Source organism: Nonomuraea fuscirosea, assembly GCF_003001935.1.
Classification (GTDB): domain Bacteria; phylum Actinomycetota; class Actinomycetes; order Streptosporangiales; family Streptosporangiaceae; genus Nonomuraea; species Nonomuraea fuscirosea.
Map to the genome: position 1 here is coordinate 1 of NZ_PVNG01000023.1, position 56,261 is coordinate 56,261.

The following is a 56,261-nucleotide window of genomic DNA, read 5'->3' on the forward strand; positions in this document are numbered from 1 at the left end:
ACCGAACAAGGCGACCACGACACCCTCATGACCCTCAACGGCCTCTACGCCGACCTCTACACCCTCCAAGCCGACGCCTACCGCTGACCTGCCGGTACTCAGGCCGGTCGCTGCCGTGCGCAACCCGGCGCAGGCCGGTCGCCGCCGCGCGCCCTCCGACTCAGGCCGGTCGCCGCCGCGCGCCCTCCGACTCAGGCCGGTCGCCGTCCCGCGCCGGACGGCGGGGCTCAGGACAGTGCCGCCTCGATCATCGCGCGCGCGACGGCCCCTACCGCGCCCGCCCGCGACCCCGGCCGTTCCAGCACCACCCCGACCGCCACCTCGGGCGCGCGCGCAGGCGCGAAGGCCGTCACCAGCGCGTGCTCGCCGCCGCCAGGCACGGTCGCGGCGGTGGCGGCCCTTGAGGCCACCCGCACCCCCGGGATCGCCGCCCCCAGGCCTCTGGCGGGCGTCGCGATCGTCATCATCGCCGCCAGGTAGCGGGCCAGCAGCGGCGGCACGGCCGTCCGGTACACCACGGGAGCGGCCCGGTTGATCATCGTGCCGTCCCGCAGCCGTACCTCCTCCACCAGGTACGGCCGCATCAGCACCCCGTCGTTCGCCACCGCCGCCGACAGCATGGCCACCATCAGCGGCGTCACCCTGTCGTCGTGGTGCCCGACGGCCGCCAGCGCCGTCTGGGCCCGGTCCAGGGCGAGCGGATACCGGCTCGGCACCGCGACCAGCGGGATCCGCAGGCTGCCCCCGTTGAAGCCGAACGCCTCCGCCTGGTCCCGCAGCAGGTCCTGCCCCAGCTGCAGCCCGATGCCGGCGAACGCGGTGTCGCACGACCTCCGGAACGCCAGCGCCAGCGTCGGCCGCCGGTGCGCGCAGTCGCCCGGATTGCGCAGGTACGTCGGCGTCCCTGGAAGGCGCAGCCGGGCCGGCGCGTCCACCAGGGCCGTGGGCGTGTACTCCCCCGACGCCAGCGCCGCCGCCGTGGTGACCAGCCGGAACGTGGCCCCGGGCGGATAGACGCGGTGCAGCGCCCGGTTGAGCAGGGGTCGCGCGGGAGCCGCGCGCAGCCGCCGCGCCGCCTCCTCCAGCCGCGCCCGGTCGAAGGTGGTCAGCGCGTTGGGGTCGTAGGAGGGATACGTGGCCAGCGCCTGGATCGCCCCGGTCGCCGGATCGATCGCCACCGCCGCCCCCGGCACCCCCGCGGCCGCGAGCCCCTGGTAGGCCGCCCGCTGCACCCGGTCCCTGACCGTCAGCCTGATGTCGGCCCCTTCGACGGTGCCGTGCCGGACCAGCGACCTGACCCTGACCTTGGGGTCGTCCCCCGACAGCACCGCGTCCAGGGCCTGTTCCATCCCCGTCGAGTGATGCAGCGACACGTGCCCGGTGAGCGCCGCGTACGGCTCGCCCCGCGGGTAGGCGCGCCGGTACCGGTAGGGCCCGGCGGCCGTGGGCAGGCTGGTGGCGACGAGGGTGCCGTCGTAGGTGCGGATGTCGCCGCGCGGGTGGCCGTACCTGGCGATCAGCGGGCGCTCGTTCCTGCGGTCGGCGTTGAGCGGGTACGTGCCGAACGCCTGGATGAGCGTGATGTGCGCCAGCAGGACGAAGAGCATCGCCGCACACACCCTGGCCACGCGGCCCAGGGGTACGTTGATCCACCTCGCCCTCGATCCAGCCATGGATCTTGGTCTACCCGCCAGGGCGCAAAGGGGGAGCTAGAGGACGCTTCGGTAGTAGGAAATCTTGTTCTTGATGTACTGCTGCCGCGCGGCGAGGTTCTGGATCTGACCCTGGACCTGCTGGTCGTGCTCCTCCAGCAGCTTGATCCGGTCGGGGATCGTGTGGTCGCCGGCGCGGACCAGCTCGGCGAAGCGCAACATCTGGGCGATGGGCATGCCGGTGTCGCGCAGGCACCGCACCGTGCCGAGCCAGCCGAGGTCCTCCTGGCTGAACCGGCGCTGCCCGGCCGCGTTGCGCCCGACGCGCTCCAGCAGGCCGATCTTCTCGTAGTAGCGGAGGGTGTCGATGCTGAATCCGGTCTCCTCGACGACCTCGGCAGGAGTGTAAACGCTCACGTCTCAAAGTATCCGACCTGGAGCGCACTCCAGGTCAACCGAATCCCGGCACCCGCCCGCCGGAGCAGTCCGATCCGGCGGCTTGACATGGAGCGCGCTCCAGCTCGCACGATCGGCGCATGAACATCGCACTCGGCACCATTCCGTTCGGCACCACCGTCGGTACGCGGGAGACCTTCGCCATCCTGGACCGGTTCCTCGACGCCGGCGGCACCATGATCGACACGGCCAACAACTACCCGTTCTGGGTCGAGGGCCGCTCGGGCGACGAGAGCGAGGAGGCCATCGGCGCCTGGCTGGCCGCCCGCGGCGTACGGGACCGGGTCTTCGTCAGCACGAAGGTCGGCGCCCGGCCGACCGTGCCCGGCGACCTCACCCTCGACTCGGCCGAGGGCCTGTCCGCGGCGACCGTCGCGCAGGGTGTAGAAGGCAGTCTCAGGAGATTGCGGACGGACTACATCGATGTGTATTGGTCGCACATCGAGGACCGGTCCGTCCCGCTGGAGGAGACTCTGGGCGCGTTCGACCAGCTGGCCAAGGCCGGCAAGGTCCGCGCCGTCGGGGCCAGCAACATGGCCGCGTGGCGGCTGGAGCGGGCCAGGAACGTCTCGGCGGCGCACGGCTGGACGCCCTACACCTACATCCAGCTGCGTCACACCTATCTGCGCCCGCGTCCCGGCACCAGGCCGGCCGAGGCGGGGCACCGGCTGGTCTCCGACGACCTGCTCGACTACCTGGCCGCCGAACCGGACCTGACGCTGTGGGCGTACAACACGCTGATGTTCGGCGCGTACACGCGGCCCGACCGGCCGATCGCGGAGATCTACGACCACCCGGGCACCGCCCGGCGGCTGGCCGTGCTGCACGAGGTGGCCGGCGAGCTGGGCGCGACCGCGAACCAGGTCGTGCTGGCCTGGCTGATGGCCGACGGCATCGTCCCGATCGTGGGCGTCTCCACGATGGAGCAGCTGGAGGAGGCCATCGGCGCCGCGGACCTGAAGCTGGACGCCGACCTGCGCGCCCGCCTCGACGACCCGAGCTGAGCCGGACGGCCGGGGTCAGGACAGGTGGCCGGCCAGGTAGCGGTGGACCAGTTGCTTGCACTCGGCGATGAGCCGGGGATCGCCCGCGGGATCGGCCCTGAAGGCGAGCTTGAGCACCGCGTCCGCGGCCTCGACGGCCACCAGCAGGGCCCGGTCGAGCCCTGGGCCCATGGGGGCGTCCAGGAAGTCCATGGTCAGCGCACGCAGGCGCTCGGCCACGACGACGTTGTTCTCCTGCGTCCCGTCGAGCGCCCGCCGGCTGCCCGCCACGATGGGCCCGCCGGGGGCGATGAGCACCTCGCCGAAGTCCACCACCGCGAACCCGGGCGTGCTGCGCTTCATGTCGACGAACTCGTCGATGGCGAGGTCGACCAGGTCGGTCCAGTGGCCGAGCGCGGCCTCGGGGATGCGTTCGACGATGCGCTGGAGGAACGCCTCCAGGTTGCGCCGCGCCAGGGCGCGGACCAGACCCTGCTTGTCGTGGAAGAACTGGTAGAACGTGCCGATCGGCACCTCCGCGCGGCGCGCGACCTCTTTGGTGGTCAGCGCCTCGTAGCCGACCTCGTCGAGCAGGAGTGCGCACTCGTCGAGCATCCGCTCCACCCGCTCGACGCTCCGGCGTTGCGCTGGCCTCCGGCGCAAGGTACTGGTCATGGCCCCATCCTGTCGTATACCGGGGACCTTGAGTCAGGGGGTTTGAGCACGATTAACATGAGCCTTACTCGCGTGAGAGGAAGGCCGAGCATGTTCCTCTGGGGTACGGCCACGGCGGCCTACCAGATCGAAGGCGCCGCCCGGGAGGACGGCAGAGGCCCCTCGATCTGGGACACCTTCGCCCACGAACCGGGCCGCACCAGGGACGGGCACACCGGCGACGTGGCCTGCGACCACTACCACCGCTGGCCCGAGGACGTGGCCCTCATGGCGGGCCTCGGCGTGAACGCCTACCGCTTCTCGATCGCCTGGCCGCGCGTGCTGCCCATGGGCGCGGGCGAGGTCAACCGGCGCGGCCTGGACTTCTACGACCGCCTGGTGGACGCCCTGCTGGCCGAGGGCGTGCAACCGGTGCCGACGCTGTTCCACTGGGACCTGCCGCAGGCGCTGGAGGAGCGCGGCGGCTGGATGGACCGGGACGTCTCCGCCCTCTTCGCCGAGTACGCCGCCACGGTCGCCGCCCGCCTGGCCGACCGCGTCCCGCTGTGGATCACCCTCAACGAGCCGTTCGTGCACATGGCCTTCGGCTACGCCATGGGCGTCCACGCCCCCGGCCGCCTCCTCATGAACGGCGCCCTGCCCGCCGCCCACCACCAGCTGCTCGGCCACGGCCTGGCGGTGCAGGCGCTCAGGGCGGCCGGCGCGGGCCAGGTGGCGCTCACCAACAACTGCACCCCCGTCTGGCCGGCCTCCGCGCGGGAGGAGGACGTCGCGGCCGCCGAAGCGTACGACATCCTGCACAACCGCCTGTTCAACGACCCCGTGCTGCTCGGCGAGTATCCCGACCTGTCCGCCTACACCGGCTCCCTGGACTTCGTGCAGGACGGCGACCTGAAGACCATCGCGGCCCCGCTGGACGCTCTGGGGATCAACTACTACAACCCCACCCGGATCGCCGCCCCGACCGACGCCGGCCTGCCCTTCGACGACGCGGGCGTCACCGGCTACCCGACGACCGCCTTCGGCTGGCCGGTCGTCCCCGACGGCCTGCGCGAGCTCCTGACCGGCCTTAGGGCCCGCTACGGCGCGGCGCTGCCGCCGATCCTCATCACCGAGAACGGCTGCTCCCAGCCGGACGAACTTACCGAAAACGGCACGGTCGAGGACGAGGCCCGCGTCGACTTCCTCGACCGGCACATCGCCGCCATGCGGCAGGCCATGGCCGAGGGCGTGGACGTGCGCGGCTACTTCGTCTGGTCGCTGCTGGACAACTTCGAGTGGGCCGAGGGCTACCACCAGCGCTTCGGCCTGGTGCACGTGGACTTCGCCACCGGCCGCCGCACGCCGAAGCGGTCCTACCGCTGGTTCAAGGAGTTCCTGGAGCGGCAGAACCCGTGATCACAGGGGGTGGCGAGCGTCAGAACACCGACACGTGAACGTGGTCGTAGTGGTTGGCGGTCACGCCGCCGCGGTTGGACATCGGGTCCCAGCCGCCGCCTGACCGGATGTCGTAGTAGCGCTGCTTCCAGATGATGTACATGACGCCGAGCCGGCCGCCGTTCTTGATCAGCCAGGCGGCCAGCGCGTCGCCGTTGGCCGCGTTGTTCCCGCCGGCCATGGTGCCGCCGGGCGACATCATGAAGTCGCAGGCCCGGCCCTTGCCGTGCTCGCCGGGGTCGCCGGGGCGCAGGCAGCCGACGCCGTACTTCATCGGGAAGTTGGCCATGATCTCGGCGCGGACGGAGATCATCCGGGGCGTCAGGCCCTCGGCGCCGCCGGGCTGCTGGAAGCCGTACTTGGCGAGGAGCTTCTCGATGTCCTTGCGCCGGCTCTGCATCTGCCTGATCTCTTTGCGCAGCTTCTCGATCTTCTCGTTGGCGTTGAGCTTGGCGTCGTTGGACTTGGCGATCAGTTTCTTGATCGCCTCGACCTTCTTGGCCCGCTCGTTGGCCATGAAGGTCATCGTGGCGGCCTGCCCGAGCATCTTGGTGGGGTCGGTGCTGGGCGTGAGCAGCTGGGTGTTGTCGAGCGGGCCGACCATGTAGGCCGTCTGGGCGATCCGGCTGACCTCGGCCTGGGCGGCGCGGAGCTGGGCCTGGAGGCCGCCCGAGGTGTCGGTGGCCTTCTTGGCCTGGAGCCTGATCTCCTCCAGGCTCTGGATCTGACCCCGGTAGCGCTCGCTCAGCTGGGCCGCCTGCCGGGTGAGTCTGCGCAGCTCAGCGGGGCTGGGATCGGCCGCGGCCGGGGTGGGCGCGGGCAACCCGACCAGCCCGGCGAGGACGGTGACAAGAACGGCGGTCCGCCAGATCCTCACACCCGCCCCCTCCCCTCATAGACGGACCGAAACTATAGAAGATGATCTTGATCTCTGTCATCCGAACGACGGAACTGCTGCCCCTTTGGCGAAGTTTTGTGTGTTTGTCCGACTTAATGCGGACCTAAAAGTTGGGCCTTGCCTGAAACGCTCCAACCGTCTGGGATGGCGATCGTTCTCCGTCTCTGCGAAGGGGCAGACCGTGTCTCGAACTTTGACCCTCGCCGCGGCCGTCATCCTCGGCTTAGGCACCTCTCTCGTGGCCTCGACGGCCGAAGCCTCCGTGGATCCGCTGCCGGCCCGCGACCGTCTGGAGCTCTACCAGCTCGAAAGCCCGCCGGGCACCGCGCAGGCCCTCAGGGAGAAGGGCTTCGACGTCGTACAGCAGCAGAACAAGGGCGACAAGGAGCACATCGAGCTGACCGCGGCCCAGACGGACCTCGCCGCCCTGGCCAAGCTCGGCCACAAGCCCGAGCCCGTGCGCAACCCGCAGGGCCAGACCCAGCTGGAGGCCGCCAGGGCGCAGGCCGCGGGCGGTTACACCGTCTACAAGTCCTACTCCGAGCGCGGCGGCATCGCCGACCAGCTCAAGGCGATAGCGGCGGCCAACAAGGACGTCGTCAAGCTGCAGTCCATCGGCAAGACGCTGCGCGGCCAGGACATCCTGGCCGCCAAGGTCTCGACCGGCGCGAGGCTGCTGCCCGACGGGCTCAAGCCCGCCGCCCTCTACTCGGCCACCCAGCACGCCCGCGAGTGGATCGCGACCGAGGTCGACATGCGGCTGCTCAAGCACGTGGTCGCGAACAAGCGCGCGCTGCGGGACCTGCTCAACACGACCGAGCTGTGGTTCGTCCCGGTGGCCAACCCCGACGGCTACGACTTCACCTTCACCGAGGGCAACCGCCTGTGGCGCAAGAACCTGCGCGACAACAACGGCGACGGCCAGATCACCGGCGGCGACGGCGTCGACCCGAACCGGAACTTCCCCACGAACTTCCACTACGACGAGGAAGGCTCGTCGAGCATCCCCAGCAGCGAGACCTTCCGCGGCGCCGGCCCGGCCAGCGAGCCGGAGACCAGGGCCATGGACGGCCTGCTGCGCAAGGTCAAGTTCGAGACGCAGCTCAACTACCACTCCTACGGCCCGCTGCTGCTCTACCCGAGCGGCTTCCAGATCGCCACGGAGACCGCCGACAACCCGATCTACGAGGCGCTCACCGGCGACGACGTCAGGCCCGCGGTGCCCGGCTTCGACCCCGACCTCGGCGCGGAGCTGTACACGACCAACGGCGACACCAACGACCACGCCCACGCCCGCTACGGGACGCTGTCCTGGACGCCGGAGCTGAACGAGGGCTGCGACGGCTGCGGCTTCGTCTTCCCCGACGACGAGGCGCTCGTGCAGGCCGAGTTCGAGAAGAACCTGCCGTTCGCCCTCGACGTGGCGAAGTCCGCGGTCAACCCGGTCGAGCCGGTCACCCACCTGGGCAACAGGACGCCCGACTTCGTCACCGACCCGTTCGAGATCAGCCACGGCAAGGAGCAGGTCGTCGAGGTCAACGCCAAGCGCAAGCTCGGCCCGGTGTTCCTGAACTACCAGGTCAACGGCGGCCGCACCAAGACCGCCGGCACCTCGGAGTGGAAGGGCGGCGAACGGTACGGCGCGGGCTACGACCGCTACTACCACCGCCTGCGCGGCAAGATCACCGGCACGAAGGCCGGTGACAGGGTCAAGGTCTGGTTCAGCTCGATCGGCAGGAAGAGCTCCGACTTCACCTATAAGGTCGCCACCGACATCGGCGGCAAGGTGCTGGTGCTGGCCACCGAGGACGTCACCGGCCTCAGCCCGGCGCAGGGCGTGACCGAGGCCAAGTACGCCGGCGACTACGCCGCCGCGCTCCAGGCCGCCGGCTACAGCTCCGACGTGTACGACATGGACAAGGCCGGCCGCAAGGCCCCGCACCCGCTGGGCGTGCTCAGCCACTACAAGGCCGTGATCTGGGAGACCGGCGACGACGTCATCCCGAGGTCGGAGGGCCAGGTGCCCGGCACCACCTCCAAGGGCGGCGTGGACACCGAACTGGCCGTCCGCGACTACCTGAACGAGGGCGGCAAGGTGCTGCACGCGGGCAAGTACCCGTCGTACGCGGCCAACTTCAACGGCTCCTACTACTACGAGCCCGACCAGCCGGAGAACCCCGAGTGCACGGTGGACGACGATCCGCCCTGCATCCCGGTCTTCAACGACTTCCAGCAGTACTGGCTGGGCGCGTACGTCTTCTTCGACAACGCCGGCACCGACCAGGCCACCGGGCAGCCGTTCGCCCTCCAGGGCAGCGCCGGCAAGTTCGCCGGGTTCGACGGCACGATCGCGCCCGACCACACCCAGTCGTTCGTGGCCACCTCGGCCATCCTGCCCGCCGCCCAGTTCCCCAGGTTCGCCAGTTCGGCCCCGGTGAAGTGGGTGCGCCCCGGCGGCCCGTTCGACCCGCACACCGGCTCCTGGGACGTCTACAGCGGCATCGCCGACGTCTCCTGGAAGCGGCTGACCAGGACCATCGACCTGACCGGCAAGTCGAGCGGCGACCTGTCGTTCTGGACCTCGTACGACACCGAGTTCCACTGGGACTTCCTGACGGTCGAGGCGCGCACGGCGGGCGGCGACGACTGGACCACGCTGCCCGACGCCAACGGGCACACCACGCAGGACGTCGGTGACAGCTGCCTGACCGAGAACAGCGGCGGCTGGCGCACGATCCACCCGTTCACCCAGCGCTACCAGGGCGAGAACTGCGAGGCGACGGGCAGCTCCGGCGCCTGGCACGCGGCCTCGGGCAACTCCTCCGGCTGGCAGCAGTGGAAGATCGACCTGACCCCGTACGCGGGCAAGCAGGTCGAGATCTCCATCTCCTACATCAGCGACTGGGCCACCCAGGGCGCGGGCGTCTTCCTGGACGACTTCGCCATCACCCTGGACGGCGCGGCGGCGGAGACGACGTCGTTCGAGTCGGACCTGGGCGGCTGGGCCGCCGGGGCCGCGCCCGAGGGCAGCGCGCCGTCGATCAACAACTGGTTCCGCACGGACCAGGTGTTCGAGGAGGGCGCGGGCGTCGTGACCGAGGACACCGTGTACCTCGGCTTCGGCGTCGAGTCCATCGCCGACCCGGCCAAGCGGGCGGACCTGGTCAAGCGGTCCATGCAGCACCTGCTCGGCGGCCGTCGCTGACATGTGCGTGAGGGGCGCGGCGCGTGCTGCCGCGCCCCTCTTGCGCGTGCGGACAGAACATGATTCGGTCACCATGAGGACTGCACGCAGCAAGCAAGCATTCGGTCAAGTGAGAGGCTCCACGACATGCGCCGGCACGAGAAGCTGTTCATCGGGGGCGAATGGGTGGCCCCTGCGGGCACCGGAACGATAGAGGTCATCTCCCCCCATACCGAAGAGGTCGTGGGCAGCGTGCCGGAAGGCACCACCGAGGACATGGACCGCGCGGTCGCCGCCGCCAGGCAGGCGTTCGACCACGGGCCCTGGCCGCGCATGACGTTCGCGGAGCGGGCGGAGGTCATCGGCAGGCTGGCCGCGATCTACAACGAGCGCCAGGGCGAGATGGCCCGGATCATCACCGAGGAGATGGGCTCGCCGATCTCCTTCTCCAACCTCGCGCAGGCGCCGCAGCCGCTCGGCATGCTGCAGTACTACGCCGAACTGGGCAAAACATTCGAGCAGGAGGAGCAGCGGCCGGGCCTGTTCGGCCCGATCACCGTGCGCAGGGAGCCCGTCGGCGTGGTCGCGGCCGTGGTGCCGTGGAACGTGCCCCAGTTCGTGACCATGACCAAGGTCGCCCCCGCGCTGCTGGCCGGCTGCGCCATCGTGCTCAAGCCGGCGCCCGAGACGCCGCTGGACGCGTACCTGCTGGCCGAGTGGGCGGCCGAGGCCGGCCTCCCTGCGGGCGTGCTCAACGTCGTGGTCGCCGGCCGCGAGGTGGGCGAGCACCTCGTCTCCCACCCCGGCGTGGACAAGGTCGCCTTCACCGGCTCGACCGCCGCCGGCCGGCGCATCGCCGCCGTCTGCGGCGAGCAGCTCAAGCGGGTCAGCCTGGAGCTCGGCGGCAAGTCCGCCGCGATCATCCTGGACGACGCCGACCTGCCCGCCAGCATGGGTTTCCTGACCATGGCCTCCCTGATGAACAACGGGCAGGCGTGCGTCGCGCAGACCCGCATCCTGGCTTCCCGCAACCGCTACGACGAGGTCGTGGACGCCGTCGCGGGCATGGTCAACGGCCAGGCCGTCGGCGACCCCGCCGACCCGGCGACCGGCATCGGGCCGCTGGTGGCCAAGCGGCAGCAGGACCGGGTCGAGGGCTACATCAAGATCGGCATGGACGAGGGCGCCAAGGTCGTCGTCGGCGGCCTCGACCGGCCGTACGACCGCGGCTGGTACGTCTCCCCCACCGTCTTCGCCGGGGTCTCCAACGACATGCGCATCGCCCGCGAGGAGATCTTCGGGCCCGTGCTGGCGGTGATCCCGTACGAGGACGAGGCGGACGCCGTACGCATCGCCAACGACAGCGACTACGGCCTGGCCGGAACGGTGTGGACGGCCGACACCGAGCACGGCATGGACGTGGCCAGGCAGGTCCGTACGGGAACGTACGGGGTGAACTGCTTCATGCTGGAGACCAACGCGCCCTTCGGCGGCTACAAGGCCAGCGGCGTCGGGCGCGAACTGGGCCCGGAGGGGCTGAACAGCTACCTGGAGTACAAGACGATCGCCCGCCTGGGCTGACTCCAGAAGCGTAGGGAAAGGGCCCCGCATCCCCTGCGGGGCCCTTTCACGCGGGATGGGCACCCAGCGCGCCCCCGCGACGCTGGGCAACCGCCCGACTACAGCAGTATGTCCCACGTCCACCGCAGCGACGGTTTCCGTCCCCAGGGACTTTCTCCCGGCGGTTTCCTGCCATCCGCCCTAGGTAGACGCTTTTCACTCAGGAAAAGTTCGAAGAGATCCATTTGCCGATTCTGCGGACCAGTTCCGGGGTGGCCGCCGCCTCCGCGTGACCGTATCCGGGCTCGATCCAGAGCTCCTTCGGCTCCTTCGCGCCGGCGTACAACTGCCGGGGATGATCCAGCGGGAAGAAGGCGTCGGCGTCCCCGTGCACGATCAGCAGCGGCGTCGGCGAGATGAGGCCGGCCGCCTCGTGCGGGGGCATCGGGATCGGGTCCCACCGGCCGCTGGCGATCCTCGTGCGCTTGGCCACCCGCGCCGCCCACCGGCCCAGCGGCCGCTCGATCGCCCAGTGCACCTGGCGCATCGGCTTCGTGCCCCGGTAGTACCAGCGGGCCGGGCCGCTCACCGCCACCACCGCGTCCACCCCGCCGCGCAGCCCGGCGTGCCGGACGGCCACCGAGGCCCCCATGGAGAAGCCCACCACGGCGATCCTTGCGTAGCCGATCACGCGGGCGTGCCTGACCGCGGCCTCCACGTCGAGGATCTCCCGGTCGCCGACCGTGGTCTCGCCGCCGGAGCGCCCGTGACCCCTGAAGTCGAACGCGACCACGCCGCCGTACCCGCTCAGCACGTGCACGATGCGGCGCGCCGTGCGCTCCCGCCACGAACCGGTGAAACCGTGCGCCACGACGATGCCGACGTCCGTACGGGCGGACGGCGTGTGCGCGGCGTCGATGCGGACCCCGTCCTCGGTTCTGAGCATGACGGGGAAGCTGGGCGCGAAAGGCATGGGATCGAGCTTATGGTCGCACCGCCTTTCCCCAGCGCCCGGCCACCCCGGTCGTGGTCCTCCCGCGCCCGACCGCGCCTGTCATGGTTCTTCCGCGCCCGACCGCCTCGATTCGTGGTCAGCGGCCCGTCGGGCACGACGGCGATGCGCCGCTCAGCTCCGCGACGCTCATCACGATCCGTACCCGCGACTCCTCGGCCGCGTCGAGCGCCCGCTGGACGTTGGAGATCATCACCCGGGCCGCGCTCTCCTGGATGCGGTCCCGCAGCGTGGCCTGGTCGAGATCGACCGGCAGGGGCCAGGCGACGCCGTCGGCCGCGATCACCGCGTGGGTCGCCACCAGCAGGTCGGGGCCGACGGGCAGGCAGATGAGCACGGTGTCTCCAGCGCGCACTCCCTTGTGCCGCAGCCGGACGGCCGCGACCGCGGACCTCTCGTCCAGCTGCTCCTCGGTGAGCTTCAGGCCGGTGCCCGAGTCCACCATCACGATGCGCTGATCCATGGGGCCCACCGTAAAGAGGGCATCTCAGGCACACATGGGGCGGAATATGCAGATCCCTATGCAGAAGCGTGCGCCTACCCGGAGCCGCTCGACCGCTCGGCCGCCCACACCGCGATCTGCGCGCGGGAGGTGTAGCCGAGCTTCTCCATGATGTTGGCGATGTGCCGCGCGACCGTCGCGGGGCTGATCACCAGCTCACCCGCGATGCCCCGGTTCGACAAGCCGCGGGTGAGCAGGCCGGCGATCTCCTGCTCGCGGGCGGTCAGCACCGAGTGCCTGACCGGCTCGGCCGTCACCGGCGCCTTCGCCGCCTTCGGCGGCAGCCGCTCGCCCGCCAGCACCCGGCGGGCGGCGACGTCGGGGCACATCGCCCGCCCCCGCGACCACAACGAGGTCGTACGGCCGTCGCCCAGCTTCGTCCTGGCCCGCCCGAGCAGCTCCTCGAACCTCGTCGTGGCGGAGTGCTGCCCGATCGACTCGCGCAGCCCGGCGGCCGCGGCGGCGGCCAGCACCGCCCCCTCCAGGTCGCCCTCGCACTCGGCCAGCACCGACAGCCCCACCAGGCAGCGGGCCACGGCCTGGCGCTGCCCCGTCGCCCGCGCGATGTCCGTGCCGGCCGCCAGCCGCTCGCGCGCGCTGCCGAACTCGTGCAGCATCGCCGCGACCCGGCCGGTCCTGGCCAGGCAGCGGGACAGTTCGAGGTCGCTGCCGAGCTCGCTCAGCCACGGCACGGCCGTCTCGTACCGGGTCCTGGCGGCGGCCAGGTCGCCCCTGGCCTCGGCCACCGCGCCGAGCTGGACCGCGGTCCTGGCCATCAGCCAGCGGTGGCCGTGCTCACCGGCCCGCGCCAGCGCCTCCTCCCCGTGCCGCTGCGCCTCGCGCAACCGGCCGCGGACCAGCGCCACCGCCGACAGCCCGGCCAGGCTCGCCGCCTGGTTCCACCGGTCGCCGGAGCGGGTGGCGACGGTCAGACCCTCCTCGGCGTGGTGCGCCGCCTCCTCCGCGCGGCCCATGCGCAGCAGCACCACGACGACGAGGTTGTGCATGACACAGCGCGGGAAGTCGTCGTCGGGCGCCATCTCGGCCAGGCTGCGCCTGGCCGTCTCCAGCGACCGGCTCAGCTCGTCCTTCGCCTCCAGGCCGTAGGCGAGGTAGGCCATGGCGTGCGCGATCTGCTCGGCGGGCACGCCGGTCGTGTCGAGCGACAGCAGCCGCTCGATCCAGCCGACGATCTCCCTGAGGTTGCCGCCCAGCGGCAGCAGCCCCGTGCTGGTCTGGCAGAGGCGCAGGCCGAGCAGCACGTCACCGGACTCGGCCGCCCATTCGAGCGCCACCCGCTGGTCGTCGATCAGCTCGCGGCTCGCGATCAGCGCCTCGAACCTGCGCGGCCAGGGCACGCCCGGCTCGACCACCTCGGTGGCGAAGTGGCGCTCCTGCAGCGCGCAGAGCACGTGCAGGTGCCGCTCGCGCAGGACCTCCCGCTCGCCGGCCTGGCGCAGGCGTTCGAGCGCGTAACGCTTGATGGTCTCCAGCAGCCGGTAGCGCCTGCGGCCCTCGTCGCAGAGCACGAGCGACTTGTCCACCAGGCCGCCGAGCAGCTCGACGATCTCGTTCGCGGCGATGGGCCGCTCGGCGCAGACCTGCTCGGCCAGCAGGAGGTCGAAGTCGCCGGCGAACACCGACAGGCGGCGCAGCAGCACCTGCTCCTTGGCCGCGAGCAGGTCGTAGCTCCACTCCACCGCCCCGAGCAGCGTGCGCTGGCGGGCCGGGGCGGTACGCCCGCCGGTGGTGAGCAGCGAGAACCGGTCGTCGATGCGGTCGGCGATCTGGCCGGGACTGAGCAGGCTGGTGCGGGCCGCGGCCAGCTCGATCGCCAGCGGCAGCCCGTCGAGCGCCCGGCACAGGCGCACCACGTCGGCCAGGCTGGCGCCGTCGAGCCTGGTGCCGGCGGCGGTCGCGCGGTCCATGAACAGCTGCACGGACTCGGCGTCGGCGGCCCCCTCGTCGGGCAGGTCGAGCGGCGGCACCCGCCAGATCAGCTCGCTGGCGATGCGCAGCGGCTCTCTGCTGGTGGCCAGCACCCGCAGCGACGGGCAGCCCGCCACCAGCGCCGCGACCACCTCCGCGCACCGGTGGACCAGGTGCTCGCAGTTGTCGAGCAGCAGCAGGCAGCGCTGCTCGCGCAGCCGCGCCGTGACCGTGCCGAGCAGCGGCCGGCCGGCCTCCTCGCGCACGCCGAGCACGCGGGCGATCTCCTGCTCGACCAGCTCGGCCCGGCCGAACCTGGCCAGCTCGACCAGCCACACGCCGTCGGGATAGGCGGGCACGAGCCGGGCGGCGACCCGCAGCGCCAGCCGGGTCTTGCCGATCCCGCCGACGCCGCACAACGTGACCACGCGCGTGTCGCCGACCAGGTCGTGCAGGTCGTCGAGGTCACGCTCGCGCCCGACGAAGCGGTTGGGCTCCGCCGGAAGGTTGTGCCGGGGGGTCTCTGGCATGTGCTCACCCTGCGTCGCGGAAGGATCACGCTCTTCCACAGTGTCGCACTTTTCACAGGCCAAGCGAGCTCACGACCGCCCTTTCGTCGACGACGCGCAGAACCGGATTCCCGAGCAGCCTTCTGGCCAGGTCGTACGGGGCCACGACCACGGTCGCCCGGCGCTCCTGGGCCAGCACGCGGCAGCCGACCAGGCTCGGCTCGTGGGCGACCACGACGTGGGCGCCTGACATCATGGCTAAATCGATCACCCGCAGCCCGCGGAACGGCTCGCTGACGGCGCTGATCAGGACGTCGTCCTTGGCGATCACCAGCCGGGTGGCCAGTCTGCGCAGGTCGGTCGTCAGCTCGGTGTTGTCGAGCAACCGCTCGCCGTCGAGCGTGAGCGCGGGCCCCGCGAGCGGCCCGAACTCGACGGCGCCGCTGGACAGCAGCTCACCGAACGGCCTGGCGCCAGGCGCGGGCAGGAACGAGAAGACCTGGTCGACCTTGGCCTCGGCGGGGTCGTGCCCCTCGTGCGCGATCATGAAGCGGGACGCCCCCGAGGCCGACAGGACCGCGGTGCCGCCGGCCCAGGCCACGGCGTGCACCGCCACCGGAAGATGGGCGCCCTGGGGGACGTCGACCAGCACCCGCTCGCCGTAACGCAGACCGAGCGCGCGCAGGCCCGCCGCGGCGCGGGTGACCCGTCTCGCGAAGGCCGCGTAGGACAGCACGTCGCCGGTCCTGACGTCGCTCACCGCCGGCTGATCGCCCTGCGTCGGAGCAGCGGACATAACCAGCTCAGTCCAGGTCATGCGCTCAATGTAAAGAGCCTGGCCGTCCCTGCCATGCGCAAGAATGTGCAACCGGCTATGTAGCCGGTCATGAACAGGTACGGGCGGGCCCCGTCGTCCCGCTCCTGCCATCTGAGGGGATCAACTAGACTTATGAGGTCGCGACTTCGCGCGGCCGCCCCCACCGAACACAGAGCGAGACGTCATCATGCCTTTGAACAGCCGCGACGACCTGCGGAACATCGCGATCATCGCGCACGTCGACCATGGCAAGACCACGCTCGTCGACGCCATGCTCTGGCAGTCCGGGGCGTTCCGCGCCAACCAGGACGTCGACGACCGGGTCATGGACTCCAACGACCTGGAGCGCGAGAAGGGCATCACCATTCTCGCCAAGAACACCGCCGTCAAGCACGGCGGCATGACCATCAACATCATCGACACCCCGGGCCACGCCGACTTCGGCGGCGAGGTCGAGCGCGGGCTGTCCATGGTCGACGGCGTGGTGCTGCTGGTCGACGCCTCCGAGGGGCCGCTGCCGCAGACCCGGTTCGTGCTGCGCAAGGCCCTGGCCGCCAAGATGCCGGTCATCCTGTGCATCAACAAGGTCGACCGGCCCGACGCCCGCATCAAGGAGGTCGTGGACGAGGTCTACGAGCTGTTCATGGACCTCGACGCCACGGAGGAGCAGATCGACTTCCCGATCGTCTACGCCTCCGCCAAGGCGGGCCGGGCCTCCATGGCGCGCCCCGACGACGGCGGCATGCCCGACTCGGAGGACCTCGAGCCGCTGTTCGACATCATCAAGTCGACGATCCCGGCGCCCACCTTCGACCCGAGCGCGCCGCTGCAGGCCCACGTCACCAACCTCGACGCCTCCTCCTACCTCGGCCGCATCGCGCTGTGCCGGATCCACCAGGGCGTCATGCGCAAGGGCCAGCAGGTGGCCTGGTGCCGCACCGACGGCTCGATCCAGCGCGTCAAGATCACCGAGCTGCTCATGACCGAGGCGCTGGAGCGCAAGCCCGCCGAGGAGGCAGGACCCGGCGACATCATCGCCATCGCCGGCATCCCCGAGATCATGATCGGCGAGACGCTGGCCGACCCCGACGACCCGCGCCCGCTGCCGCTGATCACGGTCGACGAGCCGGCCATCTCCATGACCATCGGCACCAACACCTCGCCCCTGGTGGGCAAGGTCAAGGGTTCGAAGGTCACCGCCCGCATGGTGAAGGACCGCCTCGAGAAGGAGCTCGTCGGCAACGTCTCGCTGCGCGTGCTGCCCACCGACCGGCCCGACGCCTGGGAGGTGCAGGGCCGCGGCGAGCTGGCGCTGGCCATCCTGGTGGAGCAGATGCGCCGCGAGGGCTACGAGCTGACCGTCGGCAAGCCGCAGGTGGTCACCAAGACCATCGACGGCAAGGTGCACGAGCCGGTCGAGCGGCTGACGGTCGACTGCCCCGAGGAATACCTCGGCGCGGTCACGCAGCTGCTGGCGGTGCGCAAGGGCCGGATGGAGCACATGACCAACCACGGCACCGGCTGGATCCGGATGGAGTTCGTGGTGCCGGCCAGGGGCCTGATCGGCTTCCGTACCGAGTTCCTCACCGAGACCCGCGGCACCGGCCTGGTGCACCACGTCTTCGACTCCTACGAGCCGTGGTTCGGCGAGCTGCGCACCCGCAACAACGGCTCGCTGGTGGCCGACAGGTCCGGACCGGTGACCGCGTTCGCCATGCTCAACCTCCAGGAGCGCGGCACGCTGTTCGTCTCGCCCACGACCGAGGTCTACGAGGGCATGATCGTCGGAGAGAACTCCCGGTCCGACGACATGGACGTCAACATCACCAAGGAGAAGAAGCTCACCAACATGCGCTCCTCCACCAGTGAGGAGACGGAGAAGGTGATCCCGCCGCGCGTCCTGTCGCTGGAGCAGGCGCTCGAGTTCATCCGCGAGGACGAGTGCGTGGAGATCACGCCGGAGCACGTGCGCATCCGCAAGGTCGTCCTCGACGCCTCCGTCCGGGGCCGCGCCGCCGCCCGCGCCAAGCGCGGAAGCTGACTCCGCCGAAGGCCGCGTTCGGCCCGCTGCATGCGGGCGGAACGCGGCCTTCGCGCTGAGACGCGCGAGAAGACCTCGGCCCGGCCGCGGGCGTTCCCGGCCCGCGGCGGGTCAGCCTGACGGCGTGGGGCGAGTCAGCCTGCCGGCCTGCGGCGGTCAGCCTGCCGGCGTGGGCCGGGTCAGCCTGTCGGCGTGGCGTGGCGTGGCGTGGGGCGGGTCAGCGGCGGCGGGGGAGCTCGCTGCCGCGGACGTTCGCGGACAGCCACTCCACCAGCGGCCCGGCCGCGCGCCAGGTGCGCTCGACCCGGGCCCGCGCCCGCGCCGTGTGCACCCACTCCCGCGGCTCGAACCGCTTGGCCGCGTAGAGCGACTTGTGCCGCAGCAGGTCGATGCGCGGGTGGTCCTCCTCGAACCCTCGCGGCCTGGTCTTCAGCCGCTCGCCGCGCAGCTCGTACCCCTCGGCGGCCAGCGCGGCCGCGATCGACTCCAGCGGCTTGCCCGTCAGGTCCTCGTCCACGGCGGCGCGGAAGCGGGCCACCTGGTCGGAGGCGGTCGAGTAGATGCCGCCCGCCGCCAGCAGCCCGGCCGCACTGAGCTCCACGTAGAGCCCGATGCCGGGCATCACCTCGACGAACGCGCCCTGATGCGTCTTGTACGGCGACTTGTCCTTGGCGAAGCGCACGTCCCGGTACGGCCGGAAGAGGTGGGCCGGGCCGAACTCCGCCGCCAGCTCGTCGGTGAGCGCCAGCATGGGCGCCCGCACGGCCTGCTCGTAGAGCTCCTTGTGCTGCGCGAAGTACGTCTTCGAATTGTCCGCCTCAAGCCCCTCGTAGAAGATGAACGCCTCGTCGGGGAAGCCGGTGAAACCCATGTGACCAGGGTCCCACGCCGCGCGGGCGGCCCGGCGCCCCGGTCGGCCTTCGACGCGCTCCCGCCCTGGTCAGCGTTCGGTATACCGGCACCCGGCGGCCTGGTCAGCGTTCGGTCTACCGGCGCCCGGCGCCCGCGTCAGCGTCAGCGTTCGGTGTACTTGCGGCCCGGCGCGGGTGTCCTGCCGTACAGCTCGGAGACGGTGACGAACGTGTAGCCCTTCCTGCCGAGCCGGTCGAGCATCTCCGGCACGGCGTCCACCGTCGTGCGGTGGATGTCGTGCATCAGCACGATCGATCCCGGCTTGGCCTGGCTCGCGCGCTTGACCACGGTCGCGGTCTCCCGGTCGCGCCAGTCGAGGGTGTCCACGCTCCACAGGATCTGCGCCAGCCCCTCGCGGCGCGTCTCGGCCGCCACGGCCTCGTCCGTCGACCCGTACGGGGGCCGCATCACCCGCATCCGCACCCCCGTGAGCCGCTGCACGATGTTCTCGGTGTGCCTGAGCTCGCGTTTGACCGCCTCGTCCGGCAGCCCGGCGAGCGCCGGATGGCTCCAGGAGTGGTTGCCGATCTCGTGGCCGTCGCCCACGATCCGCCGCACGGTGTGGCCGCCCTTGTCGGCGGCCACCATCTGCCCGATGACGAAGAACGTGGCCTTGACGTCACGCCGGCCCAGCTCGTCGAGCAGCCGGCCGGTGTGCTCGCCGGGGCCGTCGTCGAAGGTCAGGGCCACGCACTTGATCCGGGCGCAGTCGAACCTGCGGCTACGCGGCCAGCCGGCCTGCATCGAGATCAGCCTCTTGGCCAGCGAGTCGGGATCGACGACGGCGCGCGTCAGCGGCACGACCGGCACCACGTACTGCTGCTGTATGCGCGGCACCGACAAGGTGACGCAGCTCACCAGGGCGAGCAGGGCCAGCGGCAAGGCCCATACGCGCATTCTTCCCCCCGAAGCACCGCATGCGGGGGCCTACGGATAATCCTGGACCGGTGCCCCCCGCAGCTCCCTGGCCAGGTCGTCCCACCAGATTGGGATATCCGTCTGCAATTCCTGGTAGCGGCGCGCCACGCGCATGGCACATCCGACCGGATCTGTGCCCAGATGCCGACGTTTCACCGGCCCTTCCTGCCAGCGGTAAAAACCATCCCTGTAGCGCACGACCAGGCCGATCCATACCGAGATGGTCTCGTCGTCGCCCACCTCGTAGGCGCAGGTGACGCCCAGACCATGCAGCTCGGCCTGGAGCTTCTCCGTCGCCGCTCGGGCCTCACTCACCCGCCACCCCCTGCCGACGTCGCGACATCTGCGGACGACCGCTGGGAGCGGCCCGCCGTACACAAGGGATGTACCCAGCAACGGGCATCAGCCGTCCAAGACATGGAGTAATCATGAAACTCCACCGGGTGATCAGGGGGGCGTTCCCGGTTTTTGGTCAGGGGTGAATACGCGCCCCCGGCGAGGTCGCCAGGACGGGGGCCGGCTCAGGCGGGCTCGTGCGTCTCACGCGGCTCGGCGACGACCATGACGAACCTGAGGTCCCGCTCGCCCCTGTTCGCGTAGACGTGCGGCCGGTCGGCGGTGAAGAGCACGGCGTCGTCCTCGCCGATCAGGTAACTCTTGCCGTAGACGGTGAGGGTCAGCTCCCCAGCCAGGACGGTCAGCATCTCGCGGGTGCCGGGCGGATGCGCGTCGCCGTCGTGGTGCTCGCCAGGGGCGAGCCGCCAGTCCCACAGTTCGAGGATCATCGGCACGTCCGCGCCCACGAGCAGCCGCGCGCGTACGTCCCCCTGGTCGAACGTGACCACGTCCGCCTTGTCCACCACCCGCACCACCGGCACGTCGGAGACCTCGACCAGCCTGGCCACGGTGACGCCGAGCGCGGAGGCGATCCGGGTGAGGGTCGAGACGCTCGGATTCGTCCGGCCCTGCTCCACCTGGACCAGCATGCCCCTGCTCACGCCCGACCTGGCGGCCAGCGCGTCGAGGGTCAGCCCGCGGTGGGCGCGCTGGGCGCGCACGTTGCTGGCGATGGCCTGGGTGATCATCTCCGGATCTTCCATGGGAGTTCAGTCTAGTGAAGGAAGAGTGCAACGCACTGTACTCTGTCTGTTGTACCAACAGTGCAACACAGTGAACTGAGAGGATGCCCGGTGACGGTGATCCTGGCCACGGCCTGCGCGATCGTGTACGGCACCGCCGACTTCTTCGGCGGCCTGGCCACCCGCCGCGCGCAGGTGCTGTCGGTCGTCACGCTCTCCCAGCTCGCCGGCCTGGCGCTGATCCTCGGCCTGCTGCCGCTGCTGCCCGGCGTCTACAGCGATCCGGCCCTGGCCTGGGGCCTGGCGGCGGGGCTGTCGGGAGCGGCCGGGCTGGTGCTCTTCTACCGGGCGCTGGCCACCGGCGTCATGTCGGTGGTGGCGCCCACGACGGCGGTGACCTCGGCCGCGCTGCCGGTGGTCTTCGGGCTGGCCGCCGGTGAGCGCCCGCGGGCGTGGGCGCTGGTCGGCGTGGCGCTGGCGCTGGGCTCGGTGCTGCTGGTGAGTCAGGACAAGTCCGGCGGCGGGCGCGGCTCGCTCGCCTCTGTGCTGGTCGCGCTGGCCGCGGGCGCGGGCTTCGGCGGGTTCTTCATCCTGCTGTCCATGGCGCCGCACGAGTCCGGCCTGTGGCCGCTGGTGGGCGCCCGCCTGTCGTCGGTGAGCATGGTGGCCCTGCTGGCGCTGCTCACGCGGCGCGCGCTCAGACCGGGCCCGGGGTCGCTGCACATCATCGTGGCCGCGGGCGTGCTCGACATGGCGGCCAACGTGCTCTATCTGCTGGCCCAGCAGGACGGCCTGCTCAGCCTGGTCGCCGTGCTGGTCTCGCTCTATCCGGCCAGCACGCTGCTGCTGGCCAACCGCGTGCTCGGCGAGCGGCTGCGGCCGGTGCAACTCGGCGGCGTCCTATGCGCACTCGCCTCGGTGGCGCTCATAGCCGTTGCGCAGCCCCTCTAGCGCTTGCTACGTTTCGCCCGTGCGCCGTGAGCGGGCACGTTCCGATGAGGAGTCACTGAAGCACGTCGCGGTGCCGTACGACTCCGACGAGTCCTTCGTGGACCTGATCGCGCCGCGCGTCCGCTCCGCCCTGGACGACGGCAGGCGCGTGCTGGTCGTCACCTGCGCGGCCAAGCTGTCCCTGCTGGCCGAGGCCCTGGGCCGCGACGCGGGCCGGATCGACAGCCGGGTCTCCACCTCCTGGTACGGCCACCCGTACCGGACGCTGGCCGCCTATCACGAGTACACGCGCGGCCGCCGCACCCTCGTGGTCGGCGAGCCCGTGTGGACCGGCAGGAGCGAGCGCGAGATCAGGGAGCTGATCCGCTACGAGTCCGTGCTCAACGCCGCGCTCCGCCCGGCCGCCACGACCATGCTCTGCCTGTACGACCTCCGCCACGTCCCCGACCTGGTACGCGACTTCAGCGCGATCAACCATCCGGTGCTGCTGAGCACGGACGGTGAGGTGACCAGCACCCGGTTCGTCGAGCCGCACGACCTGGTCCTCGACCACGACCGCGTCCCCCTGCCCGCGCCGGCGAGCCGGGCCGAGACGATCCGGTTCACCGCGCGGGAGCTGAAACGGCTGCGTCAGAGCGTCGGCGACTACGCCAGGGCGGCCGGCATGGACGGCAACCTCATCACCTCGCTGGTGATCAGCGTGTCCGAGATCGCCGCCAACAGCGTCGAGCACGGCGCCGGGTACGGCACGATCACGATGTGGCCGGCCGAGGGGGAGGTCGTGTGCGAGATCACCGACCCCGGCGGCTCCCTCGACGACCCCTTACCGGGCTACATACCACCGGAGCCCGAATCCCCACGGGGATACGGGCTCTGGATCAGCAGGCAGCTCTGCGACCTGGTGGAGCTGCGCACGGAGGACGACGGGTTACGCGTCCGCCTCCATCTCCGGACGGAGGCGTAGACGACCCCGGACCAGAAGGTCAGGCGGCGTGCTGGGCCTGCAAGGGGACGCGCACGGCGCCCTCCTCGCGGGCGTATTCCTCCAGCATCACCCGCAGCTGGCGCCGCCCCCGGTGCAGCCGCGACATGACGGTCCCGATGGGCGTGCCCATGCGCTCGGCGATCTCCTTGTACGCGAACCCCTCCACGTCGGCCAGGTAGACGGCCACGCGGAAGTCCTCGGGCAGGGACCGCAGGGCGTTCATCACGACGCTGTCGGGCAGCCGGTCGAGCGCCTCCGTCTCGGCGGAGCGCAGCCCCGACGAGCTGTGCGACTCGGCGGCGTGCAACTGCCAGTCCTCGATGTCCTCGGCGGCGGACAGCTTGGGCGAGCGCTGCTTCTTGCGATAGTCGTTGATGAAGTTGTTGGTCAGGATGCGGTGCAGCCACGCCTTGAGGTTGGTGCCCTCGCGGAACTGGTGGTACGACGTGTACGCCTTCGCCACCGTCTCCTGCACCAGGTCCTCCGCGTCCGCGGTGTTACGGGTCAGGCGCATGGCGGAGGCGAAAAGCTGCGAGGTCACGGGCACGACATCGCGCTCGAACCAGTCTTGACGCTGCTCATCGGTCATGGTGATCAATTCATTCCCCCTTGCGCTATCCCCCGTTTCGGCACAAGCCGCCTGATAGCGGTTCCATCATCGCAAGACCCAGGTAAGGGACGCGTTAGGGAGGTTCCGCGTTGATCAGAAGGGGGGTTCGTCCTACTGCTCGCGGCGTGCGTTATCACGTCCACGGCGGGACAAGTATCGTTATCATAACACTACCTATCCAATCTTGCAGTAATAGTGGCGAGAGTCACATGGGATAGCGTATGAGCATGATTTCCGTGGACCGCCACGACGCGGGTGCACGCCGATGGGTGGCTGAGGCCATCCGCAAGGTCGAGGCCGACGCCAATCGAAGTTGCGACACTCATCTGCACGTCTTTCCGCTGCCCTCGCATTGGGGAGTAAACCTCTACTTGAAAGACGAATCGGTGCACCCAACCGGTTCACTCAAACATCGACTTGCTCGTTCCCTCTTCCTGTACGGCCTGGCCAACGGCTGGATCGGCCCCGAAACGACGGTGGTCGAGGCGTCCAGCGGATCGACCGCCGTGAGCGAGGCGTACTTCGCCCGGCTGCTCGGCCTGCCCTTCATCGCGGTCATGCCCGCGTCCACGTCACCGGAGAAGATCCACCTCATCGAGTTCTACGGCGGCAAGTGTCACCTGGTCGACGACCCTGGCACGATCTATGACGAATCTCACCGCCTGGCCGCCGAGACCGGCGGCCACTTCATGGACCAGTTCACCTACGCCGAGCGGGCCACCGACTGGCGCGGCAACAACAACATCGCCGAATCCATCTATTCCCAGATGTCCATGGAGCCCCATCCCGAGCCGGCCTGGATCGTGGTCGGCGCCGGCACCGGCGGCACCTCCTCCACCATCGGCCGCTACATCCGCTACCGCCGGCACGCCACCCGCCTGGCCGTCGTCGACCCGGAGGGCTCGGCCTTCTACCCCAGCTGGACCTCGGGCGACAGCACGCTCACCGCTCCCGGCTCGCGCATCGAGGGCATCGGCCGCCCCCGCGTGGAGCCCTCGTTCCAGCCCATGGTGATCGACCGCATGATCGCCGTGCCGGACGCCCGCTCGATCGCGGCCATGCACTGGGCCCGCGAGGTGACCGGCCTCGACGTCGGGGGCTCGACCGGCACCAACCTGGCGGCCTGTGTGGAGCTGGTCGCGGAGATGCGCGCGGCGGGCGAGCGGGGCAGCATCGTGACGCTGGTGTGCGACAGCGGGGACCGGTACAAGGGCACGTACGGCGACCCCCGCTGGCTGGCCGCCAACGGCCTCGACGTGGCCCCTCACCTGGCCGAACTGCGCGCGTTCCTGACCGGCTAGAGCCGAGCGGCGGGTCAGGGCCTGGCCGGGTCGACGCCGAACAGCTCGGCCACGTCGTCCAGGATCGCGTGCGCCCCCTGGATGCCCACGGCGCTCATCCAGGTCAGGTCGCCGACCTCGTGCTTGGTCCCCTTGAGCCGGTCCCACAGCGGGTTGGCGGTGAACTTCTCCTTCGGCCCGTCGCTCGCCGGGTCGGGGTAGGTGGCCACGAAGATGTGCTCGGCGTCCAGGTCGGCGATCCGCTCCTGGCTCACGTCGACCGCGATCGCGTCCTGTTCGGCCGGCTGCCCCTCGGGACGCGGGAAGCCGACGTCCTTCATGACCACGCCCGAGTAGGAGTTCTCCACGTACAGCCGGGTCGTGGGCTCGCCGGCGAAGCGCACGATCGAGATCGTCGGCAGCTCGCCCTCCTTCGCCTTGATCGCGGCTCCGATGGCGCCCGCCCGCTGCTCGTACTCCTTGATCCGGGTCTCGGCCAGGTCCTCCTTGCCCAGGGCCCGGCCCATCAGGCGCAGGTTGTCCTTCCAGATCGCCCCGGTGGTCTCGCTGAACACGGTCGGCGCGATCTTGGCGAGCTTGTCGTACAGCGCCTCGTGCCGCACCTTGGCCGAGACGATCAGGTCGGGCTTGAGCGCGATGACCTTCTCCAGGCTCGGCTCCTCCAGGGTGCCGACCGGAGTCGCCTCCTTGCCATGCCGCTCGGCGACCGCGCCGAGGTAGCCGGGCAGCTTCGAGTCGATCGAGCGGTACGTCGTGTACCCCACCACCGGCGTCTCCAGCGTCAGCACCGCGTCCACGAAGCTCTGGTCGAGCGCCACCACCCGCTGCGGCTTCGCCGGGATGACCGTCTCGCCCATCGCGTGCCGCACCGTCCTGAAGGGCTCGGCGCTCGGGGCCGGCTCCGCCGAACCGCAGGCGGCCAGACCCGTGATCAGCAGCGCTACGGCGAACAGGCGCGACGGTCTCATGAGTACCTCTTCCTCAAAGTAAGGCAAACCTAAATTAGGTAAGCCTTAGCCTAACCTGGCATACTTCAGCGGAATCACGAACGTCGAGGAGGAGCCGGGTGAGCGCAACAGCCGTCGCCCCGCGTCTCCATGACCTCCGCGGCCGCCGGTTCACGGTGCTGCTGGTCCTGTTCGCCTCCGTCGCCGTCGCGGTGGTGCTGAGCATCACGATCGGCTCCAAGTCCGTGCCGCCGGCCGACGCCTGGCACGCGCTCACCGCCCCGACCGGCACCGAGAACGACATCGTCATCCGCTCGCTGCGCGTCCCCAGGACCGTGCTCGGCGTACTCGCCGGGCTCGCGCTGGGCGTGGCGGGCGCGCTCATGCAGGGCCACACGCGCAACCCGCTGGCCGACCCCGGCCTGCTCGGCGTCACGCAGGGGGCCGCGTTCGCGATGGTGTCGTCGATCATCCTGTTCGGCGCGTCGAGCCTGCTGGTCTACATCTGGTTCGGCCTGGTGGGCGCGCTGGTGGCCAGCGTGGCGGTGTTCGCGCTGGGCATGGCGGGCGGCAGGGGCGGGCCGACCCCGGTCACGCTGGCGCTGGCCGGCACCGCCGTCAGCGCCCTGCTGTACGCCCTGACCTCGGCCATCGTGCTCCTCGACGAGCAGGCGATGGACGTGTTCCGGTTCTGGCAGGCGGGCTCCATCGCGGCCAGGGGCGGCGACGTGGTGTGGCAGGTGCTGCCGTTCATCCTGGCCGGCCTGGTGCTGGCGATGGTGAACGCCCCAGGGCTCAACGCGCTCTCCCTGGGCGAGGACGTGGCCCGCAGCCTCGGCCAGAACATCCCCATGACCCGCGCCGTCGGCGTCGCCGCCGTCACCCTGCTCTCGGGCGCGGCGGTCGCCGCCTGCGGGTCGCTGGCGTTCGTCGGGCTCATCGTGCCGCACCTGGCCCGGCCGCTGTCGGGCACCGACCATCGCTGGCTGCTGCCGTACTCGGGGCTGATCGGCGCGGCGCTGCTGCTGGTCGCCGACGTGATCGGCCGCGTGGTCGCGCCGCCGGGAGAGCTGGAGGTGGGCGTGGTGCTCGCGCTGCTCGGCGCCCCGTTCTTCGTCGCCCTGGTCCGCCGCAGGAAGCCCGTCCGGCTGTGATGACCATCCTGCCCCTGCGCGTCGGCGGCCTGGCCTGGCAGGTACGGCCGCGCGGCGTCGTGCTCACCCTGACCGGCGTCGTCCTGCTGGCCCTGCTCATGGCGCTGAACATGCGCATCGGCGACCTGCCGATGACGCTGGCCGACGTCGTCACGGGCACGTTCGACGCCGCCAGCCCCGCCCACTTCGTGATCATGGAGCTGCGCCTGCCCCGCGCGCTCACCGGGGCCCTGGTCGGAGCCGCGCTGGCGCTGTCGGGCGCGATCATCCAGTCGATCGCGCGCAACCCGCTGGCCAGCCCCGAGATCCTCGGCGTGACCACCGGCGCCTCGGTCACCGTGGTGGCCGGCGTGGTGGCCAGCGGCAGCGCGTACGGCGGCGTCAGCGGCCTGCTGTCCAGCCTCGGCATCCCCGCCCTCGCCCTGCTGGGCGGCCTGCTCGGCGCGGCCGTCGTGTACGGCCTGGCCTGGCGGCGCGGCCTGGACGGCTACCGCCTGGTGCTGGTCGGCATCGGCGTCGCCGCCGTGTTCACCAACGTCAAGTTCTGGCTGCTGACCGTCGGCGACGTCAACGACACCAGCCGCGCCATGGTCTGGATCAGCGGCTCGCTGAACGGCCGGGGCTGGGAGCACGTGACGCCGACGGCGCTGGCGCTGGTCGTGCTGGTGCCGCTGACCCTGCTCGGCACCCGCTCGCTCGACGCCCTGCGCTTCGGCGACGACACGGTCACCGCGCTCGGCGTCCGGATGAACCCGGCCCGCGCCCTGATGATCCTGGCCGCCGTGCTGCTCGCGGCCGTGGCCACGGCGTCGGCGGGGCCGATCGCGTTCGTGGCCCTGGCCTCGCCGCAGATCGCGCTGCGGCTCACCCGCTCGGGCCGGCCGCCGCTGCTCTGCTCGGCGGTCGTCGGCGGCGTGCTCACCACCGCCGCCGACCTGATCGCCAGGACCGTCTTCTCCCCCATCGAGCTGCCCGTCGGCATCGTCACGGCCGTGCTGGGCGCGCCGTACCTGATCCACCTGATCTGGAGGTCGCGAAAGTGAGACTGCAGGCCGCCGGGGTCAAGCTCGGGTACGGCGACCGCCTGATCGTGGACGGCCTCGACCTCGGCATCGAAGCGGGCACGGTGACCACCATCATCGGCCCGAACGGCTGCGGCAAGTCCACGCTGCTGCGCGCCCTCGGCCGGCTGCTCAAGCCGCAGGGCGGCGAGGTGCTGCTGGACGGCAAGCGCATCGACAGGATCCCCACCCGCGAGGTGGCCAAGATCCTCGGCATGCTGCCCCAGGCTCCCACCGCGCCGGAAGGGCTCACGGTGGCCGACCTGGTGGCCAGGGGCCGGCATCCGCACCAGACGTGGTACCGGCAGTGGTCCTCCGACGACGAGGGCGCGGTCGCGGCGGCGCTGGACATGACGGGCCTGGCCGACCTGGCCGAACGGCCGCTGGACGAGCTGTCGGGCGGGCAGCGGCAGCGAGCGTGGATCTCCATGGCCCTGGCCCAGGGCACGGACCTGCTGCTGCTCGACGAGCCCACCACGTTCCTCGACCTGGCGCATCAGGTGGAGGTGCTGGAGCTGGTCCGGCACCTGCACGAGGAGGCGGGCCGCACCGTCGTCATGGTGCTGCACGATCTCAACCTGGCCGCCCGCTACGCCGACCGCCTGGTGGCCATGCGGGCCGGCCGGGTGATCGCCTCGGGGACGCCGCACGAGGTGCTGACCGAGGATCTGCTGCGGGAGGTGTTCGAGCTGGACGCCAAGATCATCGCGGATCCGGTCGCGGGCACTCCCCTGGTGGTCCCCATCCGCCCGCTCTCCCACCCGGCCCCCTGACCTGCTGACGTCGCCGGCGCTCAGGTCTCGGCGGCGCTCAGGTCTCGTGCAGCGCCCTGGTGACGTCCGCGTCGTCGGGGGCCAGCTCCGCGGCCCTGAGCAGGTCCTGCCTGGCCTGACTGACCAGCCCGGCCGCCCGGTGCACCAGGGACCGGTTGAACAGCAGCTCCGCCGTCTCCTCCAGCTTCAGCGCCCGGGACAGGTCGGCCAGCGCCGCCTCGTGGTCGCCGCGTTCGAAGGCCAGCTCCGCCCGGCCCGCCCAGGCCGGCAGCAGCTCGGGATCGGCCTCGAGGGCCTGATCGAAGGCGATGCGTGACTCCGGGTAGTGGTTTTCGGCCAGCTCCACCTGCCCGAGCACACACAGCAAGTGCGGATCGCCGGGAGTGAGCGCCAGGCCGCGCTCCACGTCCTCGCGGGCCCGCGCGTAGTCGCCCGCGGCCACGTGCAGCCCGCAGCGGTTGACGTAGGCGGGGGCGAACTCCGGGTCCAGCTCCAGCGTGTGGTCCAGGTCGGCGCGGGCTCCGGCCAGGTCGCCGCGGGCGTAGCGCACCTCGGAGCGGTTGTAGTACGCCTCGGGGAAGGGCGGGCTCAGCCGCGTCACCGCCTCGTAGTCGGCCAGCGCCTCCTCCTCCCGGCCCAGCTCGTGCAGCAGGTTGCCGCGGTCGAGGTAGTAGTCGGGATAGCCGGGGTCGAGCGCGACGGCGCGGTCGTAGTCGGCCAGCGCCGCCTCCCGCTGCCCGGCCAGGGCCAGCAGCTGGGCCCTGTTGCCGTACAGCACGAGCCGATGGATCGGGTGCTCGTCCGGCAGGTCGGTCTCGGCCAGCTCGACGGCCTGGCGCACCAGCTCCATGGCCGCGCCGTGGCGGCCCCTGCGTACCTCGACCAGGGCCTTGCCGTTGAGGTCGAACCCGAGGTGGAAGGCCCGCTCCCGGGCGTCGGGCAGCAGGGAGGTGATGGTGACGGCCTCGTTGATCCAGGCCAGGGCCTGCTCGGGGTCGCGGCGGGCGTGGTCGTGGTGGCGGACGAGGATCATGGCGGTGCCGTACGCGATCGTGGCGCGGTGCTTGGGGTCGGTGCTCACCCGCCTGGCCCGGTCGTAGAGCTCGCGGGCCTCGTCCTCGCGCTCGATCGCCTCCAGAGACGCGGCGACCCGCTGGAGGAGCTGCTGCCAGCGGTCGGGATCGTCCTCGTACGCCAGCCCGCGCAGCGCCTCCAGCCCCGCCTCCGCCATGGCGTGGTGGAAGCCCTCGTCGCGGTAGCGGTCGAAGTCGGCCCGCAGCGGCCCGGCACCGGGGGCCGACGGCCCCTCCTCGATCGTGAGCAGGCCGGGCTCGACCCGCCGCCGCAGCACGGTCACCAGCTCACGGTCGGTGTGGTCGGCCTCGCCGAGGTTGGCGACGGTCATGGTCAGGGGGCCGGAGCCGGCCAGGTGGTCGCGGACGAACTCGGCCAGCCCGTTGGCGATCCGCAGGCTGCGCCGCGCGCCGGGCACGAGCACCCGCTGCCCTCTGGGCAGGTCGTCGGCCAGCGAGCGCCTGCGGGCCGGCACGAGGTCGCGCAGCGATGGCGCGGCGGCCCGGATCTCGATGTCGTGCGCGGCCACCAGGTCGGGCCGTCGTTCGAGGGCGGGCGGGACCAGGTGGGCCAGGAGCGCCGCGCCGAGCGTGTAGGGGCCGCCGATCCGGCGGTTCGCGTCGAGGAAGATCGTGTCCACGCCGTCCCTCTTTCGTCGTCCGGCGTGGCCGACGCCCCTGCGGGGACGCCGGCCGGTTGGTCAGGAGTGGTGCCGCGGCGCGGCCGAGGCGGCCGGCTTCACGGTTCCTGGCCGATGAACGACGATCTTCTTCATGGGGGGCCTTTCACCAACAATGGGACCGAACGATCTTTTGATGACCGATACATGTCAACACATCAAAAAGTGGTCGATCAACACTTATCTGGTAAGGCGTGATCCGTAACCGATTACTGCAGGGCCGTAAGTCACTCACCGAGAATGGCGTCCACGAACACCTCGGGATCGAACGGCGCCAGGTCGTCGGGCCCCTCGCCCAGCCCCGCGAGCTTGACCGGCACACCCAGCTCCCGCTGCACCGAGATCACGATGCCGCCCTTGGCGGTGCCGTCGAGCTTGGTCAGCGCGATGCCGGTGATGTTGACCACCTCAGCGAACACCTGGGCCTGGCGCATGCCGTTCTGGCCCGTGGTGGCGTCGAGGACGAGCAGCACCTCGTCGACCGTGGCCTTCTTCTCGATGACCCGCTTGACCTTGCCCAGCTCGTCCATCAGGCCGGTCTTGGTGTGCAGGCGGCCCGCGGTGTCGACGATGACCACGTCGACCTTCTCCTCGATGCCCTTGGCCACCGCGTCGAACGCGACGGAGGCGGGGTCGCCGCCCTCGGGACCGCGCACGGTGTCGGCGCCGACCCGCTCGCCCCAGGTCTGCAGCTGGTCGGCGGCGGCGGCGCGGAAGGTGTCGGCCGCGCCGAGGACGACCTTCTTGCCGTCGCCGACGAGCGAACGGGCCAGCTTGCCCGTGGTCGTGGTCTTGCCGGTGCCGTTGACCCCGACGACGAGGACGACCGCGGGCCGCTCGCCGTGCTTCTTGACGTGCAGGGTGCGGTCGAGGTCAGGGTCGATCTGGGCGAGCAACTGCTCGCGCAGCAGGCCGCGCACCTCCTCGGGGGTGCGGCTGCCCAGCACCTTGACCTTGGTGCGCAGCTCCTCCACGACGGCGCGGGTCGGCGCGACGCCCACGTCGGCCGTGATCAGCCGCTCCTCGATCTCGTCCCACACGTCGTCGTCGAGACGGTCGCGGGACAGCAGCTCCAGCAGCCCGCGCCCGAGCGCGCTCTGCGAGCGGGCGAGCCGCTCGCGCAGCCGCACCATCCGGCCGGCGGACGGCGGCGGAACCTCGACCTCCGGCTCGACGACGACCGGCTCGGCGGGCTTGACCGGCGGCGGCAGCGTGGTGGTCGCGCCCTCGGCCTCCTCGTCCGCTCCCGCCGGCCGCTTCTCCTCGGGCAGCGTCGGAGCTTCGGGCGGCACCACCGGCGGAGGCGTCTTACGCCCCGGCCGCAAGAACAGCAGGAGACCGCCGACCGCCAGCAGGGCGACGACGGCCACGATCACGATGACGCCGAGGTAACCATCCACAACATGTCAGTTTTCCAGATCGACCGGCCCGATTGGACCAGCAGGGTCACAACCCGCCTCATGTCGGCCGTCATGTCCCGTCTCACCCCGTCGGCCACGCCACGAGTCACCCCGCCGGCATGCCCGTTCCACCCAGCGGGATCGCCCGTATCGCCCCGCCGCCGAATCCCCTGTCACCCGGTCAGGCGGACTCGCGTTCCCTGAGCCGCTGGCTGACCACCTGCGTCACGCCGTCCCCGCGCATCGACACGCCGTAGAGGGCGTCGGCGATCTCCATCGTGCGCTTGTTGTGGGTGATCACGATGAGCTGCGAGCTCTGCCGCAACTCCTCGAACAACATCAGCAGCCGCTGCGTGTTGGTGTCGTCGAGGGCCGCCTCGACCTCGTCCATCACGTAGAACGGCGACGGCCGCGCCTTGAAGATCGAGATCAGGAACGCCACCGCCGTCAGCGACCGCTCGCCGCCCGACAGCAGCGACAGCCGCTTGACCTTCTTGCCCGGCGGCCTGGCCTCGACCTCGATGCCCGTGGTCAGCATGTCGCTCGGCTCGGTGAGCACCAGCCTGCCGTCACCGCCGGGGAAGACGCGGCCGAAGATCTGCTCGAACTCGCGCGCCACGTCCTCGTACGCCGAGGAGAACATCTGCTCCACCCGGTCGTCGACCTCCTTGACCACGGTCATGAGGTCGCGCCTGGTCTTCTTGAGGTCTTCGAGCTGGGAGTTGAGGAACGCGTGCCGCTCCTCCAGGGCCGCGAACTCCTCCAGGGCGAGCGGGTTGACCTTGCCGAGCTGGTTCATCTGCCGCTCGGCCGCCCTGGCCCGCTTCTCCTGCTCCTCGCGCACGTAGGGGACGGGCGGCTCGCCGGGCACCATGGCCTCGGGGCCGTACTCGGCGATCAGGGCCTCGCTCTCGACCCCGAACTCCTCCAGCGCCCGCTGTTCCATCTGCTCCAGCCGGAGCCGCTGCTCGGTGCGGGCCACCTCGTTGCCGTGCACCCGGTTGACCAGTTTGTCGAGCTCCTGGCCGAGCTCGCGCACCCGCAGGCGCACCTGCTTGAGCTCGGCGTCCACGGCCACCCTGGCCAGGTCGGCCTCGTCGCGTTCCCTGGAGGCGAGCTGGACGGACGTCGCCAGGGCCGCGAGCACCTTCTTGGCACCCTTGCTGACGGCCTCGGCCACGGCGGCCTGCCGTCTGCGCCTGGCGCGCTGAGCGGCCGCCTGGGCGCGTTCCTCGCGCTCGCGCCTGGCCGCCCTCAGCAGGCCGTCCGCGCGGCCCTCGATGCCCTTGACGCGCTCCTCCGCGGTGCGCACCTGGAGGCGGGTGTCCATCTCGCGCTGCCTGGCGCTCTCGCAGGCGCTCGCCAGGTCGTCGCGCTGGTCGGTGGTGGGCTCGGACTCCAGCTCCTGGGCGTATTCGGCCTCGGCCAGCCGGATCTCCAGCTCGGCCAGCTCCTCCAGGCCCTCGGCGCGGGCCTCCTCCGCCTTGGTCACGCTCACGGCCAGGCGCTCGGCCTCGTCGCGGGCCGCGTTGGCGGCGGCCTCCAGCTGGGCCAGCCGCCTGGCCGCCGCCGCGTTGCGCTGGTCGGCCTCCCGCTGGCGGCCCCTGACCTGGTCGAGCACGCCCTGGGCGGCGCTCACGCCGGCCTGGGCGGTGGTGACGGCCGTCTGGGCCTCGCTCACGTGGGCCTGGGCGGCCTCCAGGGCGGCCTGCGCGGCCTGCTCGCCGGCGACCGCCTCGTCCAGCGCCAGCGCGCCCTGCTCGGCCCTGGTCTCGGCCTCCTCCAGATCCCTGACGGCCTCGTCGAGCGCCGCGCGCACCTGGAGGACGGAGGTGCCGCCCTCGGAGCCGCCGGCGGCGACGTGGGCGCCGACGAGGTCGCCGCCCGTCGTGACGGCGCGCAGCCGCGGATGGCGGTCGACGACCGCCCGCGCGGTCTCCAGGTCGTCCACCACCACGACGTCGGCCAGCACGTGTTCGAGGGCCGAGCGCAGATGATCGGGGACCGTCACCAGATCGGCCGCCCACCGCCCGCCGCCGGGAGCCGCCGCCCGCGCGGGCCCGCTCCTGTCGTGCCGGTCCGCGCCCAGTGCGACGAGGAGGGTCGCCTGGCCGGCGCTCCGCGAGCGCAGCAACTCCAGGGCCTCCACCGCGGTGTCGAGCGACTTGACCGTGATCGCCTCGGCGACGGGACCGAGGACGGCCGCGACGGCGGGCTCGGCGCCTGGTGTCACCTGCATCGAGGCGGCGAGCGGCCCCAGCACCCCGCCGAGGTCGGCCTCCAGCAGCGCGGCCCCGCCGTCGCCCTTGGCCAGGCCCAGCTCCAGTGCCTCACGCCGGGCGGTCAGCGCGGCGACGGAGCGCTGCGCCTGCTGGTCGGTGGCGCGGGCGGTGCCCACGGCAGACTTGGCGGCCTGGAGCGCGGCGCGCGGCGCGTCGAGGGCCGACTTGGCCTCCTCCGCCGCCGCCCTGGCCGCGTCGGCCACCGCCCTGGCCTCCTCGACCGCGGCCTGCGCGGCGGCCAGCTCTTCCACCAGCGCGGGATCGACGGCCGGCTCCTCGACCTGCTGGGCCTCCAGGTCTTCCCTGGCCTGCTGCTCGCGCCGGCCCGCGTCGGCCACGGCCTGCCGCAGGCGCCCGATCTCCTCTTCCGCGGCGCGGCCCCTGCTGCGTACGGAATCGACCTGGCCGCGCAGCTTGGCCAGGCCCTCGCGGCGGTCGGCGGCGGCCCTGGCGGCCAGCGCGAGCCGCTGCTCCTCCCGGCTCAGCTCCGCCTCGGCCTCGGCGCGCCGCTGGACGGCCTCCTCCAGCAGCTCCTCGGCCTGCTCCAGCTCGGCCCGCAGGATCAGCTCCCGCTCGCGCACCTCTGCGGCCTCGCGCTCCAGGTCTTCCGGGTCGCGGCCGCGGCGTTCGATAGCGGCGGCGTCGAGCGCGTGGCGGTGGCGTTCAGAAGCGAGCTGCTCCAGGCCGGTGATGCGCTCGCGCAGGGAGGAGAGCCGGAAGTAGGTCTCCTGCGCCGCGGCCAGCCGCGGCTGGGTCTCGGCCTCGGCCGCCTCCAGCGCGGCCTCGCGCTGCTGCCCCTCGGTCAGCTCGGCCTCCACCTGCTGCCGCCTGGCCGTGATCGCGGCCTCGTCGGCGGCCTCGCGCTCCAGCGTGGCGCGCAGGATGCCCACGTCGTCGGCCAGCAGCCTGAGCCGGGCGTCACGCAGGTCGGCCTGGATGACGGCGGCCTTGCGGGCGATCTCCGCCTGCCGGCCCAGCGGCTTGAGCTGGCGGCGCAGCTCGGTGGCGAGGTCCTGGACGCGGGTCAGGTTGGCCTGCATCGCGTCCAGCTTGCGCAGCGCCTTCTCCTTGCGCTTGCGGTGCTTGAGCACGCCGGCGGCCTCTTCGATGAACGCGCGCCGGTCTTCAGGGCCCGCGTGCAGCACGGCGTCGAGCTGGCCCTGCCCCACGATCACGTGCATCTCGCGGCCGATGCCGGAGTCGGACAGCAGCTCCTGGATGTCGAGCAGGCGGCAGGTGTCGCCGTTGATCGCGTATTCGCTCTGCCCCGACCGGAACATCAGCCGGCTGATCGTGACCTCGGTGTAGTCGATCGGCAGCGCGCCGTCGGTGTTGTCGATGGTCAGCGTCACCTCGGCGCGGCCGAGCGGCGGCCGGGACGAGGTGCCGGCGAAGATCACGTCTTCCATCTTGCCGCCGCGCAGCGACTTGGCGCTGTGCTCGCCCATGACCCAGGCCAGGGCGTCGACCACGTTGGACTTGCCCGAGCCGTTGGGCCCCACGACGCAGGTGATGCCGGGCTCGAAGCGCAGGGCGGTCGCGGAGGCGAAGGACTTGAAGCCGCGCAGGGTGAGGGTCTTGAGATACAAGCGCGACCCCTTTCCCCTGAACGGACTGCGGAAAAGCCTACTGGTCCACGCCGCCCCGCGGCGGCATCCGCGCACGTAAGGCGTTTGACCAGGGCTTTGGCATTCAGGGAAAATAACAAGGGACGCCTCGATGAGACGTCCCTGGGTTGCGCTCCGACCGCTCTCAGGTGAGGGCCGGCTCGCGCTCCTGCATACGGCTTATCGCCTCGTCGCGGGTTTGCGCCGCAAGAGCGTCATTGGTGGCCTGAAGTCGGATGAGTTCTGCCTCCAGATCCCGGATACGCTGCTGCAGGCGGCGCATTTCCGAGACCATCCGAGGGTCAGGACCGCCGACGTGGCCGAGTAGAGCCTTCGCCATGGTAAAGGGTCCTCCACGCTGAGTGACCAGACTGGTTCGCGCACTTCTATTCCGCGGGAGGGGTGCGCGTGGTACCTAACAAGAGTCGCACCGGCAGTGTGGGCGGTCAAGTCGAACAAACCGCTGAGCCCTACTGATGGGCACTCCCGACATACAACTATACCCTATTTGGGGCGTTTGACAAAAGCGGCTACCGCTCGACAAACCCGCCCAAACTACCTCGGGGTTCGCTCCATCGTTCCACTACTCCATCCACTCTGCCCGGCGTGTCGCAACTTCTCAGCAGCTCCAGCAGCTTGACGCACGCCGCGCGTGATCCCTCCGCGACCACCTCCACCCGGCCGTCGTCGGTGTTGCGAGCCCATCCCACGAGATCGAGCTCCAGCGCACGCGCCCGCGTCCACCAGCGGAAGCCCACACCCTGGACGCGGCCACGCACCCAGGCGGTCAGCCGGACGTCTTCCTCGCCCTCCGCCATCTCATCCCCCTCACGCCACCAGGACCCGGTCACCGGCTCCCTGCCCCGAGAGCTGCTCGGCAGCCGACTCCGCCGCCTCGCGGAAGGCTCTGACGGCCGCGCTTTCCCCGTTCTTCACCCAGGCGAGACCGAAGATCGACGCGGGCAGCCCCGCGACGGGCACGAAGCTGACGTCGGGGCGCTGGTGCTGCAGGGCCGTGGGCGCGCAGAACAGCATGCCGCCCCGGCCGAGCGCCACCTGGGTCAGGCCCTCCTGGGTGGTCGCCACCCTACCGGCCAGGGGAATCGGACGTCCGGAAGGGGTCACGGAGGGTGCCACCCGCTCGTGCCACCAGCGCGGGGCCGGGCCGTCCAGCCCGATCAGGGGCACGGACGCCAGCTCCTCCGCCCCGATGCCGGCCCGCCCCGCGAGCGGGTGGCGGGTGGACAGGCCGAGCGTGTAGCCGACCCGGTTCAGCTCCCCGCCGGCGGCCAGGTCGGGCTCGTCCAGGGGCAGCAGCGTGAACGTGACGTCCACCTGCCCGGCCCGCAGCCGGCCGAAGGGGTCGGTGAACTGCACCTCCACCAGCTCGACCGCGCAGCCGGGGTTGCGCCGCTCGAAGGCACGCACGCTGCCCGTCACGACGTCGGTCGGCGTGGCCAGGAACCCGACCCTGAGCACACCCGTCACCTCCCTGGCCGCCGTCCTGGCCCGGTTCACGGCGCCGGCCAGGCCGTCGTAGGCGGGGCGCAGGTCGGCCAGGAACCGTTCGCCGAGCGGGGTCAGCCGCACCCTCCTGCTGGTCCGGTCGAACAGCCGGCCGCCGATCCTGGTCTCCAGGGAGCGCATGAGCTGACTCACCCTTCCCGGCGACAGGTAGAGGCGCTCGGCCGTCCGCGCGAAGTGCAACTCCTCGCTGAGCACGAGAAAGCACTCCAGCTCCCTGAACTCCATCCCAGCACCTCCGGCAGATCGTTGAGCCTGCCTAAACCAAGCCTTCGGCATTCGTCATTGTTCCCGCACGTGGTCCGGCCGGAGGCTGGGCGGCATGACGACCACCGACATCTCCGGCGCCGTACGCGCGCGCCGGCTCGCCGTGACCTCCGTCGCGATGGGCACCTTCACCATCGTGAGCAGCGAGATGCTGCCCGTGGGACTGCTCACCTCGATCGCCTCCGACCTCGGGGTGTCCACGGGCACGGCCGGGCTCACGATGTCGCTCACCGGGCTGGTCGCCGCGGTCGCCGCGCCCGTGCTCGCGGTGACCGCGCGGGAGATCGACCGCAGGACGATCCTGCTCGGGCTGATGGCGGTGCTGGCGGTGGCGGACCTGGCCGGCGCGCTGGCCCAGAACCACCTGGTCATGCTGGCCGCCAGGGTGCTGACCGGAGTGAGCATCGGCGGGTTCTGGGCCTTCGCGGCCGGGCTCGGGACGCGGCTGGTCCCCGAGCGGGCCGTCGGGCGGGCCACGTCGATCATCTTGTCCGGCGTGTCGGTGGCCTCGGTGCTCGGGGTGCCCGCGGCGACGTTCGTGTCGTCGTACGCGGGGTGGCGCAGCGCGTTCGCCGCCGCCGGGGTGCTGGCCCTCGGTCTCGTCGTGCTGCTGGCGGTGACGCTGCCGCCCTTGCCGCCCCCGGCCGGGTCCTCGACCTCGGCGGCGCGGGAAAAGCGCCTCTCGTGGCTCTCAGGGCCGCTCAACGTCGTTCTGCTGCTGACCGCGCTGACCGTCTCCGGCCACTTCGCCGCCTACACCTACGTCCGCCCGTTCCTGGAGCGGGTCTCGCTCGCCGGCGCCGCCTTCATCGGCGTCGCACTCCTCCTGTACGGCGCCGCCGGCGTGGCGGGTAACTTCGCCGCCGGCGCCCGCGCGGCGAGGAATCCCCGGGCCACGCTGATCGTGCTGACCGGCCTCATGACGCTGTCCATGGCCGCGCTGGCGCTGAGCGCCCTGCCTCCCCTGGTCGCGCTGGTGGCGTGGGGGCTCGGCTACGGCGGTGTCGGCGTCACCCTGCAGCTGTGGATCATGCGGGAGGGCGGGGGCGAGCTCGGCACGGCGCTCTTCGTCGGCTCCTTCAACGTCTCCATCGCGCTCGGCTCGTTCGCCGGCGGCCGGATCGCGGACGGGCTGCCCATCTCCGCCGTCATGTGGGCCGGAGCCGGGCTCACGCTGGTCAGCGCGATCGTCGCTGGCATCTGGGGCAGGAGTAGGACGAGCGGTTCATGAACGCCTCGCGCTTGATGGGGCTGCCGCAGCGGGAGCAGGGCAGGTCGCGGCGCCCGTACACCTCAAGCGAGCGCTCGAAGTAACCGCTCTCGCCGTTGACGTTGACGTACAGGCTGTCGAACGACGTGCCGCCCTGCAGCAGCGCAGCGCCCATCACGGTGCGCACGGCGGCGAGCAGTTCGGCCACCTTGGGGCGGGTGAGCGTGTTCGCCGGGCGGGCCCAGTGGAGCCTGGCGATCCACAGCGCCTCGTCGGCGTAGATGTTGCCGACGCCGCTGATCAGGGACTGGTCGAGCAGGGCCCGCTTGATCTCGGTGCGTTTCGTCCTGAGCCTGCGGGTGAACTCGTCCTCGTCGAACACGGCCTCGAACGGGTCGGGCGCGATGTGCGAGATCGGCTCGGGCACGTCGCCGGCCAGCGGGGTGAGCATGACGTGGCCGAACGTGCGCTGGTCGACGAAGCGCAGGTCGGGGCCGCCGTCCTCGAAGCGCAGGCGCACCCGCAGATGTTTCTCCGGCGGCGTGTCGCCGTCCACCACGAGCAGCTGGCCGCTCATCCCCAGGTGGGCCATGAGCGACTCGGCCGCCCCCGACAGCGGGAGCCACAGGTACTTGCCGCGGCGTTCGGCGGACAGGAGCACGCGGCCCTTGAGCCGGGCGGCGAACTCGTCGGCGCCGGGCAGGTGACGGCGGATCGCGCGGGGGTGGAGCACCTCGGCGCCGGCGATCTCACGCCCGGTCACCCATTGCGCGAGGCCGCGCCTGACGACCTCGACCTCCGGCAGCTCAGGCACTTCCGACCTCGCCCTCTGGACGCTGGGGCAACCTAGCTCTCACCTTCTGGACAACATCCGGGAGCTCCAGAACCATCCTCCGAAGCCCTCCGCCCGACGGCGCCGCACCGACATCAAGTCCCGGCCCGCCGGCACGGCACCGACATCAGCTCCCGGCCCGCCCGGCGGCTCTCAAGACGCCGGCGTGCCGGTGTCAGACGCCGGCCGCCGATCAGGAGTCAGCCGGCCGGCTGGCTCTCGCGTTGCTCGCGGCGGGCCCTGATGCGGGTCCAGGCCGCCTCGGCCGCCTGCTGCTCGGCCTCCTTCTTGCTGCGCCCGTTGCCCGAGCCGTAGGACTCGCCGCCGACCCGCACCATGGCCGTGAACGACTTGGCGTGGTCGGGGCCGCTCTCCTCGACGTGGTATTCGGGCACGCCGAGCGCCTCGGAGGCGGTCAGCTCCTGCAGCGAGGTCTTCCAGTCGAGCCCGGCGCCGAGCGAGGCCGAGCGCACGATCAGCGGGTCGAACAGCAGGTGGACCACCCGGAACGCCTCGTCGAGGCCTTTGTCGACGTAGACCGCGCCGATCAGCGCCTCAAGGGTGTCGGCCAGGATGGACGACTTGTCGCGCCCGCCGGTGCCCTCCTCGCCCCTGCCGAGCCGCAGGAACCGGCCCAGGCCGAGCCCTCTGGCCACGTCGGCCAGGGCGCGCATGTTGACCACCGCGGCGCGCAGTTTCGCCAGCTGCCCTTCGGGCAGGTCGGGGTGGTTGCGGTAGAGAGTGTCGGTGACCACCAGGCCGAGCACCGAGTCGCCCAGGAACTCCAGGCGCTCGTTGGTGGGCAGGCCACCGTTCTCGTACGCGTAGGAGCGGTGCGTCAGCGCCCGCTCGAGAATGTCGTGGCCGAGACCGACGGCAAGGACCCGCTCCAGCTCTTCTCTGGCGACCTCGACGGCCACCGGCTTAGGACCTGCGCCCACGTGTTTCCTCCTCGGACATCTTCACACGGCGCGTCGGCTGCGGATGATGCCCGAAAACGTGGTGGGCGTCGGGGTACGGAACGTAGGCCCCGGCGTCCACCACGGCCGCGGGCGAACCGCCGCCGCACACATCTAAGAGACGGTAACGCCGACCGAGGCACTTTGGCACCCGGTCGGCATCACGTCAACTGCTGGAGCGGAACCTCCGGCGCCGGCCACCGTCACGCACTGAGCGCGGCGGCGACCCGGCGGGCGGGCCGCGTCAGCGGATCAGGCGGACGGCTCGATGACCTGACGACGGTTGTAGGTGCCGCAGGTGGGGCACGCGATGTGCGGCTGCTTGGGCGAACGGCACTGCGGGCAGCTCACCAGGGCGACAGCAGTCGTCTTCCACTGGGAGCGACGGGCGCGGGTGTTGCTCCGCGACATCTTTCGCTTCGGGACGGCCACGTCACTTCTCCTGATCGTTATCTTTGTCGGAAATCAGACCTTGCAACGACGCCCAGCGGGCGTCGATCTTCTCGTGCCGGTGATCGTCGCCGGCCTCGGCCAGCTTGACCCCGCACTCCGCGCAGAGCCCCGGGCAGTCGTCACCGCAGACGGGGCTCAGCGGCAGTGCGAGCACCACCGCGTCGCGGAACGTCGGCTCGAGGTCGAGCAGCTCGCCGTCGAGCAGTGAGTCATCCTCGGAGGCGTCCTCGTCGGAGTAGAAGAACAGCTCCTGCAGATTGACCTCGATCTCGGAGGAGACCGGGTCGAGGCACCGCGCGCACTCCCCGGCGAGCGGGGACTGCGCCGTGCCCGAGACGAGCACGCCTTCCATCACTGCTTCGAACCGGAGATCCAGCTCGACATCGGCGTCCTTGGGGACACCGATCATGTCGACGCCGAGATCCGCCGGTGCCGGGAGGGTCAGAGTCATCTGCCTCATCGTGCCCGGCCGCTTTCCCAGGTCATGAGTGGAGATCACCCACGGGGAGCGGGGGTCGAGGTGCTGAGTCATCCTGCTCTCGCTAGGCATGGCGACAAGGATCGCCGTCGTACAAGGCCGAAATGAAAGGATAGCAGCTCGCACTCAGCCCCTGAGCCGCTCGATGAGCAGGTTGTGCACCAGGTCCGGCACGAGACCCGAGACATCGCCACCGTATCGGGCGATCTCCTTCACCCGCGAGGACGACAGGAACGAGTATTCGGGGTTGGTGGGCATGAACAGCGTCTCCACGCCCGACAGACGGTAGTTGAGCTGCGCCATCTGCAGCTCGTAGTCGAAGTCGCTGACCACTCTGATGCCCTTGACGATGGCGGGGATGTCGTTCTGTCTGCAGAAATCGACCAGCAAGCCATGGAATTTCCGAACTTTGACGTTCGGATACTCCTTGGTCACGGTCTGCAGGATCTCGATGCGTTCGTCAACCGTGAACAGGCTGCTCTTCTCGACGTTGATGAGGACTGCCACGGTCACCTCGTCGTACAGCCGCGCCGAGCGGCCGATGATGTCGAGATGACCATTGGTGATGGGGTCGAACGACCCCGGGCAGACTACGCGGCGCAAGACGCCTCCCAGGTCTACGGGTTCCCGGCGGCGCGACCGTACCAAACGGACGCTTCGCCATAACGACGGACCCTCTCCTCAACGTAACCTTCAGGCCACATGAGGGGCTTTCCCCTGGTTTCCCTCTCGAACGCCACCAAAGCCTCATCTGCCAACCATTCGTTGTCGCGCAGCAGCTCCAGCACCTTCTGGACCTCGTCGCCGGAGACCGCGTACGGCGGATCGGCGAAGACGATGTCGTAACGCCCGTCGGCCGGCTTCGCCAGCAACCGCTCCACCTTGTCGGCCACCACGCGGGCGCCCGGCAGCCCGAGCGTCCCGACGTTGGCCTTGATCGTGCGCACCGCCTTCGGATCGGACTCCACCAGCACCGCCTCCGCCGCGCCCCGCGACAGCGTCTCCAGCCCGACCGCGCCGGAACCGGCGTACAGGTCGAGCACACGGGCGCCGGGCAGCCCGTGCAGGGAATCGAGCGTCAAGAGGATCCCTTCTCGCGCCCTGTCACTGGTAGGCCTCGTCCCGCGCCCCGGCGGCACGGCCAGACGCCGCCCACCCGCCGTGCCTGCGATGATCCGCGTCATGTGACCCATTGTTCCGCATGTTCACGCAGGTCAAGAGTGGACAAGTGTCTGCCTCGGATGCGCAAGGGTGATTCACATCGGCCGGACGGGCACGCATGATGAGTCTGCGGCCTTCAAGGTGACCCACATGAAGGCCGACCGGCGTGATCGTGAGCCCTTCCGCACGCCGGTTCCCTCGGCACCTGACCCGAGGGTGGGCCCAGCCGGGGACGGCATTCGGGGGGAGGCCGTCCCCGCGGCTGGGCATCCAATCATCTGCGGCGTCGTTGTGATCCCGCTCACTCTCTCTGCGCCTCTGCCGCAGCTTCAACCCCGACTTCAACCCCGACTTCAACCCCAGCCCCATCCTTTACGGCGGTGCCGTGGCTTCCCACCCGCCGCACTCCGGCTGACGGCCCTCCAGGAAACGGCCTCTGACCCTTCACCGGCCGCCCGCCGCAACGCGAGCCCACCTGACCGGCCACGTGGTCAAAAGCGCGACCGACCCCGTCGCTCAGGAGCGCGACCGGCCCGCATGGGCGGCATGCGACCAGCCAAGCGGCCACAAGCCTGGCCCGCCACATGGTCGCGAGCGTGACCGGCCGCGCCGTCGAAGTGAGATCGGCCACATGGTCGGAGGTGTGACGGTCGCCCGGTTAGCTCGTCGTGCGCTCTCGTCAGGTTTTCTCCAGGTATTCCGCTCGTTCGTCTGCCAGGAGGCGGTCGATCTCCGAGCGCAGGCCCGTGTGGCGTTCGAGGTCCGGGTCGTCCGTCAGCAGGGCCGCGGCCTCGTCTCTGGCGGTGGCGATGACGTCCTCGTCCCTGAGCAGTTGCAGGAGCTTCAGGGACGAGCGCTTGCCCGACTGGGCCGCGCCCAGCACGTCGCCCTCGCGTCGTTGCTCCAGGTCGACCCGGGACAGCTCGAAACCGTCGAGTGTGGCCGCCACCGCGTCCAGCCGGGCCCTGGCGGGGGTGCCTTCGGGGAAGTCGGAGACCAGGAGGCAGAGGCCGGGCAGGCCGCCTCGGCCGACGCGACCCCGAAGCTGGTGGAGCTGGGAGACGCCGAAGCGGTCGGCGTCCATGATGATCATGACGGAGGAGTTGGGGACGTCGACGCCCACCTCGATGACCGTCGTGGCCACCAGCACGTCGAGCTCGCCGCGCGTGAACGAGCGCATCACCGCGTCCTTCTCCTCCGGCGGCAGCTTGCCGTGCAGGGTGCCGACCCGCAAGTCGTGGAAGGGCCCCTCGGTCAGCAGCTCGGCCACGTCGAGGACGGCGAGCGGCGGCCTGCGCTCGTCGCCGCCGGTCGCCGCCGCGGCCAGGTCGCCCTCGTCGCCCTCCAGGTCGCCGATGCGCGGGCAGACGATGTAGGCCTGCCGGCCGAGCCCCACCTCCTCCCTGACCCGCTGCCAGGTGCGCTCCAGGAAGTGGGGCTTCTCGGCGGCCGGGACCACGTGGGTGGTGATCGGGGCGCGACCCGACGGCAGCTGCGACAGCGTCGAGACCTCCAGATCGCCGAAGACCGTCATGGCGACCGTGCGCGGGATCGGCGTCGCGGTCATCACCAGGACGTGCGGCCGGCCGCCGCCCGCCTTCTCACGCAGCGCGTCACGCTGCTCGACCCCGAACCGGTGCTGCTCGTCCACCACGACCAGCCCCAGGTCGGCGAACTGCACGTGCTCCTGCAGCAGCGCGTGGGTGCCCACGACGATGCCGGCCGTGCCCGAGGCCGCGTCGAGCAGCGCCGAGCGGCGGGCGGCCGCGCCCATGGAGCCGGTCAGCAGCGTGACCGCCGTGCCCCCGAACATCCCTCCCTGCGCGAGGTCGCCGAGCATGGCGGTGATCGACCGGTGGTGCTGCTGGGCCAGCACCTCGGTGGGCGCCAGCAGCGCGGCCTGGCCGCCGGCGTCGACCACCTGGAGCATCGCCCGCAGCGCGACCACCGTCTTGCCCGCGCCGACCTCGCCCTGCAGCAGCCGGTGCATGGGGTGTTCGAGTGCCAGGTCGGCGGCGATCTCCGCGCCGACCCGTTCCTGCCCCTCGGTCAGCGCGAACGGCAGCCGCGCGTCGAAGTCGGCGAGCAGCCCGTCGGGACGCCCTGGACGCGGCTTCGCGGGCCAGGCGGTGGCGGCCTGACGCCGCTGGAGCAGCACGGCCTGCAGCACGAACGCCTCGTCGAACTTCAGCCGCTTTCGCGCCCGCCCCACGTCGGCCATGGTCTTCGGCCGGTGCACGGCCACCAGCGCCTCCGCGAGGTCCTGAAGCCCATGCCGGGCCCGCAGGCCGGCGGGCAGCGGGTCGTCGAGGGGGCCGAGCGTGTCGAGCACGATGCCGATCGCGCGCCTGATCGCCCACGGCGTCAGGTCCTTGCCCGCCGGGTAGATCGGCACCGGCGCCGACGCGAACTCCTCGGCGCTCGCCTCGCTCTCCTCGAACAGCTCGAACTCGGGATGGGCGAGCTGCCAGCGCGGGCTCGTACGCGATCCGAACATCCCGACCTTGCCGGCGAACATCCCGCGCCGCCCCGGCTTGAGCCGCGACTCCGCCACGTGGGAGCCCTTGCCGAAGAACGACAGGTAGATCCTGTTGCGGTTGCCGTCGACGACCTCGACCTCCAGCCAGGTGCCGCCGCGGTTGCGCATGGGCTTGCGCATCAGCCGGCTCACCTCGCCCACCACGGTGACGTGCTCGTCGACCTCCAGCGCGTCGAGCGAGGTCAGCTCGCCGCGCTCGGCGTAGCGCCGGGGGTAGTGGCGCAGCAGGTCGCCGACCGTCTCAAGGTCGAGCACGCTGTGCAGCAGCTTGGCGGTCTTCGGGTCGAGCGCCTTCGTCAGAGGCTCGTCGAAACGGCTCACGGCAATAAGTTCTACCGCCTGCGGCCGACAGGAACCCCGGCGACGCTCACTCCACGCCGATCAGGAGCAGGTAGTCGCTCCTCGCACGCAGGTCAGGAGCGGGCAGGCCCTCTCTCCACGCCGATCAGCACGAGGGGACGATCTCTCCAGGCGGTAAGGAACGGGCAGACGCTCACTCCACGCCGATCAGCACGGGGTAGCCGCCCTGCTCGCCGTCGTACACGGCCAGATCCACGCCGGGGCGGGTGCGTCCGAGGTGGTCCTCCACCAGGCCCGCGAGGCCGTGCGGCGCCCGCTCCCCCGTGACGAGCGTGACCAGCTCGCCTCCGCCCGCGACCATCCGGTCCACCACCGTGACGGCCACGTCCCCGACCGAGTCGCCGATCACCGCCACGTCGCCGTCGATCAGGCCGAGCACGTCGCCGGGACGGCACACCCCGGCGCTGGTGAACGCCTCCCTGTCCGCCACCGTCACATGTCCGTACCTGGTGTGCCCGGCCGCGTCCGTCATCGCCACCACGTCGTCGTCGAAGCGGCGCAGCGGGTCGTGCACGGCCAGCGCCGCCAGGCCCTGCACGGTCGCCTTCGTGGGCAGCACGCTGACCACCACGCCGTCCTCGCGGGCGATCTCCGCCGCCGCGGCGGCGACCGCGTGTACCCCCTCGTCGTTCGGCAGCACCGCGACCTCGGCGCCCGCCTGCCTGATCGCGGCCAGCAGGGCGGGCAGCGTGGGCCGGCCGCCGGGCGCGCGGCGCACCACCACCGCGCCGCACTCCTCGAACAGCGCCGCGATCCCGTCGCCCGCCGCGACCGCCACGACGCCCCTGCCCGCGCCGCCCGTGTGCGTGCGCTCGGCCAGGTACGTGACCCTGATCCGGTGCGGCCGGCCCGCGCGGATGCCCGCCTCGACCGCCGGCCCGGCCTCGGCCACGTGGACGTGCACGTTCCACAGCCCCTCGCCACCTACCACGACCAGCGAGTCGCCCATGGCGTCGAGCTCATCCCGCAGCCCGGCCACGGCGCGGTCGTCGGCGTCCAGCAGGTACATCACCTCGTAGCCGGCCCCGACCTCGGTCATCGGCGACACGCGCAGGGTGGGGGCGGGCACCTCGTAGTGGTCGGCGTGGGAGCCGGTGATCACGGCGGCCAGCGTCTCCAGGACGATCGCCGCCCCCGCGCCGCCCGCGTCCACGACGCCGCTGCGGGCCAGCACGTCGAGCTGTCCGGGGGTACGGCGCAGCGCGGCCCGCGCCTCCCCCGCCGCCTGCCGCGCCACCTCAGGCAGGTCGCCGTCGACCCCCTGCACGGCCAGCGCCGCCGACTCCAGCACGCTCAGCACCGTGCCCTCGACCGGCCTGGCGACCGCCTCCCTGGCCAGCACGGCGGCCCTGAGCAGCCCGGCGCGCAGGTCCTCGCCGTCCTTCAGCACCTCGGCCAGGCCGCGTAACGCCTGGCTGACGATCACGCCGGAGTTGCCGCGCGCCCCCACCAGGGCGCCGTACGAGAGCGTCTGCCACACGACGGCCGCGTCCACGTCCTCGGGCAGGGACTCGACGGCCTCGGCGGCGGACAGCAGGGTCAGGTGCAGATTGGTCCCGGTGTCGCCGTCGGCGACCGGGAACACGTTGAGCGCGTCGATCTCCGTTCTGGCCCGGCCGAGCGCGTCGGCGGCCAGGCGGGCCCAGCGGCGCACCGCGGGCGGGTCGAGGATCTTCATGTGCGTCCTGCGACCTCCGCCCATGCGCTACCGTTGTGCGAGGAGGATATCGCCGCCCTGACCCGATCCAGATGCTCTGGTTCGCGCTCATAGTGCGCATCAGATATTCTCGACTGGCTGGCCGGTTGTCCCGGCATGCCCTCCGCCCGGAAAGCATCAGCGGACAGGGCTACATCGACTGTAATAAGGAGCGATACCGTGGCTTCCGTCTGCGATGTCTGCCGCAAGGGGCCGACCTTCGGCAACAACGTGTCCCACTCTCACCGCCGCACCCGCCGTCGCTGGAACCCCAACATCCAGACGGTCCGCGCGGTCATCGGCGGCACGCCGAAGAAGCTGAACGTGTGCACCTCGTGCATCAAGGCGGGCAAGGTCACCCGCTAGTTCTCACTTCCACGAAGGCCCGCCTCCCCCTGGGGAGCAGCGGGCCTTCGTCGTACCCACCCCCACCCCCACCCCGCTGCCCGTGACCGGGCGACGGCGGCGGGCTGAGGGACAGGCACGCGGGCTCTCGGCGATGCTTCGAGCGGGAGATGGGCCGGCGCCGACACGGGCCGTTGTCGTGCCGCGTGGGCGCCCGTACGGCCGTGTGGGTGACCGTACGGACTTGAGTGCGGGTCAGGGGCGCCACTGCCAGGCGTGGTCCACCGGGCCGATGCCCTCGCCCAGCGGGAAGCCGCGGGCGATCGCGCCCGTCACGTACTCCTTGGCCTTGCCCACCGCGGCCGGCACGTCGTCGCCCAGGGCGAGGCGGGAGGCGATGGCCGAGGCCAGCGTGCAGCCGGTGCCGTGGGTGTGGCGGTTGTCGAGGCGGTCGGCGGTGAAGCGGTACTCGGCGGTGCCGTCCGTGAGCAGGTCGACCGGGCGCCCGGGCAGGTGGCCGCCCTTGATCAGCGCCCAGGTGGGCCCCAGCTCCAGCACGGCGTCCGCGGCCCGCCGCAGCCCGTCCTCGTCCTCCACCTTGACGGAGGTGAGCTGCTCCACCTCCCAGAGGTTGGGCGTCACCACGGTGGCGACGGGCAGCAGCCGGGTGCGCAGCGTCTCGACGGCCTCGGGCGCGAGCAGCGTGTCGCCGTGCTTGGACACCCCGACGGGATCCACGATCACGGGAGCCGGGTAGGCGGCGAGCGCGCCGGCGACCGTCTCGACCAGCGCGGGCGAGGCCAGCATGCCGGTCTTCACCGCCTGGGCGCCGATGTCGCCGAGCACGGAGTCGAGCTGCGCGCGTACGGCCTCCGGCGGCAGCTCCCAGTAGCCCTGGACGCCCAGGGAGTTCTGGGCCGTGACCGCGGCGATGACGCTCATGCCGTGGACGCCCAGGGCCAGCATGGTCTTCAGGTCGGCCTGGATGCCCGCGCCGCCGCCGGAGTCGGAGCCGGCGACGGTCAGGACACGGGGAGGGATCGAAACCGTCATGTCCCCCATCCAACCATTCAGCTGACGGCGCACTCCCCTTCGACCATCCCGCAGTTCTGAGCCTTGGAGCCCCTGCCGGTGGCCGTGAACGAGACCTCGACCGTGTCACCGGCGGCCAGGGCGCCCGACACGTCCAGGATCAGCAGGTCGCCGTCCTGCGACCACTCGGCGCCGTCCACGTCCACGACCCGGCCGTCCACGGGCACGGAGACCGTGGGGCTCTGCAGCGTCCGCGCGGAGTCGTTGGACACCGTCATCCTGGCCTTGTAGGTGGTCAGGCGCTGCTGGATCGTCTGCTTGACGTTGACGGAGCCGGCGTTCGACGACTGCTCGAACGTCCCTGGGTCGCCGTTGTCGGACGATTCCGGCGTGCCGACGCCGGTGCCCGCGTCGGTGTCCTCCAGGGGCGCGGGGTCCTCGGTGGGCGCCTCCGACACGGTCTCATCGACCGGCGGCTCGTCCACCAGCGGGTCATCCGTGGGCTCCGCCGTCTTCTTCACCTTGGACTTGGTGGGCGTCGGCGTGGGGGTCGCGGTCCTGCGCGGCGCCCTGGCGCTGTAGGTGGCCGTCGGCTTGGGAGTGTCGGCGGGCTCGGTCTCCTCGGCCTCCTCCGTCGGCTCCTCCTCCGGCGCCGGCTCGGCGTCCTCCTCCTCGGCCGGCTCGGAGACGGCGGGTCCAGGCTGTCCTGTCGTCTGTACGGCGGCGCAGGTCACGCCCTCGCACTTGGCCGGATCGCCCGAGCTCATGAACTTCACGCCCGCCACGGTGCCGCCGAGTACGACGGCCACGGCGGCGACGGAGAGCAGCGCCACGCGGCCCTTGCCCGCGCCTCCCGGCGCGGCGGCCAGCATGTCGTCATCGCCGCCACCGCCACCGCGGCCCGACCTGCGCCGGCCACGGCGGCCTCTGGGCTCCTCGTCCGGCACGTCGGAGTCGCTCGCCCAGCCGGAGCCGAGGAAGCCGGTCTCGGCCTCGGCCCAGGCGGGGGCGTTGTGCACGGCGGTCGGCTCACCGGCCACCTTGATGTCGCCCGGCTCGGGCGGAGCGGCGAAGCCGGGTCCAGGCGGGCCGTCGAACCTGGCGGTGCGGTTCGCGTCCTCGTCGTAGGAGTCGAAAGGATCGCGGGAGTCGGGGCCGCCGAACGGCCCCGAGCGCTCGTCACGCCCGTCGAACGGACCCGGCTGGTCGAAGGGGCCGGACTGGCCGGAAGGCCGGTCGAAAGGATCGGACGACCCGGCAGCGCCCGGCCGGGCGAAGGGGTCGGGCCGGCCGGCCGCGCCCGGCCGGTCGAACGGTCCCGGCTGGCCGAAGACGTCCGGCTGGTCGAAGGGACCAGGCTGACCGGAGGAACCAGGCTGACCAGAAGGACCCGGCTGCCCGAAGACGTCCGGCTGGTCGAAGGGACCGGGCCGGCCGTTGGGACCAGGCTGGCCGGAGGGACCCGGCCGGCTGAAGACGTCCGGCTGCTCGAAAGGCCCGGATCCGCCCGGCTGCGGCCCGCCGAAGAAGGCCGTCTGCCCGGGGTCCTGCGCGTCGCGGCCGGGCATCCCGCCCTGGCCGCCGCCGAAGACCGACGTCTGGTCGGGCCCGTTGAACGGCTCCTGCCGGTCGAACCCGCCGGGTGCACCGGCGTCGCCGCGCCTGCCGAAAGGCCCGTCGCCGGCCTCGTCGAAGGGGTCTTTGCCCGGCCCCGCCTGGTCGGCGGCGCCGTCGAAGAAGCCGCCTGGACGATCCACGGGCGGATTCCAGTCGGAGGGACGGGTGAACGCGCCCGTCGTCTCGAACGGCCCTGAGTCGTCCCCTCTCGGGGACGGCGGCGGCGTGAAGGCGCCCGCGGGGTCGTTGGCCGGTGGAAGGCCGCCGGCGGAGTCGGAGGGCACCGCGAAGGCTCCGGTGGTCTCGAACGGCTCCGACTGCGGAGCGCGCGGAGCCGGCCCGTCGGCGCGCCGGGGCATGGGTGCCCACTGGCCCGTCACCTCAGGCTGGTCCGGCAGCGACGGCCAGCCTGGCGCGTCGTCATGCTCGTCAGGACCCCAGAATGCGCTGCCGTTCCCCCGTTCTTCCCCGTCGTCGGATCCACCTGTGCCGTGGCGGCCCATGGCTGCCCTTTCTGCCGGTTACAGTGGCCGCCAATCTTCATAACACCTTTGATACGCCGTTGTCACAGCAATCCCGCTAGTCGTACCCCAAAACAGGAAAACTTCACGTAAATCGGGACAACTCATCACCGAAAGTGATCCCACCCGCGACGGCCGATTTCTCGCCCATACACCATGACGCCCTCACCTTCGACCACGCGGCCCACCACCTGCCACTCGGGCGGCAGTCGTACGTCAGCGGGAAAGACCGCCGCGAGGGCGTGATCTTCGCCACCCGTGAGCACCCATTCGAGCGGATCGGCCCCCAGTTCCTTGGCCGCCGCCGCCACCGGCTCGGCCACCGCGAACTCCCGCGGATCGAGCTCGACGCCCACCCCGCCGGCCTCGGCCACGTGCCCGAGGTCCTGCAGCAGCCCGTCGCTCACGTCCAGCATCGCGCTCGCGCCCAGCTCAGCGGCCAGGGGCCCCATCGCGTACGGAGGACTAGGCCGCCGATGCCCGGCCACCGCCTCCGCGAGCAGCGGCGTCTCCACCGGCACGCCCGCCTCCAGCAGCGCCCAGCCCGCGGCGGCGTAGCCGAGCCGGCCCGCCACCGCCACCACCTGCCCGGGCCTGGCTCCCGAGCGCAGCACGGGGGCGCGCCCGGCCAGGTCGCCCATCGCGGTCACCCCGATGACGACCAGGTCGCAGCGGGTCACGTCACCGCCGGCCACGCTCGCGCCGACCGTCGCGCACTCGTCGGCGAACCCGTCGGTCAGCTCGTCCAGCCAGCTCAGCGGCAGGTCGGCGGGCACGCCCAGGCCGACCACGATGGCCGTCGGCGTCGCGCCCATGGCGGCCACGTCGGCCAGGTTCTGGGCGGCGGCCTTGCGGCCCACGTCATATCCGCCGGACCAGTCGCGGCGGAAGTGCCTGCCCTCCAGCAACAGGTCCGTGGAGACCACGACCCGGCCGTCGGGCGCGCCGACGAGAGCGGCGTCGTCACCCGGTCCGAGCATTACCGCCGCACTTTGGGGCAGACGTCCGGTAATACGATTTACCACACCGAATTCGCCGAGATCTCCGACTGTGATGACGCACCTCCTGACGCACACAGGGTACGGTGGCCCTTCGGCGTGATCGAATCGCCCGGGAGGACGTGATGGTGCAGGCCTACATCCTTATCCAGACCGAGGTCGGCAAAGCCGCCGCCGTGGCCCGCGAGATCTCCGGCATTCCGGGGGTCACCCAAGCGGAGGACGTCACGGGGCCTTACGACGTGATCGTGCGCGCGGAGGCCAACAACGTCGACGAACTGGGCAAGCTCGTGGTCGCCCAGATTCAGGCGGTGGAGGGGATCACGCGTACCCTTACGTGTCCGATCGTCCATATCTGAAGGTAGTCGTCGCATGCGTGCCGCCGCCGTCCTGCTCGTTCTCCTGGCACTCGCCGGTTGCGGCGGCACCGTGCGGGTCGAACCGCCCGCCCCGCAGGGCGAGGCGGCGGCGGCCTGCGCCAAGCTCGCCACCCTGCTGCCCGCGACGCTCGACGGCGAGGAGCGCGGGTCCTCCACGCCGGAGTCGCCGTACGTGGCCGTCTGGGGCTCCGGCGTCATCGCGCTGCGCTGCGGCGTCCCCAGGCCCGTCAGGATGGCGCCCACCGACCAGCTCCAGGAGGTCGGCGGGGTGGGCTGGTTCGCCGACCCCGACAAGCCCGCGCTGTTCACGGCGGTGACCGACCTCGCCTACGTGGAGGTCACGCTCGGCGGCGAGCACGTCGCCGCCGAGGTGCTCGCCGACCTGTCGAAACCCATCGCGCAGATCGCCCCTGAAGCCTGACGGGCGCGCCGCCCCAGGCCCGGCCGGCGCATCGCGGCCCGCGCGAGCGCGACGGCCCCGCGCGTGATCCGCGCCAGGAGCCGGGACAGGCTCATCTCAGGCCGGGCGAACGCGAGAGCGCGAGCTGCACCAGCCGGTCGACCAGGGCCGGGTAGGACAGGCCCGAGGCCGCCCAGAGCTGCGGGGCCACCGACAGCGACGTGAACCCGGGCATGGTGTTGATCTCGTTGAAGATCACCTGGCCCTCGGGCGTGTAGAAGAAGTCGACCCGCGCCAGCCCCTCGCATTCGAGCGCCTCGAACGCGCGCACGGCCATCGCGCGCAGCTCCTCGGCCGTCTCCTGCGGGATGTCGGCGGGCACCGTGAGCGACATCTGGTCGGGGTAGTACTTCGCCTCGAAGTCGAAGAAGTCCTGGCCGCCCTCGACCCGCACCTCACCGGGCATCGACGCGGTGGCCGGCTCGTCGCCCAGCGACTGCAGCACCGCGCACTCGATCTCGCGGCCGACGATCGCGGCCTCGATGATCACCTTGGGGTCGTGCTGCCTGGCCGCCTCCACGGCCGCCTCCAGCTCGGCCCGGTCGGAGGCCTTGGAGATGCCCTGGGACGAGCCCGCCCTGGCCGGCTTGACGAAGACCGGGTAGCCCAGCTCCTCGGCCTCCTTGAGCACGCACTCCCGCCCGATGCGCCAGTCGCGGTCGCGTACGACGACGTAACGGCCGGTCGGCAGGCCCGCGGCGGCCATCACGGTCTTCATGTGGGCCTTGTCCATGCCGACCGCGCTGGCCAGCACGCCGGAGCCGACATAGCGGACGCCGGCCATCTCCAGCAGCCCCTGGATCGTGCCGTCCTCGGCGAACGGGCCGTGCATCACGGGGAACACCACGTCGACCGAGCCGAGCTCGACCGGGATGCTGCCGGGGTCGTAGGCCACCAACGAGCTGTCGCCCGAGGGCAGCGCCAGCGCCGCGCCCGAGGTGTCGACGACCGGCAGCTCGCCCGACTCGATGGCGAACCGCTGGTCGGAGGCTGCCAGCACCCACCTGCCGTCCTGGGCGATCCCGATGGGGATCACCTCGTACTTGGTCCTGTCGATCGCATCCAGCACGCTGCCCGCTCCCATCAGGGAAACGGCGTGCTCGGAATTGCGGCCTCCGAAAACGACGGCGACGCGTGGCTTGCTCATGGTGTCCGAATCTACCGGGGTGTCCGTGTCACAGCGAGTCGAGCACGCCGTAATCAGGTGTTTCTCACAAGCCGTACCGCTCGGGCTTGGGAGAACGGGACATCAGCAGCGTGCCCGCCTCCGCGGGTGACATGCCGTCGTGGACGACCCCGACGACCACCTCGGTGATCGGCATCTCGACGTCGTGCTTCCTGGCCAGTTCGAGTACGGACTCGCAGGACTTCACGCCCTCGGCGGTCTGCCTGGTCGCGGCGACGGCCTCGGCCAGCGTCATGCCCCGGCCCAGGTTCTCCCCGAACGTACGGTTGCGCGACAGCGGCGACGTGCACGTGGCCACCAGGTCGCCCATGCCCGCGAGCCCCGCGAACGTGTGGGCGTCGGCCCCGAGCGCCGCACCCAGACGGGAGATCTCGGCCAGTCCCCTGGTGATGAGCATGGCGCTGACGTTGTCGCCCATGCCCATGCCGGCGGAGACGCCCACGGCCAGCGCGATCACGTTCTTCACCGCGCCGCCCAGCTCGACCCCGACCACGTCGGGGTTGGTGTAGGGGCGGAACCACGGCGGCAGGTGGCAGATCGCCTGCAGCCGCGCGGCGACCCGCTCGTCGGTGCAGGCCACCACGGTGGCGGCGGGCTGACGCTCGGCGATCTCCCTGGCCAGGTTGGGCCCGGACACGACCGCGACGCGTTCCTGCGGCCATTCGGCGACCTCGTGGATCACCTCGCTCATGCGCTTGGTCGTGCCGAGCTCGATGCCCTTCATCAGGCTCACCAGGACCGCGCCGGACGGGATGTGGGCGCGCCAGGCGGCCAGGTTGGCCCGCAGGCTCTGCGCCGGCACGGTGAGCACCACGAAGTCGGCCCCCGCCAGCGCCCGCTCGGGGTCGGTCGTGGCCCGCAGCGTGGCGGGCAGCCGGATGCCGGGCAGGTAGTCGGGGTTGACGTGATCGCGGTCGATGGCCTCGGTCACCTCGGCCCTGCGCCCCCACATCGTGACCTCGTTGCCGGCCTCCGTGAGGATCATCGCGAACGTGGTGCCCCACGAGCCCGTTCCGAAAACGGCCACCTTCGTCATGCCATCACCGTCCGGCGGGATCGTAGGGAGTCTCCGGCGCCTTCTCGCCGCGCAGCTCGGCGAGCTGCGCGGTGACCGCCGCCATGATGTCGGCCGTCGCCTCGCGCAGCACGTCGGCGTGCGGCGGCCGGCCGGCGTACTTCGACAGGTCCACCGGCGGCCCCACCGTCACGCGGAACGTCTTGCGCGGGAACAGCCGGGGCTTCTTCTCCCCGTAGGGCAGCAGCTCCTGCGCCCCCCAGTGGGCCATGGGGATGACCGGGGCGCCGCTCTCCAGCGCCAGCCGGGCGGCGCCCGTCTTGCCCACCATGGGCCACAGGTCGGGATCGCGGGTGCACGTGCCCTCCGGGTAGAACAGGATCGCGCACCCGTCGGCCAGCCGCTCGGCCGAGATGCGCAGCGACTCGGCCGCCTCGCTGCTGCCCCTGGCCACCGGGATGGCCAGCAGGCTGCGCACCGCCCGGCCGAGGAAGAAGATCTTGAACAGGCCCGACTTGGCCAGGATCACCGGCCAGCGGCCGTTGTTGTAGAGGAAGTGCGACAGCAGGACGGGGTCGGCCCAGGACAGGTGGTTGGTGGCGATGATCACGCCGCCGGTGCGCGGGATGCGCTCGCCGTTGCGCCAGTCTCGTTTGACCAGGAGCCGGGACAGCGGTTTCACCACGACTACTGCGAAGGTCTCCCAGAAACGCGATGGTCGCGTGGGGCGGCTCATGGTCTCCTCCAACAGCTGCGGGATGCGCCCCAAGTCTCCCGGTTGGCCGTGCGGGATGTCGAGGCGCGATGCTTACCCTATGAGCATCCGCTGGTCCCTGGTCATTCCGGTGAAGACGCTGGTCGCGGCGAAGACCCGGCTGGCCGCCGCGACGGGCCCGCACAGAACGCGCCTGGCCGTGGCCGTGGCCAGTGACACCGTCTCGGCCGCGCTCGCCTGCCCGCTGGTCGCGCGCGTGATCGTGGTCACCGCCGATCCCGCCGCCGCGGGGCCGCTGGACGCACTCGGGGCCGACGTGGTGTCCGACCCCGACCGGGGGCTGAACACGGCGCTGCGCACGGGGGCCGCCCATGCCGTACGCCTGGCGCCGGGCGACGCCGTGGGGGCGTTGCAGGCCGACCTGCCTGCCCTGCGCCCGGCCGAGCTGGCGCTGGCGCTGGCGGCGGCGGCCGAGTTCGACCAGTCGTTCGTGCCCGACGCGCTCGACGTCGGGACGACGTTCTACGGGGTACGGGCGGGGCGGCCGTTCACGCCCAGGTTCGGCGGGGAGTCGCGGGCCAAGCACCTGGCCGGCGGGGCCAAGGAGCTGTGCGTGCCGGGGATCGACTCGGTCAGGCGCGACGTGGACACCCCCGACGACCTGCGCGCGGCCGTGCGGCTCGGGCTCGGCCGGCACACGGCGGCGGTCGTCGCCGACCTGTGGCCTGACCCGGCCCTCATCCCGTCCTCGAACCCGGCCCCGCCCGCCTGAGCGCGCCGGCCTGCTGAGCGCGCCCGCCCTCGTGAGCGAGCCGGCCTGTCGCGCGCGCCCGCCTCGGCGTGCTCGTCGTACAGGTGGGGAGCGATTAATCTGAGCGCATGCAGGCGACCGTACGCACCTTCGACGAGACCACCCGCTCCGGCACGGTCTTCCTCGACGACGGCACCGTCCTTCCGTTCGGCGCCCCCGCCTTCGACGCGGGCCCGCTGCGCCTGCTCCGCTCCGGCCAGCGGGTCAACCTCGCGATGTCCGGCGGCGAGATCGGCTACATCACGCTGTCGACTTTCCCGGTACCGGACGCCTAGAAAAAAGCGGACGCCCGGGCCGACGGGCCCGGGCGTGAC

General features: G+C 71.4%; 51 protein-coding genes. 17 read left to right on the forward strand and 34 right to left on the reverse strand.

Annotated elements, in window-relative coordinates; translation table 11 throughout:
* Window positions 1-227: 227 nt before the first annotated feature.
* Window positions 228-1,673, reverse strand: a complete 1,446-nt coding sequence (locus B0I32_RS41895) for a penicillin-binding transpeptidase domain-containing protein (protein ID WP_245956365.1) — start codon at window positions 1,671-1,673, stop codon at window positions 228-230.
* Window positions 1,674-1,709: 36 nt separating this feature from the next.
* Entirely contained in the window at window positions 1,710-2,069 is a 360-nt protein-coding gene (locus B0I32_RS41900; RefSeq protein ID WP_106249211.1) for a MerR family transcriptional regulator, read from the reverse strand.
* Window positions 2,070-2,188: 119 nt separating this feature from the next.
* On the opposite strand from B0I32_RS41900, the gene B0I32_RS41905 reads away from it, so the two are divergent.
* Window positions 2,189-3,112 carry an aldo/keto reductase gene (locus tag B0I32_RS41905; RefSeq protein ID WP_106249212.1) on the forward strand — a complete coding sequence of 308 codons (924 nt, stop codon included), beginning with the start codon at window positions 2,189-2,191 and terminating at the stop codon, window positions 3,110-3,112.
* A 15-nt stretch (window positions 3,113-3,127) separates the two neighbouring features.
* Here B0I32_RS41905 and B0I32_RS41910 read toward each other — a convergent pair whose 3' ends face one another.
* Window positions 3,128-3,766 (reverse strand): TetR/AcrR family transcriptional regulator, encoded by a 639-nt coding sequence (locus B0I32_RS41910; protein ID WP_106249214.1) that lies wholly within the window; start codon window positions 3,764-3,766, stop codon window positions 3,128-3,130.
* Between the two features lie 90 nt (window positions 3,767-3,856).
* Here B0I32_RS41910 and B0I32_RS41915 point away from each other — a divergent pair, with 90 nt between their 5' ends.
* Window positions 3,857-5,164, forward strand: a complete 1,308-nt coding sequence (locus B0I32_RS41915) for a GH1 family beta-glucosidase (RefSeq protein WP_181308383.1) — start codon at window positions 3,857-3,859, stop codon at window positions 5,162-5,164.
* A 19-nt stretch (window positions 5,165-5,183) separates the two neighbouring features.
* Here the strand turns inward: B0I32_RS41915 and B0I32_RS41920 are convergent, their stop codons facing one another.
* Window positions 5,184-6,080 (reverse strand): VldE C-terminal domain-containing protein, encoded by an 897-nt coding sequence (locus B0I32_RS41920; RefSeq protein ID WP_106249217.1) that lies wholly within the window; start codon window positions 6,078-6,080, stop codon window positions 5,184-5,186.
* Window positions 6,081-6,282: 202 nt separating this feature from the next.
* Here B0I32_RS41920 and B0I32_RS41925 point away from each other — a divergent pair, with 202 nt between their 5' ends.
* The gene (locus B0I32_RS41925; RefSeq protein WP_245956366.1) at window positions 6,283-9,306 is read left to right on the forward strand and encodes a M14 family metallopeptidase; all 3,024 of its coding nucleotides are present in this window, start codon (window positions 6,283-6,285) and stop codon (window positions 9,304-9,306) included.
* Between the two features lie 126 nt (window positions 9,307-9,432).
* Entirely contained in the window at window positions 9,433-10,866 is a 1,434-nt protein-coding gene (locus tag B0I32_RS41930) for an aldehyde dehydrogenase (RefSeq protein WP_106249219.1), read from the forward strand.
* A 199-nt stretch (window positions 10,867-11,065) separates the two neighbouring features.
* Here B0I32_RS41930 and B0I32_RS41935 read toward each other — a convergent pair whose 3' ends face one another.
* From B0I32_RS41935 to B0I32_RS41950, 4 genes are all read right to left on the reverse strand, one after another.
* A complete protein-coding gene (locus B0I32_RS41935; RefSeq protein WP_245956367.1) occupies window positions 11,066-11,818 on the reverse strand; it encodes an alpha/beta hydrolase in 753 nt (250 codons plus the stop codon).
* A 118-nt stretch (window positions 11,819-11,936) separates the two neighbouring features.
* On the reverse strand, window positions 11,937-12,320 hold the full coding sequence (locus B0I32_RS41940) for an AMP-binding protein (RefSeq protein ID WP_106249220.1): 384 nt from the start codon (window positions 12,318-12,320) through the stop codon (window positions 11,937-11,939).
* 74 nt (window positions 12,321-12,394) lie between these two features.
* On the reverse strand, window positions 12,395-14,818 hold the full coding sequence (locus B0I32_RS61170; RefSeq protein WP_106249222.1) for a LuxR C-terminal-related transcriptional regulator: 2,424 nt from the start codon (window positions 14,816-14,818) through the stop codon (window positions 12,395-12,397).
* Between the two features lie 52 nt (window positions 14,819-14,870).
* Window positions 14,871-15,614, reverse strand: coding sequence for an AMP-binding protein (locus tag B0I32_RS41950; protein ID WP_181308385.1), 744 nt, complete (start codon window positions 15,612-15,614; stop codon window positions 14,871-14,873).
* Between the two features lie 187 nt (window positions 15,615-15,801).
* On the opposite strand from B0I32_RS41950, the gene typA reads away from it, so the two are divergent.
* Entirely contained in the window at window positions 15,802-17,655 is a 1,854-nt protein-coding gene (gene typA / locus B0I32_RS41955; RefSeq protein WP_106249225.1) for a translational GTPase TypA, read from the forward strand.
* A 217-nt stretch (window positions 17,656-17,872) separates the two neighbouring features.
* Here the strand turns inward: typA and B0I32_RS41960 are convergent, their stop codons facing one another.
* From B0I32_RS41960 to B0I32_RS41975, 4 genes are all read right to left on the reverse strand, one after another.
* A complete protein-coding gene (locus tag B0I32_RS41960; protein ID WP_106249227.1) occupies window positions 17,873-18,526 on the reverse strand; it encodes a DUF2461 domain-containing protein in 654 nt (217 codons plus the stop codon).
* Window positions 18,527-18,669: 143 nt separating this feature from the next.
* A complete protein-coding gene (locus tag B0I32_RS41965; protein ID WP_106249228.1) occupies window positions 18,670-19,464 on the reverse strand; it encodes a polysaccharide deacetylase family protein in 795 nt (264 codons plus the stop codon).
* Window positions 19,465-19,494: 30 nt separating this feature from the next.
* Window positions 19,495-19,800, reverse strand: coding sequence for a hypothetical protein (locus tag B0I32_RS41970; protein WP_106249478.1), 306 nt, complete (start codon window positions 19,798-19,800; stop codon window positions 19,495-19,497).
* Between the two features lie 206 nt (window positions 19,801-20,006).
* Window positions 20,007-20,585 (reverse strand): helix-turn-helix domain-containing protein, encoded by a 579-nt coding sequence (locus tag B0I32_RS41975; protein WP_106249230.1) that lies wholly within the window; start codon window positions 20,583-20,585, stop codon window positions 20,007-20,009.
* Between the two features lie 90 nt (window positions 20,586-20,675).
* Here B0I32_RS41975 and B0I32_RS41980 point away from each other — a divergent pair, with 90 nt between their 5' ends.
* Both B0I32_RS41980 and B0I32_RS41985 read left to right on the forward strand, forming a co-directional pair.
* Window positions 20,676-21,515 (forward strand): DMT family transporter, encoded by an 840-nt coding sequence (locus B0I32_RS41980; RefSeq protein ID WP_106249231.1) that lies wholly within the window; start codon window positions 20,676-20,678, stop codon window positions 21,513-21,515.
* Between the two features lie 19 nt (window positions 21,516-21,534).
* Window positions 21,535-22,479, forward strand: coding sequence for a sensor histidine kinase (locus tag B0I32_RS41985; RefSeq protein ID WP_181308387.1), 945 nt, complete (start codon window positions 21,535-21,537; stop codon window positions 22,477-22,479).
* A 19-nt stretch (window positions 22,480-22,498) separates the two neighbouring features.
* On the opposite strand, the gene B0I32_RS41990 is transcribed toward B0I32_RS41985, so the two are convergent.
* On the reverse strand, window positions 22,499-23,089 hold the full coding sequence (locus B0I32_RS41990) for a sigma-70 family RNA polymerase sigma factor (protein ID WP_181308389.1): 591 nt from the start codon (window positions 23,087-23,089) through the stop codon (window positions 22,499-22,501).
* A 248-nt stretch (window positions 23,090-23,337) separates the two neighbouring features.
* Here B0I32_RS41990 and B0I32_RS41995 point away from each other — a divergent pair, with 248 nt between their 5' ends.
* The gene (locus B0I32_RS41995; RefSeq protein ID WP_106249480.1) at window positions 23,338-24,411 is read left to right on the forward strand and encodes a PLP-dependent cysteine synthase family protein; all 1,074 of its coding nucleotides are present in this window, start codon (window positions 23,338-23,340) and stop codon (window positions 24,409-24,411) included.
* 14 nt (window positions 24,412-24,425) lie between these two features.
* On the opposite strand, the gene B0I32_RS42000 is transcribed toward B0I32_RS41995, so the two are convergent.
* Window positions 24,426-25,379: an ABC transporter substrate-binding protein gene (locus B0I32_RS42000; RefSeq protein ID WP_106249236.1), complete on the reverse strand. Its 954-nt coding sequence runs from the start codon at window positions 25,377-25,379 to the stop codon at window positions 24,426-24,428.
* Between the two features lie 98 nt (window positions 25,380-25,477).
* On the opposite strand from B0I32_RS42000, the gene B0I32_RS42005 reads away from it, so the two are divergent.
* The 3 genes from B0I32_RS42005 to B0I32_RS42015 are packed head-to-tail and all read left to right on the forward strand — an operon-like array spanning window position 25,478 to window position 28,346.
* Window positions 25,478-26,512: a FecCD family ABC transporter permease gene (locus tag B0I32_RS42005; RefSeq protein WP_106249238.1), complete on the forward strand. Its 1,035-nt coding sequence runs from the start codon at window positions 25,478-25,480 to the stop codon at window positions 26,510-26,512.
* Window positions 26,512-27,555, forward strand: coding sequence for a FecCD family ABC transporter permease (locus B0I32_RS42010; RefSeq protein WP_106249239.1), 1,044 nt, complete (start codon window positions 26,512-26,514; stop codon window positions 27,553-27,555). The genes B0I32_RS42005 and B0I32_RS42010 overlap by 1 nt, the downstream gene beginning before the upstream one ends.
* Window positions 27,552-28,346 (forward strand): ABC transporter ATP-binding protein, encoded by a 795-nt coding sequence (locus B0I32_RS42015; RefSeq protein WP_106249241.1) that lies wholly within the window; start codon window positions 27,552-27,554, stop codon window positions 28,344-28,346. Before B0I32_RS42010 ends, B0I32_RS42015 begins: the two co-directional genes overlap by 4 nt.
* A gap of 37 nt (window positions 28,347-28,383) precedes the next feature.
* Here the strand turns inward: B0I32_RS42015 and B0I32_RS42020 are convergent, their stop codons facing one another.
* The 6 genes from B0I32_RS42020 to B0I32_RS42045 all read right to left on the reverse strand — a co-directional run bounded on the left by B0I32_RS42020 (window position 28,384) and on the right by B0I32_RS42045 (window position 37,140).
* Window positions 28,384-30,060, reverse strand: coding sequence for a tetratricopeptide repeat protein (locus B0I32_RS42020; protein WP_106249242.1), 1,677 nt, complete (start codon window positions 30,058-30,060; stop codon window positions 28,384-28,386).
* Between the two features lie 266 nt (window positions 30,061-30,326).
* Entirely contained in the window at window positions 30,327-31,499 is a 1,173-nt protein-coding gene (ftsY, locus tag B0I32_RS42025; RefSeq protein ID WP_106249244.1) for a signal recognition particle-docking protein FtsY, read from the reverse strand.
* A gap of 181 nt (window positions 31,500-31,680) precedes the next feature.
* A complete protein-coding gene (gene smc / locus B0I32_RS42030; RefSeq protein WP_106249246.1) occupies window positions 31,681-35,370 on the reverse strand; it encodes a chromosome segregation protein SMC in 3,690 nt (1,229 codons plus the stop codon).
* Window positions 35,371-35,533: 163 nt separating this feature from the next.
* Complete coding sequence (locus tag B0I32_RS42035) at window positions 35,534-35,728, reverse strand: hypothetical protein (RefSeq protein ID WP_106249247.1); 195 nt, start codon at window positions 35,726-35,728, stop codon at window positions 35,534-35,536.
* A gap of 190 nt (window positions 35,729-35,918) precedes the next feature.
* Window positions 35,919-36,206 (reverse strand): acylphosphatase, encoded by a 288-nt coding sequence (locus B0I32_RS42040; protein ID WP_106249482.1) that lies wholly within the window; start codon window positions 36,204-36,206, stop codon window positions 35,919-35,921.
* A gap of 10 nt (window positions 36,207-36,216) precedes the next feature.
* Window positions 36,217-37,140 (reverse strand): LysR family transcriptional regulator, encoded by a 924-nt coding sequence (locus B0I32_RS42045; protein ID WP_106249249.1) that lies wholly within the window; start codon window positions 37,138-37,140, stop codon window positions 36,217-36,219.
* Window positions 37,141-37,234: 94 nt separating this feature from the next.
* Between B0I32_RS42045 and B0I32_RS42050 the strand changes: the two genes are divergently transcribed.
* Complete coding sequence (locus B0I32_RS42050; RefSeq protein WP_181308390.1) at window positions 37,235-38,410, forward strand: MFS transporter; 1,176 nt, start codon at window positions 37,235-37,237, stop codon at window positions 38,408-38,410.
* Here the strand turns inward: B0I32_RS42050 and mutM are convergent.
* The 8 genes from mutM to B0I32_RS42090 form a co-directional block, all read right to left on the reverse strand.
* Window positions 38,358-39,203 carry a bifunctional DNA-formamidopyrimidine glycosylase/DNA-(apurinic or apyrimidinic site) lyase gene (mutM, locus tag B0I32_RS42055; RefSeq protein WP_106249250.1) on the reverse strand — a complete coding sequence of 282 codons (846 nt, stop codon included), beginning with the start codon at window positions 39,201-39,203 and terminating at the stop codon, window positions 38,358-38,360. The genes B0I32_RS42050 and mutM overlap by 53 nt on opposite strands.
* A 218-nt stretch (window positions 39,204-39,421) precedes the next feature.
* Window positions 39,422-40,141: a ribonuclease III gene (rnc, locus tag B0I32_RS42060; protein WP_106249252.1), complete on the reverse strand. Its 720-nt coding sequence runs from the start codon at window positions 40,139-40,141 to the stop codon at window positions 39,422-39,424.
* Window positions 40,142-40,432: 291 nt separating this feature from the next.
* Window positions 40,433-40,612: a 50S ribosomal protein L32 gene (gene rpmF, locus B0I32_RS42065; RefSeq protein ID WP_033409409.1), complete on the reverse strand. Its 180-nt coding sequence runs from the start codon at window positions 40,610-40,612 to the stop codon at window positions 40,433-40,435.
* Window position 40,613: 1 nt separating this feature from the next.
* On the reverse strand, window positions 40,614-41,183 hold the full coding sequence (locus B0I32_RS42070; protein ID WP_393272530.1) for a YceD family protein: 570 nt from the start codon (window positions 41,181-41,183) through the stop codon (window positions 40,614-40,616).
* A gap of 54 nt (window positions 41,184-41,237) precedes the next feature.
* Window positions 41,238-41,714 (reverse strand): pantetheine-phosphate adenylyltransferase, encoded by a 477-nt coding sequence (gene coaD / locus B0I32_RS42075; RefSeq protein ID WP_106249253.1) that lies wholly within the window; start codon window positions 41,712-41,714, stop codon window positions 41,238-41,240.
* Between the two features lie 14 nt (window positions 41,715-41,728).
* On the reverse strand, window positions 41,729-42,295 hold the full coding sequence (gene rsmD / locus B0I32_RS42080) for a 16S rRNA (guanine(966)-N(2))-methyltransferase RsmD (RefSeq protein ID WP_106249255.1): 567 nt from the start codon (window positions 42,293-42,295) through the stop codon (window positions 41,729-41,731).
* Window positions 42,296-42,951: 656 nt separating this feature from the next.
* Entirely contained in the window at window positions 42,952-45,132 is a 2,181-nt protein-coding gene (recG, locus tag B0I32_RS42085; protein ID WP_106249256.1) for an ATP-dependent DNA helicase RecG, read from the reverse strand.
* 172 nt (window positions 45,133-45,304) lie between these two features.
* Entirely contained in the window at window positions 45,305-46,849 is a 1,545-nt protein-coding gene (locus tag B0I32_RS42090) for a DAK2 domain-containing protein (protein WP_106249258.1), read from the reverse strand.
* A 198-nt stretch (window positions 46,850-47,047) separates the two neighbouring features.
* Here B0I32_RS42090 and rpmB point away from each other — a divergent pair, with 198 nt between their 5' ends.
* Window positions 47,048-47,233 carry a 50S ribosomal protein L28 gene (rpmB, locus tag B0I32_RS42095; protein ID WP_049556934.1) on the forward strand — a complete coding sequence of 62 codons (186 nt, stop codon included), beginning with the start codon at window positions 47,048-47,050 and terminating at the stop codon, window positions 47,231-47,233.
* A gap of 234 nt (window positions 47,234-47,467) precedes the next feature.
* Here the strand turns inward: rpmB and thiD are convergent, their stop codons facing one another.
* The 3 genes from thiD to B0I32_RS42110 form a co-directional block, all read right to left on the reverse strand.
* Window positions 47,468-48,274 carry a bifunctional hydroxymethylpyrimidine kinase/phosphomethylpyrimidine kinase gene (thiD, locus tag B0I32_RS42100; protein ID WP_106249259.1) on the reverse strand — a complete coding sequence of 269 codons (807 nt, stop codon included), beginning with the start codon at window positions 48,272-48,274 and terminating at the stop codon, window positions 47,468-47,470.
* An 8-nt stretch (window positions 48,275-48,282) separates the two neighbouring features.
* Window positions 48,283-50,220 carry a hypothetical protein gene (locus B0I32_RS42105; RefSeq protein WP_106249261.1) on the reverse strand — a complete coding sequence of 646 codons (1,938 nt, stop codon included), beginning with the start codon at window positions 50,218-50,220 and terminating at the stop codon, window positions 48,283-48,285.
* A gap of 269 nt (window positions 50,221-50,489) precedes the next feature.
* Window positions 50,490-51,458, reverse strand: a complete 969-nt coding sequence (locus B0I32_RS42110) for a thiamine-phosphate kinase (protein WP_219912292.1) — start codon at window positions 51,456-51,458, stop codon at window positions 50,490-50,492.
* Between the two features lie 47 nt (window positions 51,459-51,505).
* Here B0I32_RS42110 and B0I32_RS42115 point away from each other — a divergent pair, with 47 nt between their 5' ends.
* Together B0I32_RS42115 and B0I32_RS42120 are read left to right on the forward strand one after the other, a co-directional pair.
* A complete protein-coding gene (locus B0I32_RS42115) occupies window positions 51,506-51,739 on the forward strand; it encodes an Lrp/AsnC family transcriptional regulator (RefSeq protein WP_106249262.1) in 234 nt (77 codons plus the stop codon).
* A gap of 13 nt (window positions 51,740-51,752) precedes the next feature.
* Complete coding sequence (locus tag B0I32_RS42120) at window positions 51,753-52,181, forward strand: DUF3515 family protein (RefSeq protein WP_106249264.1); 429 nt, start codon at window positions 51,753-51,755, stop codon at window positions 52,179-52,181.
* Between the two features lie 91 nt (window positions 52,182-52,272).
* On the opposite strand, the gene B0I32_RS42125 is transcribed toward B0I32_RS42120, so the two are convergent.
* From B0I32_RS42125 to B0I32_RS42135, 3 genes are all read right to left on the reverse strand, one after another.
* The gene (locus tag B0I32_RS42125) at window positions 52,273-53,367 is read right to left on the reverse strand and encodes a D-alanine--D-alanine ligase family protein (protein WP_106249265.1); all 1,095 of its coding nucleotides are present in this window, start codon (window positions 53,365-53,367) and stop codon (window positions 52,273-52,275) included.
* Window positions 53,368-53,431: 64 nt separating this feature from the next.
* Window positions 53,432-54,442 (reverse strand): NAD(P)H-dependent glycerol-3-phosphate dehydrogenase, encoded by a 1,011-nt coding sequence (locus B0I32_RS42130; RefSeq protein WP_106249267.1) that lies wholly within the window; start codon window positions 54,440-54,442, stop codon window positions 53,432-53,434.
* A 4-nt stretch (window positions 54,443-54,446) separates the two neighbouring features.
* Window positions 54,447-55,157: a lysophospholipid acyltransferase family protein gene (locus B0I32_RS42135; RefSeq protein WP_106249268.1), complete on the reverse strand. Its 711-nt coding sequence runs from the start codon at window positions 55,155-55,157 to the stop codon at window positions 54,447-54,449.
* A 79-nt stretch (window positions 55,158-55,236) separates the two neighbouring features.
* Between B0I32_RS42135 and cofC the strand changes: the two genes are divergently transcribed.
* Both cofC and B0I32_RS42145 read left to right on the forward strand, forming a co-directional pair.
* Window positions 55,237-55,908: a 2-phospho-L-lactate guanylyltransferase gene (gene cofC, locus B0I32_RS42140; RefSeq protein ID WP_106249270.1), complete on the forward strand. Its 672-nt coding sequence runs from the start codon at window positions 55,237-55,239 to the stop codon at window positions 55,906-55,908.
* A gap of 107 nt (window positions 55,909-56,015) precedes the next feature.
* Window positions 56,016-56,222, forward strand: coding sequence for a hypothetical protein (locus B0I32_RS42145; protein WP_106249272.1), 207 nt, complete (start codon window positions 56,016-56,018; stop codon window positions 56,220-56,222).
* The last annotated feature ends 39 nt before the right edge of the window (window positions 56,223-56,261 follow it).

Bases quoted from the DNA above. Each gene is read 5' to 3' on its own strand.
- B0I32_RS41940 (WP_106249220.1), bottom strand. From the start codon at position 12,320: ATGGATCAGCGCATCGTGATGGTGGACTCGGGCACCGGCCTGAAGCTC.
- B0I32_RS41935 (WP_245956367.1), bottom strand. From the start codon at position 11,818: ATGCCTTTCGCGCCCAGCTTCCCCGTCATGCTCAGAACCGAGGACGGG.
- B0I32_RS41930 (WP_106249219.1), top strand. From the start codon at position 9,433: ATGCGCCGGCACGAGAAGCTGTTCATCGGGGGCGAATGGGTGGCCCCT.
- typA (WP_106249225.1), top strand. From the start codon at position 15,802: ATGCCTTTGAACAGCCGCGACGACCTGCGGAACATCGCGATCATCGCG.
- B0I32_RS42125 (WP_106249265.1), bottom strand. From the start codon at position 53,367: ATGAGCAAGCCACGCGTCGCCGTCGTTTTCGGAGGCCGCAATTCCGAG.
- rsmD (WP_106249255.1), bottom strand. From the start codon at position 42,295: ATGACGCGGATCATCGCAGGCACGGCGGGTGGGCGGCGTCTGGCCGTG.
- B0I32_RS41905 (WP_106249212.1), top strand. From the start codon at position 2,189: ATGAACATCGCACTCGGCACCATTCCGTTCGGCACCACCGTCGGTACG.
- B0I32_RS41975 (WP_106249230.1), bottom strand. From the start codon at position 20,585: ATGGAAGATCCGGAGATGATCACCCAGGCCATCGCCAGCAACGTGCGC.
- B0I32_RS41960 (WP_106249227.1), bottom strand. From the start codon at position 18,526: ATGGGTTTCACCGGCTTCCCCGACGAGGCGTTCATCTTCTACGAGGGG.
- B0I32_RS41995 (WP_106249480.1), top strand. From the start codon at position 23,338: ATGATTTCCGTGGACCGCCACGACGCGGGTGCACGCCGATGGGTGGCT.
- B0I32_RS42115 (WP_106249262.1), top strand. From the start codon at position 51,506: ATGGTGCAGGCCTACATCCTTATCCAGACCGAGGTCGGCAAAGCCGCC.
- B0I32_RS41895 (WP_245956365.1), bottom strand. From the start codon at position 1,673: ATGGCTGGATCGAGGGCGAGGTGGATCAACGTACCCCTGGGCCGCGTG.
- B0I32_RS61170 (WP_106249222.1), bottom strand. From the start codon at position 14,818: ATGCCAGAGACCCCCCGGCACAACCTTCCGGCGGAGCCCAACCGCTTC.
- B0I32_RS42130 (WP_106249267.1), bottom strand. From the start codon at position 54,442: ATGACGAAGGTGGCCGTTTTCGGAACGGGCTCGTGGGGCACCACGTTC.
- thiD (WP_106249259.1), bottom strand. From the start codon at position 48,274: ATGGGGGACATGACGGTTTCGATCCCTCCCCGTGTCCTGACCGTCGCC.
- B0I32_RS42090 (WP_106249258.1), bottom strand. From the start codon at position 46,849: ATGAAGATCCTCGACCCGCCCGCGGTGCGCCGCTGGGCCCGCCTGGCC.
- B0I32_RS41990 (WP_181308389.1), bottom strand. From the start codon at position 23,089: ATGACCGATGAGCAGCGTCAAGACTGGTTCGAGCGCGATGTCGTGCCC.
- B0I32_RS42000 (WP_106249236.1), bottom strand. From the start codon at position 25,379: ATGAGACCGTCGCGCCTGTTCGCCGTAGCGCTGCTGATCACGGGTCTG.
- B0I32_RS41910 (WP_106249214.1), bottom strand. From the start codon at position 3,766: ATGACCAGTACCTTGCGCCGGAGGCCAGCGCAACGCCGGAGCGTCGAG.
- B0I32_RS42040 (WP_106249482.1), bottom strand. From the start codon at position 36,206: ATGGCGGAGGGCGAGGAAGACGTCCGGCTGACCGCCTGGGTGCGTGGC.
- B0I32_RS42050 (WP_181308390.1), top strand. From the start codon at position 37,235: ATGACGACCACCGACATCTCCGGCGCCGTACGCGCGCGCCGGCTCGCC.
- B0I32_RS41915 (WP_181308383.1), top strand. From the start codon at position 3,857: ATGTTCCTCTGGGGTACGGCCACGGCGGCCTACCAGATCGAAGGCGCC.
- cofC (WP_106249270.1), top strand. From the start codon at position 55,237: ATGAGCATCCGCTGGTCCCTGGTCATTCCGGTGAAGACGCTGGTCGCG.
- B0I32_RS42135 (WP_106249268.1), bottom strand. From the start codon at position 55,157: ATGAGCCGCCCCACGCGACCATCGCGTTTCTGGGAGACCTTCGCAGTA.
- B0I32_RS42045 (WP_106249249.1), bottom strand. From the start codon at position 37,140: ATGGAGTTCAGGGAGCTGGAGTGCTTTCTCGTGCTCAGCGAGGAGTTG.
- B0I32_RS42010 (WP_106249239.1), top strand. From the start codon at position 26,512: ATGACCATCCTGCCCCTGCGCGTCGGCGGCCTGGCCTGGCAGGTACGG.
- B0I32_RS42105 (WP_106249261.1), bottom strand. From the start codon at position 50,220: ATGCCCCGGCGCGCCGACGGGCCGGCTCCGCGCGCTCCGCAGTCGGAG.
- B0I32_RS42145 (WP_106249272.1), top strand. From the start codon at position 56,016: ATGCAGGCGACCGTACGCACCTTCGACGAGACCACCCGCTCCGGCACG.
- B0I32_RS42120 (WP_106249264.1), top strand. From the start codon at position 51,753: ATGCGTGCCGCCGCCGTCCTGCTCGTTCTCCTGGCACTCGCCGGTTGC.
- B0I32_RS42035 (WP_106249247.1), bottom strand. From the start codon at position 35,728: ATGGCGAAGGCTCTACTCGGCCACGTCGGCGGTCCTGACCCTCGGATG.
- B0I32_RS41965 (WP_106249228.1), bottom strand. From the start codon at position 19,464: ATGCGCGTATGGGCCTTGCCGCTGGCCCTGCTCGCCCTGGTGAGCTGC.
- B0I32_RS41950 (WP_181308385.1), bottom strand. From the start codon at position 15,614: ATGACCTGGACTGAGCTGGTTATGTCCGCTGCTCCGACGCAGGGCGAT.
- B0I32_RS42070 (WP_393272530.1), bottom strand. From the start codon at position 41,183: ATGCCTAGCGAGAGCAGGATGACTCAGCACCTCGACCCCCGCTCCCCG.